A 52,947-nucleotide genomic window follows, 5' to 3' on the forward strand; every position below is an offset into this window, starting at 1 on the left:
GAGTCCGCCGACGACTCCCGCCGCGACGATCGGCAGCGACCCGCCGGCCTGGAGCGCGATCAGTCCGCCGGAGGCCGCCACGAGCCCCACGAAGCCGAGCTTGAGCCGTCGGCTGGCGAGGTCGCGCTCGGCGTCGGACATACTGGGGCCGACCATCTCAGATCGCCTCCACGGGCCGTTCGAGGGTCGCCGTCGGCGCCATCACTGGAACCCGCGGCCGACGCCGTCCTCCTCCACGAGGTCGTCGAGGTCCTTCGAGAGCAGTTCCTCGGCGTCTTCGAACTCCTCTTGCAGTCGGTCGAGGCGGTCCGGTCGCCCGTCGAACTCGTAGTCCATCGGGCCGAACGCCGGGCTGTCGAGCGCGTCCATCACGTCCTCGAAGAAGTCCTCGGGGCCGGTCGGCGCCTCGGCGTGGACCTTCACGGTCTCCTCGAGGCGCTTTGCCATCGTCTCGGCGTGGTCTTCGTCCTCGGGCGGCGACTGGACGGCGAACCGCCCCGCCTCGTCGCGGTCCTGGGTGGGAAGCAGGGGTTCGAGGTCCTCGTCGATCCGCCGGGCGACGCGTCCGCCGACGCCGCGGAGCTCGGTCGGGTTCTTCGTGTACGTCTTCAGCGCGTACACGCCGGCGTCGGGGTGCCCGAGGTAGAGGTCCTCGCCGAGGCCGCCGCGGCGGTCGCCGGCGACCGCCCGCCAGCCGTCGGGGTCGACGTCGGCGTCGGTCACGTCCGCGAGGATGTCCTGCCAGTCTCTGACGCGCATACTGTGTCTTCGGCCCCCCGCAGAAAGAGTATGACGATTACGGCTGGTGCGGTCGGTGTCGGGGGCCAATTCGCGACAGTTTATTGCCCAAAGCGACGGAACGTACCAGCGATGGCGTCTACCAGCCACGACCCGAGCGAGGAACTGGCCACCGCGATCGGCCGGTACGTCCTGGGAGATCTCTCACTCGGACGGGCGGCCGAGGAAGCGGGGCTCTCTCGCTGGGAGTTCGAGGAGGTGCTCCGTGACGCCGGCTTCGCCGCGCTGTACGGTCCTCGAACGGAAGAGCAGTTACAGGCCGAACTCGACGCCGCGCACGATCTCGGAGAGTAGATGGGAGATCGGTATCCGCTGCCCGTCTTTCTCGATGCGACCGTCGTCAGCAACTTTGCGAGCACGGACGCGATCGGTTTCCTCGTCGCGGTGCTCGGTTCGCCGCTCGTCGTACCGGCAGTCCGCGAGGAGATCGAGCGCGGTCAGAACCTCGGCCACGAGTATCTCGCGTCTGCTGTCGAGGCGTTCGACGACGAGGGAATCGGAGTCGCGGACCCACCGGACGGATCCGTCGAAAGAGGCCTACGAAACCGACTCGACGCCGGAGAGGCAGAAACCTTGCGTGCCGCGGCCGAGCGCGGCGGGACAATCGCGACAGACGATCTCGCTGCTCGCCGCCTGGCCGGGGAGCTTTCGATTCCGGTAGTCGGGTCGATCGGTCTCCTCGTCGTCGGCGTCGAGCGGGGTGAGATCACTCGGGAGACGGCGGACGCCTGGCTCGAAACGTGGCGCGAGGAACGGGGATACTACGCGCCGGTAGAACGCATCGGCGACGTCCTCGACGGCGACGGATAGTACGCGGTTCTCCTGCCGCCTCGCGATCTCACGAATCGACGCGCGCGAGCCACCGCGCCGGCGTGTCGAGTTCCTCGTCGGTCGGCAGATTCTCGGGGCGGTCCCAGACGGCCGCGGCGGCCGCGACACCCCGCCGGTCGGCGACGGTCTCGAAGAAAGACGCCCCGCGCTCGTACTGCCGGCGCTTCAGGCCGAGGCCGAGCAGGCGTCGCATCAGGCGCGTGAGCGGACTGCCGCCGCGCCGTCGGGCGTCCAGCTTCGCCCGGAGGTCGGCGTACTCCGCGTCGAAGGCGCGGTCCATCAACAGCTCGGCGTAGCCCTCGACGGCGGTCATCGCGACGTCCAGGTCGTGGAACGCCTCCCGGTCGAAGCCGCCGCTCGCGAGGGTCTCCAGGCCGTCTTCCAGCCGCGATTCGAGGTGTTCGGAGAGCCACGGCGCGGCGCCGAACTCCGCGGCGTGGGTGACCTCGTGGAAGGCGATCCACCGGCGGAACCGCGGGTAGTCGACGTCGAGATCCGCCGCGGCGGCGACGATGTTGGGGTGGACGAAGTAGAGGCCGTGGGCCTCGTCGTCGCCCTCCGCGAGCAGGAGCGGGTCGTACTGGCCGAGGACGTGCGAGCCGAGAAACGAGAGGACGAGCGCCATCGACCCGGTGTTTACCACCCGGGTCGCGTTCGGGAAGGCGACGCTCACTTCCGTCTCGATCGGCCGCATCACCCGGCGGAAGGTCGCGACGTTGGCATCGATCCAGTGGTGGCGGTTCTGGACCTCGATCGTCTCCGGGACGTCGAAGTCGAGACCGCCGACCGAGCGGAGTCGCTCGCGGGCGTCGCGGACGTCCGCGGCGTAGCCCTCCCGCTCCGCGTCGGAGAGATCGAGCCCGCCGGGGTCGGTCGCGCCCTTCGCGGCCGTCCCGACGGCGTCCCAGTCGATCCGGCCGCTGCCGTCGCCGTCGCCCGCGTTCGCGACCGCCCGCACGCTCCGAAAGAGATCCATACCGACTCGAAGGGTCGGGCGCGCAAAACCCTTGTTCCGGTCGCCGAGCGCATTCGTAATCATCTTCTAGTATGTATTTAATACCGAGTGTCGCGTGTCGGTCCTATGGCACGAACGTTCCGTGCGGCGGCGACGGTGACGGTGGAACGGGACATCGAGGACGTCTTCGCCTACCTCGCGGCGGTCACGACGATGGACGACTGGGTGAAGGGAGTCTCGGAGACCCGACACACGGGCGGGACGCCGGGCGAAGTCGGGGCGACCTACGCGTACCGGTACCGGTCGGCCGGGACGACCCGATCGATGGAGATGACAGTCGAAGCGGTCGAGCGGCCCACCAGGCTCGTGATCGGCGTCCCCGACGGCTCGCTGGCGTTCACGAGCGAGATCACGCTCGAGGCGGTCGACGGGGGCACTCGCGTCACCAACGCCATCGACGCGACGGTCACGGGCCGCGGGCTCGCGCTGCTTACCGCCGTCGCGCCGCCGCTGGTCCGCTGGCTCGCGACGCGCGAGATGACGGGCGAACTCGAACAGCTGAAGTCGAACCTGGAGGACGAGGAGATCGCCGTCGCCGACGACCGCCGGCGGCGGGAGTCGACGGCCGCGGCCTGATAGTGATTACTCTCACTTGTTGCCGCCGAACGCCACCCTCGGTGACAGCGTTCGGCGGGAAGAGACGAGAGTAATCACGATGAGTATTCAAACGGCGCAGTTGTTCGGTCCCAGTTCCAGTTCCTCGCCCTCGTCGGGCTCCAGCTCGAAGACGCCGCGGTTGGCGTCGATGATCGTCCGGTAGTTCGCCGGTTGGTCGCTCCCAGCGTCGGCGACCCGCTCGACGAACGCCTCGCGGTCGAGCGAGAACAGCTCCAGGTCCGCGCGGAGATCTCCGAGCCGGCCGGCGACGACGTCGCCCGGACGTCCGACGGCGAACGTCCCGTCGGCACCGACCGAGACGTGGCCGGGGAGCACCACCACGTCGTCGGCGAGGTCGCCGTAGCGCTCGTGAATCGTCTCGTAGAGCATCTCCGCGCCGGTCTCGGCGCCCTCCTCGCCGAACTCCAGTTCGGTCCGACCGACCGACTCGACGAAGAGCGTATCCCCCGAGAGGAGGTACTCGCCGTCGACGAGGAGGCTCACGTGCTCGGTCGTGTGGCCGGGCGCCGCGCGGACCGCGACGTCGACGCTTCCGACCGAGAGCGTCTCGCCGTCGGAGATCGGATGGAAGTCGTACTTCAGATCGCGGGCGGTCGCGTCGGCGCTCAGGTAGTACGGGACCGAGAGCCGCTCGGCCAGGTCGCGGCCGCCCGAGAGGTGGTCCGCGTGGACGTGGGTGTCGAGGACGCCCGTAACCACGAGGCCGGCGTCGGCCGCGACGAGTTCGTGCTCGTGGTGCTGGCGCGTTGGGTCGACGACGAGCGCCTCCCGGGCCGCGGCGTCGCCGACGACGTAGCCAAGACAGCCCTTCGCCCGGCGCTGGATCTGCGCGAGGAACAGGTCCCCGTCGGTCTCAACCTCGACGACGTCGTAGAGCTTGCTCCAGTCCACCATTCCGCCCTTGACGACGCTGACGTTCTCGTAGCCCCGCCTCGACAGCTCGAAGCCGAAGGCGGTCGACGCGAGGCCCCGGGCGCAGACGACCGCCACCGGCTGGCCGTCGACGACGGCCGCGACGTCGTCCCAGGTGAAGCCCGCGCCGAGGCCGTCAACGGGATGGTACGGGACGTTCACCGCGCCGGAGACGTGCCACGCCTCGAAGCTGTCGGGCGGCCGCGTGTCGACGACGGTGAGGGGCTCGTCGGCGTCGATCGCCCTCGCGAGGTCGTCGACGGTGCGCTGAGCGAGGAGGTCCGGCATACCAACCGATAGGCGCCGGCGGCGAATAAAGCTCGTTGCCGTGGCCGCGTGGCGACTCCGCCGGCGAGTCGTCGCTCGGAGAGCGTCGAGCCGCGCGAGTCACTCCGCGTCGAGCCGGTTCTCCAGACGCCTGATGCGGATCGCGAGCGCGAGGACCGCGCCGAGGATCGTCAGCCCGACGGCCGCGGCCGCGGCGAAGTCGTGGGCGGGAACGTTGTGATTGCCCGCGTTGACGAGCCGCGGCCCGAAGTAGGTGTGGTGGTAGTCGCCCACGATGGGGACGAAGTAGTCCACCAGGTCGTTGAAACTGAACCAGAGTGTGGCGACGCTGACCGCCGGGACCGTGAACTCGGCGTACCGGTAGACCACGAGCGCTTGGATCCCCATCCCGAAGTGGCTGACGAGCAGGAACCAGTGGTACGGGTCGCCGGTGGTGAGCACGTCGTTGATCGCGAGCTGGACGAACACCACCCAGAAGCCGTACTTCAGGTTCCCGAGGAACGCCAGCGCGTGGATCCAGTCGCGGTTCCGCCCGACCTTCCACGAGACGAGGCTCGCGGCCATACACAGCGTCGCCAGCGGGCTGTCGGCCACGGCGGGCCAGATCACGAGCCGGCTGTTCATCAGCTGGAAGCGGTAGTGCCAGAATCCGAAGACGGCCCCGGCGAGATTGACGGCGACGATCACCCAGACGAGCCGGAGCGCCAGCTCTTCGAGCCGCTCGGGCAGCGGCGCCAGGTACGCCGGGAGGTCGTGGGCAGCCGATCGTGAAGTCATCGTGTGTCGCGGAGGCTCGCCCGCCACTACTGAGTCGGTCCGGTAAAGTGCGTCGACACCGTCGCGGATTGCATTGTCCGTCCCGGAAGTCTGTCCCGACGGCCGCACGGCTCCGGATGCGGTCCTCTGTGGTTCCAGCGCGACGGGTCCGAAGCGTCGAAGCGCCGGATCGACTGACGCGAGTACGCGAGTGAAAGCAGCGAAATCCGGTTAGATCTCGTCCTCGAAGTCTTCGAGGGCGTAGACCGTGTCGCTACCGCGGCGGTCGAGCGTCTCGTTGGCGAGCAGCCAGTAGACGACCGACAGCGCGCGTCGACCCTTGTTGTTCGTGGGAACGACGAGGTCGACGTTGCTCGTCTGGTTGTTGGAGTCGCACATCGCGATGACCGGGATGCCGACCGTGATGGCCTCCTTGACCGCCTGCGCGTCGCCGATCGGGTCGGTGACGACGACCACGTCGGGCTCGATGTAGCCGTCGTAGTCGGGGTTGGTGAGGGTGCCCGGGATGAAGCGGCCGGTGCGGGCGCGCGCGCCGACCGCGTCGGCGAACTTCGTCGCCGGGAAGCGGCCGTACTGGCGCGAGCTCGTGACCAGGATCTGCTCGGGGTCGTAGTTCGCGAGGAAGTCCGCGGCCGTCCGGATCCGCGAGTCGGTCTGGCTGACGTCCAGCACGTACAGCCCGTCGTCGCGGACGCGGTGGATGAACCGCTCCATGTCCTCGGTCTTCTGCTGGGTCCCGATGTGGACCCCCGCCGAGAGGTAGTCCTCGACGGGGATGAGGAGGTCCGCCTCCTCGTCGGGCATCACGTCCTCGTCGAACGTGGGCTCTGTCTCTGCCTCGTCCGCCTCGTCGGCGGCCGCGCTCTCGTCGGCGTCGGCCTCCGCGTCGGCGGTCTCGGCGACCGGTTCGGTCGGCTCGGCGTCGGCCTCGGTCGTCTCGACGTCCGCGTCGGCCGCGTCGGCCTCGGGCTCGTCGACGACTTCGACCGCGTCGTTGTCGTTGTCTGTCATACTGCGTCGTCCGCGATGCGGATGAGTTCGTTGAGTTTGGCGGTTCGCTCGCCGCCCACCGTGCCGGTCTTGATGAAGCCGGCGTCGGTGGCGACGGCGAGGTGTGCGATCGTGGTGTCTTCGGTCTCGCCCGACCGGTGGGAGACGACCGTCTCGTAGCCGTTCTCGCGCGCCAGTTCGATCGCGTCGAAGGCGTCCGAGAGCGTCCCGATCTGGTTGGGCTTGATGAGGATCGAGTTGGCCGCGCCGGCGTCGATGCCGTCCCGCAGACGGCCGACGTTCGTCACGAAGAGGTCGTCGCCGCAGATCAGCGTCCGGTCGCCGACCCTGTCGGTCAGCTCGGCGAAGCCCTCGTAGTCGTCCTCGTCGAGGGGGTCCTCGACGTAGACGAGGTCGTACTCCGCGACCATCTCGGCGACGTAGTCGACCTGTTCGGCGGTCGACTTCACCTCGTCGCCGTAGACGTAGCCGCCCGCGTCCTCGTCGTAGAGCTCGGCGGCGGCCATATCCAGACCGAAGCGGATCTCGAAGCCGAGTTCCGACTCCGTGTCGGAGACGGCCTCGTCGACGACCTCGAAGGCCTCGGCGTCGGAGATCGGCGGCGCCCACGCGCCCTCGTCGCCCTTCGCGGCGGGGACACCCCGCTCGTCGAGGAGCTCGGAGATCCGCGCGTGGACGGCGGCGTTCGCGAACACCGCTTCGGAGACGCTCGGCGCGCCGACCGGCGCGGCGAGGAACTCCTGAATGTGGGTCGCCTCCTTGGCGTGCTCGCCGCCGCCGACGACGTTGCCGAGCGGCGTCGGGAATGACTCGCCGCGGAAGGTCCCGCCGAGGTGTTGGTACAGCGGCGCGCCGAGGACGTCGGCGCCGGCCTTCGCGGCAGCCATCGAGATGGCGACCGCGCTGTTGGCGCCGATCCCCGAGAAGTCGTCGGTGCCGTCTGCGGCGTGCAGTGCGGCGTCGACTTCCCGCTGATTGCCGGCGTGGGCGTCGCCGACCAGCCGGGGGATGGCGTGTTCGCGCGCTGCGGCGATGGCCTTCGCCGGATCGAGTTCGATGGCCTCGTACTCGCCGGTGGAGGCCCCGCTGGGGGCGGCGGCGCGGCCGAAGCCGCCGGACTCGGTCAGGACGTCGGCCTCGACGGTGGGGTTGCCCCGGGAGTCGAGGACGCGACGGAGCGCGACGTTCGCGATCAGCGTCATCTCACTCGCCCTCCCGGTTCACCGTGAAGGGGAGGACGCCGGCGTCGTACTCCTCGGCGGCGACCAGGATCGGTTCGGACTGGTCGGTGTCGACGAGCACGGGCGCCCCGTAGGACACCTGCAGGGCTCGCGCGCCGAGGATGCGGGCTTTCTCGTATCGGTTGTACTGGGTGCGTCCGCTCATCTTACTGGTAGGGGGCGACGACGTCGACGAGGTCCTTGTGCGAGACCATCATCCGCCGGCAGCAGTGGCGGTCGATCCCGAGATCGTCGAGCACCTCGGCCGGGTCTTCGTCTCCCTCGCGGGCGCGTTCCTTGAACTCGTCCCAGTGTTCGCCGATGACGTTACCGCACGTGAAACACCGGACGGGTATCATCATAGGTAGATCACCTCAGCGGTAGGACTTCTGGTAGCGCGCTCGGGCGCCCGGTCCGCCCCACTTCTTGGGCTCGGACTGGCGCACGTCGTTGACGAGCAGCGAGCGGTCGAAGTCCATATACGCGTCGCGGAGTTCGGCGTCGTTGAGATGCTGCACCAGCCCGCGGGCGATCGCCGTCCGCGCGGCGTCGGCCTGTCCGGCGAAGCCGCCGCCGGAGACGCTGACGTCGATGTCGACCTGCGAGCGGAGGTCCTCGCCGGCGATGCGGAACGGCTCCAGCATCTTCAGGCGGGCCATCTCCGGCTCGACCAGTTCGACCGGCTGGGAATCGATGCGGACGCGGCCCTCGCCGTCGCGCACGGTGGCGCGGGCGATGGCCGTCTTCTTCTTACCGGATGTGTTCGTTACCATGTGACTTTCGCCCCCAGGTTCTCGGAGATCTCTCCGAGCGAGAGGAACTTGATGTTCGAGAGTCGATCGAGCGTGGTGCCCTCGATGGCGTCGCCGTCCTCGTCGAACGGATTGCCGACGTAGACGCGGACGTTCGAGAGCGCCTCGCGGCCGCGGTCCTTGTCCGTCGGGAGCATCCCGCGGACCGAGCGCTTGAACATCCCGTCCGGGCGCGTCGGGTAGTGCGGCCCCCGGTCGGAGCCGACGTTCGCGCGCTTGCGGTAGGTGGACATCACGTCCTCCTCGGAGCCGGTGATCACGGCGTCCTCGGCGTTGACGATCGCGACCGTCTCGCCGTCGAGGGCGCGCTGGGCGACCTCGCTGGCGACGCGGCCGACGATGCAGTTCCGCGCGTCGACGACGACGTCTGCGTCGAACTCTGCGAGGCTCATCGAATCACCCGGACGTTGCTTCCTTCGGGGTTCTCCTCGATGGCGCGTTCGAGCGCCACCGTGTCCCCGACCTGTTCGATCTTCTTTCGCGCGGACGACGAGAAGTCGACCGCGGCGACTGTGACATTCTTCTGCAGCGCCCCGCTCCCCAGCACCTTGCCGGGGACGACGACGGTCTCGTCCTCGCGCGCGTACCGCTCGATGCGCCCGAGGTTGACCTCCGCGTGGGTGCGCCGTGGCTTCTCCAGGCGGTCTGCGACGTCCTGCCAGACATTGGCGCCGGACTCGCGGGAGACCGCCTTCAGCTCGGCGATGAGACTGTTGAGTCTCGGATTCGTCTTACTCATTGTCTACCTCCTGTGAAAAGATGGAGTGCGCCGCTCGACGGGTGCGTCGAGTCGAAAAGTGCAGGGAGCAGGATTTGAACCGCCGGGAGACGCACCGCGCCTCCCGAGGTTCAAATCTCCGTGCTGCACGCACAGCTCTCCCGTTCGGTCGAGCTGAGAAGTGCAGGGAGCAGGATTTGAACCTGCGGACCCCTATGGGACAGCGCCCTGAACGCTGCGCCGTTGGCCAGACTTGGCTATCCCTGCTCGCACTCCGATGTACTGCGTGTCCCTTCAAACCCCTTTCGGTCTGGCGACGCTCGTCGCCGACGGGCTCGGCGACCGTTGCCGTCGCTTGCGGCGCGGCGGGCGTGCGTCGGGTGGTGGGTGAAGGGACAGACATCGTGCTGTTAAATCGCGACTTTCTCTTCGAGCTCGGCCGCGCGGTCGCCGATCGACTCGGCGGCGCGCAGGACCAGTTCCTCGACGTCGAACGAGCCGTCGGTCTCCACGTGGAAGACGAAGGCCTCGGGGACGTCCGTGACCTCGACCTCCTTCCCCGGATACCGGTTCGTGAGGTCGTTGTCGAAGGCGTCGGTGGGAACGAGGTCGCCGTCGGTGGCGCCCTCGTCGGCCGCGTGTTCTGCGGCCCCTTCCTCGATGACGCCCCGGAGGATCTGCGGCTCCTGGGACTCGAACTCGCCGGCATCGCCGACGACCTCCACGCGCTGGAGGTGTCGGTAGCCGACGGAGACGCCGCCCTGGTGTTTGGCGTGCTCCTTGCCGGTGTCGAGCACCGCGTCGGCTTCGAGTTCGAGCCGCTGATTCTCCTTCAGCTCGACGATCGGGACGTTCTCGTCGGCGGGCTGGACGAGGCTGTCCGCGGACTGGAGGTCCCCGGAGTACGCCGTCGCCGGCCCCTCGACGTCGAGCGAGAGGGTGACGACGTCACCCTCCTCGAAGTCGTCGATCGGCGTCGTCAGCGGCACGAGCCCCAGTCGGAGGCCGATCATCTCGTCAAACATCACAGAGGAGTTCTCGACGAACCGGACGGTGTCGATACTAAACGTGGGCACGTCGGCGATCATCGCCCGGCGAATGCCGTTGGCGACCGCCGGCGACGCGCCGCGCACCAGGAAGCGAGCCTCCCGGTCGCCGCGTTCGATGAACTCGACCTCGAAATCCTTCGTCATCTGTTATAGTCGGCTGTTTTTGGGCGCGCGGGTCCCGTCGTGCGGGATCGGCGTGACGTCCTCGATGCGACCGATCTCCAGGCCGGCGCGAGCCAGCGCGCGGATCGTCGCCTGGGCGCCGGGCCCGGGGCTCTTGTTGCCGTTGCCGCCGGGGCCGCGGACGCGGACGTGCAGGCCCTCGATGCCCGCCGCCTTGATCTCCTCTGCGACGGACTCGGCCATCTGCATCGCCGCGTACGGCGACGCCTCGTCGCGATTCTGCTTCACCACGGCGCCGCCCGAGGACTTCACGATCGTCTCGGCGCCGGTCAGGTCCGTCACCGTGATGAGCGTGTTGTTGAACGACGCGTGGACGTGGGCGATTCCCCACTTGTCTCTCTCGGTCTCTGATTCGCTCATAAGTTACTCCTGTCCCTCCGCGCGTTCGGGGTGCAGTTCGTCCGCGAGCGGACTCGTCTCATCGAAGTCGATCGCGCCCTCCTCTGCGACCTCGACGGTCTTCGAGGGGCGGGTGACGCGGGCGCCGTCGACGACGACGTGCCCGTGGACGATGAACTGTCGCGCCTGCTCGGGCGTGCTCGCGAGGCCCTGGCGGTACACGACGGTCTGGAGCCGACGTTCGAGGATGTCGGTGACGTCGAGTCCCAGGACGCGGCTGATGTCGTCCTCCGCGGAGAGGATACCGTAGCGGCGGAGCCGGTCGAGGAACTCCGCGCCGGCCGCCTCGGCGGCCTCCAGGTCGCCCTGGGCCTCGCCGATGAGGCGCCGCGCCTCGCGTCGGTAGTTCCGGAGCTCGGACTGCGCGCGCCAGAGCTCCTCTTTGTTCTTCAGGCCGTAGCGTCCGAGCAGGTCGCCCTCCTGGGCGATGCGCTCGCCCTGGAACGGGTGGTTCGGGGTCTCGTAACGCTTGGTGTTGTTTCCGGTTGCCATCGGTTACTCCTCGTCGCCGCCCTCTGCGGCGGCTTCCTCTTCGGCCTCTTCTCTGATCTCCTCGACGTTGACGCCGATCGTCCCCTCGGTACGCCCGGTGGACTTCGTGCGCTGGCCGCGGACCTTCTGTCCGCGCTTGTGTCGGACGCCCTTGTAGGAGTCGATCATCTTCATCCGGTTGATGTCGTGACGGCGCTTCTCTTCGAGGTCCGAGCCGGTGACGTGGGTGGTCTCGCCGGTGAAGAAGTCGCTTCGCCGGTTGGCCATCCACTCGGGGACGTAGTCGTCGATGTTCTCGACGACGTCGACGACGCTGTCGATGTCGTCCTCGTCGAGCAGACCGAACGTCGCGTGTCGGTCCACGTCCGCGGCCTCGGCAACGATGCGCGCCGTGCGCTTGCCGATACCTTTCATGTCGGTGAGACTCCGCTCTACCGTCTTCGTCCCGTCCAGATCGGTCTGGCCGATCCTGACGAAGTATCGGAGGTCTTCGTCCTCCTCGGGAGCGTCGTCCTGTGGTTCTTCTGCACTCATATCTTGCTGGATGTCCGGTGAGCGTTGCGGCGGGGATTCGAACCCCGGAGGCTTGACGCCACAGAGTTAGCAACCCTGCGCCTTGGGCCAGGCTTGGCTACCGCAACACACTCGGTCTGGTACTGTCGCCCTCTCGGACTCGGGAGCCGATCCCCCTACAGCGTATCGCAGTCGGAACAAGTCGGGGTCGCTACTTAAACATCACGATAGGGTGGTCGGGTGCGAGCGGTCCGCATACGGCCACCAGCCGGCGGCTCCGCGTCGAATCCCGTCACGCTATGACGTGCCGGGTGTGCGCCCGCGCGGACACCGCGCGGTCGATATATAGGTGTGGGCGTCCTATGCACGACCGTGACGACCGCCACCCGTACCGACGCGACGCCGGACCGTCCCGTCGCCCTCGACAGCGAGGCCGACCTCGACGAACTGCTCGCCGCCCACGACCGCGTGCTCGTGGACTTCTACACCCAGGGGTGTACGCTGTGTGCGAGCATCGAGCCCGTCGTCGGCAACGTCGCCCGCGCGCACGACGACCTCGCGGTGGCGACGATCAATCCGCGCGACGACCCGCCGCTGATCGAGCGCTTCCGGATCACGAGCGCTCCGACGCTCGTGCTCTTCGAAGACGGCGAGGAGGTCGGCCGGCTCGCCGACGGCTTCCAGGGCGGCGACGCGATCGACGCGTTCCTCGACGACCCCCAGTAGCTCAGTCCGTCCCGGCGGGCGGGAGGCGCCGCTCGCGCACGTCCTCGACGACGGTCAGAAAGTTCTCGAAGACCCCCTTCGCGACCTCGGTCTCGGCGTGTCGCTCCGGCGTCGCCGCCGCCAGCACGGCGTCGACCGCCTCGCTCGGGACGCCCTCCTCGCGCTTTCGCTCCGTGACGGCCCGGACCGTCTCCAGGTCGTACTCGGGGTGGAACTGCACGCCGAACGTCGGCCCCAGCGAGAACGCCTGGCACGCGCGGTCGTTGCCGGCGAGCGCGACCGCCCCCGGCGGGAGCTCGAACACCTCGTCGGAGTGGGTCTCGAAGGCGACGAACTCGCCCGGCATACCGGCGAACAGCGGCGAGTCGTCGTAGCACTCGATCCGCTCGTATCCGAGTTCGTAGGCGCCCATCGCGGCGACCCGCCCGCCGAGCGCGGACGCGAGGAACTGGTGGCCCCAGCAGACCCCGAGCATCGGCACGCCGAGTTCGTGGAGGTCCGCGACCAGCTCTTCGAGGGTGCTCATCCACGGCTCGTCGTCGTAGACCGACGTCTGCGAGCCCGAGACGACGACGCCGTCGTGCGGCCACGAGCCGTCGGCGCCGGGCCACTCGGGGAAGTCGCGCTCGCTCACCTTGTACGTCGTGACGTGGGCGTCGAGTTCGCGTCGGAAGTTGCGCTCGGCGGGCGTCTCGCCCACCGAAGCGTCGAACAGGGCGATGTCGGGTGCGCTCATACGCTCCGCTACGACGCGCGTCCGGTTTAATATTGTGTAGAATAGTCATATAGTCGCACAACCGAATCGGAGCGAGGATATGAGCGGAAGCGGGGTCGAGAATGGGGGCGAAAGCGAGAGCGAGGCCGAGAACGGACGTAAAAGACTCAGAGAACGAGAATATCGGGCGGAGGCGCGTCGCGTCAGTGGGTGACCGCGGCGTCGATGTAGTCGTCGTTGACGACCCACTCGCCGTCCTCTCTGACCATATACTCGCCGTAGTACGGCACGCGGTTTGCGACGGTCTCGCGGAAGGTCTCCCGGATCTCGTCTCTGCTCATCTCGCCCATCGAGCGCAGGTCGTCGTTGCGGTTGAGACAGCCCTTGAGGTAGCCCTCGTGGGTGACGCGGACCCGGTGGCAGTTCGCACAGAAGTGCGGGTTCTCGACGGGGTCGACGATCTCGACCATCCCGCCCTCGCCGTCGCCGTCCTCGCCGACGTAGTACCGCCGGCGGTTGTGCATCTCCCGAGTCTCGACGCGGTCGGCCTTCTCTTCGAGCCAGTCGTGGACCCGCTGGATGTCGATGTTCCACTCGGGGTGGCCCGTCAGCTCCGGCATATACTCGATGAGCTGGAGCTGGAGGCCGTCGTTCTCGGCGACGTGGTCGACCATCCCCTCGACGTATCCCGCAGTGTGCTCGAACACGACCATATTCAGTTTCACGGGGTCGAGCCCGGCATCGAGGGCGGCCTCGACGCCCTCGATCACCTTCTCGTAGGCGCCGGACTTGGTGATCTCCGCGAACGCCTCGGGGTCGATCGCGTCCTGGGAGACGTTGACGCGTTCGAGGCCGGCGTCCCGGAGGGCCTCGGCGCGGCCGGGGAGGAACGAGCCGTTCGTCGTCATCGAGACCTCCATCGAGTCGGGCGTGCGCCGGATGATCTCTTCGAGGTCGCCGCGGAGCATCGGCTCGCCCCCGGTGAACTTCACCTTCTCGACGCCGAACTCCGAGACGACCTCGAGGAAGCGCACCACCTCGTCGGCGGTCATCTCGTCGTCCTGCGGGTCCATCGGGCCGCGAGTGTCGCCGAGCCCCTCGTTGTGACAGTAGACGCAGTCGAAGTTGCATCGATCCGTCAGGGAGACGCGAACGCCCGACACCTCGCGCCCGAAGTCGTCTTCGAGCATCGTCGGACACTTCGTGGGGACGCTCATAAATTCGCCGTCGTCCGCGGGGTGTGCGTAACGTGTTGTGGTTACATATTCCCCGTCCGTAGCCGTTCGAGCCGACGTCCGACGGACACAACGCTTATCGGCCGCTCCGCCCGACGACGGGGTATGAACGTCGATGCCGTCCGGGACCGACTCGCCTCGGTCTCGGATCCCGACCTCGGCGACGATATCGTTTCACTCGGCCTCGTGAACGCCGTCGACGTCGACGACGACGCCGGCGTCGTGCGGATCTCGCTGGCGCTCGGCGCCCCGTACTCGCCGACGGAGACGCAGATCGCCCGCGACGTCCGCGAGGCGCTCTCGGACACCGACTACGAGGTCGACCTCTCTGCGAGCATCGCCTCGGACGTCGCGGCCGACGAGGACGTCCTCCCCGGCGTGGAGAACATCATCGCCGTCGCCTCGGGGAAGGGCGGCGTCGGCAAGTCCACGGTCGCGGTGAACCTCGCGGCCGGGCTCTCGAAGCTCGGCGCGGACGTCGGGCTGTTCGACGCCGACGTCTACGGCCCGAACGTCCCGCGGATGGTCGCCGCCGACGAGGCGCCCCGCGCGACCGGCGACGACACCATCGTCCCCCCGGAGCGCTACGGGATGAAACTGATGTCGATGGCCTTCCTCGTCGGCGACGACGACCCGGTGATCTGGCGCGGCCCGATGGTCCACCAGCTCCTCACCCAGCTCGTCGAGGACGTCCAGTGGGGCGAGCTCGACTACCTCGTCTTGGACCTCCCGCCGGGCACCGGCGACACGCAGCTGACCGTCCTCCAGACCCTCCCCCTGACGGGTGCCGTGATCGTCACGACGCCCCAGGACGTCGCCGTCGACGACGCCCGCAAGGGCCTGGAGATGTTCGGCAAGCACGACACCAACGTCCTCGGGATCGTCGAGAACATGTCGACGTTCCGGTGTCCCGACTGCGGGTCGACCCACGACATCTTCGGGACGGGCGGCGGCGAGGCCTTCGCCGCGGAGCACGAACTGCCGTTCCTGGGCGCGCTCCCGCTGGACCCCGCGGTCCGCACCGGCGGCGACGGCGGCGAGCCGGTCGTCCTGGAGGACGGCGAGACCGCCGACGCGTTCCGGGTGATGACCGAGAACGTGGCCGATATGACCGGCGTGGTGCGGCGGCGCGAGGCGTCCCGGCGGAGTCGCTGACGGTCCGCTACGGCGGCCGCGACGGCGACCGCGGATGCGACGGTTTTTGCCCGCCGAACCGGTACGGGAAGTGTGGACGCCGAACAGGACTCCCTCGCGAACCCGTTCAGCATGGACGCCGACTGCCGGAACTGTGACGGCCTCTGTGAGGCCCGGTCGAACGTCGTCCACGGCTACGGCGACGTCGGCGCGGAGTTCCTCTTCGTGGCCGAGCGCCCCCACGCCGGCGCGGACCGGACCGGCGTCCCCTTCACGGGCGATGCGGCCGGTCGGCGCCTCCAGTCGATCCTCGGCGAACTCGGGTTCGCGCGCTCCGAACCCGAAAGCGAGGAGCCGGACCTCCAGAACGTCTTTCTCACGTATCTCACGCGCTGTCGCCACCCCGAGCGCGCGCCGACCGACGAGGAAGTCCGCACCTGCGAGCCCTACCTCAACGCCGAGGTGCGGATGATCAACCCCGAGATCATCGTCCCGATCGGCCAGCGCGTCCTCGACGCGCTCGCGACGGACTACACGACGAACCGCCCCGGCGATATCGACGTCAGAGAGGCGCACGCGACGACGATCCGCGGCCGGGGCTTCGAGCTGGTGCCGATGGTCGACCTAGAGTCCCAGACCGACGCCCAGACCGAGGCGTTCGTCGAGCACCTGCTGGAGAACGTCTTCGCTCGCGACTACCGGCAGACGAAGGGGCGTCGCGGCCGATAGCACGTCGGGGAGCGGCGCCGACCGCGGAGCGTCGGGTTCAAGACCGCCGGCGGCCGAGACGCGGGTATGACCGTCGTCGCCGTCCTGGCCGACCCGCCGCGACCCGGACTCGCACTGCCGCGGCTCGCGGAGACGAGCCCGCTCTCGGAATCCGAGACCGCCGCGCTCGCCGAAGCGATGCTCAAGGACACGCTCCAGGCCGTCGAGCGCTCCGGGGGCGACCTGCTCGTGAACTACCGACCTGACGACCTGCTTCCCGAGTCCCACGTCGACCCCGAGGGGCCGGCCGAGGCGGCGGTCCGCGCCGTCGCCGAGGACGCGCTCGACGACCCCGAAGAGGCGCGTTTCGAGGTACAAGTCGGCTCGTCGCTGTCGGCGCGCGCCGGCAACACGCTCACCCACCTCCTCCGGGAGGAGGGGGTCCAGTCGGCGGCGGTCGTCCGCGGCGATGCCCCGTTCCTGCTCCGCTCGACGATCGACTCGGCGGCGATGAAGCTTCGCTCCAACGCGGTCGTGCTCGGGCCGTCGACCGACGGGCGCGTGTACTTCGCGGGCTTCCGCGAGCCGATCGACTTCGAGGGGGCCTTCGCGGCGCCCGAGGCCGAGACGCTCGTCGACCGCGCGAACGACGCCGACCGCGACGTCGGCTTCATCGAGATGCAGCCGACCGTCAGGACCGGTGCCGACCTCGCGACGGTCGTTCCGATAATCCGCTCGCGCTGGCAGGCCGAACGGGTCGTCCCCGCCCACACCGCGGAGTTCGTCGTCGAGAAAGGACTGGCCGCGGTCGAAGGCGACGGCGGCGACCTGGAACTCATCCGGGAGTGACCGCGTAGTCGTCCGTGACCGACAACTCTTAGACGCGCCGTCGGAAAGGGTCGACTGCGGTGGGATGGCAGAGCGGACTATTGCGCCTGCCTTGAGAGCAGGTGGCCGTCAGGCCTCCTGGGTTCAAATCCCAGTCCCACCGCATATTGCGCGAGCGACAGCGAGCGCTATTGCTGATACGAGTGGGATTTGAATCAGGGAGCGCACCATCCACGTCGCCGACGATGGATGCGTAACGGCTTTGACGTGGCCTCCCAACACGCGGGTATGGACTGGCCACACGACCCCGACGGCGAGGAGGGCTCCGAGGGACGGCGCAAGTACGGCCACGCCGTGATCGCGAAGAAGGTCGACGAGGAATCGGACTTCCCGCTCGACCGCGACGAGTTCGTCGAGGAGTACGGCGACGACCCGGTCCGACTGGACTACGACCGCGTCGTCTCGCTGCGGGAGATCTTCGAGGGCGTCGAACAGTCCGAGTTCGAGGACTTCGTCGACTTCCACAAGGCGGTGGGAAGGGCGATGCGCGAGAACGGCTACTGGTTCTACGAGGGCGCGGATCAGTTCGTCGACGGCGAGGCGTAAGGCGAAAGAAGCGACCCCTAATTTTCGGTTCGGATCGGATCGGTTTTCGGCTACCGGCGACCGAAGAGCCGCTGCCAGAGCGACCGCTTGCGCTTGCGCTCGGCCAGAAGGACGGAGCACTCGACGTCGTCGAGGACGTCGAGGACGAGCGTCCCCCGCACGATCCGCGACAGGAGCCCGCGTTCGGTCGCGCCGACGACGAGCATCGTCGCGTCGGCGGCGTGGCGCTCGATCGCGGCCTCGACGTCGCCGGTCTCGACGATGAGTTCGGCGTCGCCGAGGCCGTTGTCCTCGGCCCACTCCTCGAGGAAGGCCCGCCCCTCGCGTTCGTCGTCCGCGACGTGAAGGAGCGACACCGCGGCGTCGTACTCGGCCCCGAGCGCGTCGGCGATCCGCGCGGACAGCTCCGAGTCGGGGCCGCCGGCGGTGGGCAACAGGATCCGCGAGGGGTCGAACCCGCGGTCTTTCATCACGAGGAAGTCACACGGCAGCGACGACGCGAGCTCGTCGATCGCGCCTTCGGCGCGACCCGGGGCGCCGTGGGAGCCCGGCCCCCAGCCCATCACCGTCAGGTCGGCGTCGTAGGTCTTCGCCGCGTCGAAGACGCCCTGGAAGCTCTGGTGAGAGAGGACCGTGTGGGTCTCGACCGGGACCTCGAACTCCTCGGCGTCCTCGCGAGCCTGTTCGAGGAGGTCGTGGGACTCGGAGAGGTCCATCTCCTCGCGGGCGAACTCCAGGGCCGTCTGGTCGGGCACCTGCTCGATGTGGACGGCCACGAGCGTGCCGTCGCGCTGCTTGGCGACCGCGCTGGCGAGCGCGATGAGGTCCGTCTCGTGGGCGGGGTTCGCGAGCGGCACCAGCACGCGGTAGTCGCCGCCGTCGGGCTGAACCGACGACGCGGCCGAGACCGCGGCGTCGGGCATCTCGTCGGAGCGGCGCAGGATGTACTGTCCGAGGATGCCCTGTTTGGTCGCCCGCGAGCGGGCGTAGGCGAGGTACCAGATCACCGCCGCGGCCGTGACGCCGAACGAGAGCAGCCGCGCGTTGGGCTCGACGTACGCCAGCAGGGCGAAGGAGAGCACGGTCCCGATGATCGGGAGCAGCGGGAACAGCGGCACCGTGAACTCCGGCTGGTACTCCTCGGGGTTCACATAGCGCATCGTGATGAGCGCGATGTTCAGCAGGCCGTAGATGATGAGGTGGAGCCCCGAGGCCGCACCCGAGAGCAGGCCGATGTCGCCGAGCAGGATGAACACGAGGATGAGCCCGCCGGTGATGCCGATCGAGCGGTACGGCGTCCCGAAGCGGGGGTGGATCTCGTTCAGCGCGGGCGTGACGATCCGGTCGCGACCCATCGCGAAGTTGATGCGCGAGGAGGCGAGGATCGACGCGTTCGCGCTGGAGGCGGTCGCGAGCAGGCCGCCGAACAGGAGCGCACCGGCCATCACCGTGCCCTGCACTCGCCGGCCGACCTCGACGACCGCGATCGGTTGGGTCTCGCCCGGCGCGACGTTCGTGACGAGATCCGCGATGAACCCCTGGGGGACGGCTGCGCTCATCACGAGGAGCACCAGCGCGTAGATCGCCGTCACGAGGACGACGCTGCCGATGACCGCCCGCGGGAGGTTCTTGCCGGGGTCCTGGATCTCCTCGGCGACGCTCGTGATCTGGACGAAACCCAGGTAGGAGACGAAGATGAACCCGGTCGTCCCGAGCGTCTCCCCCACCGTGCTGGGGTCCGGGAGGTTCGCCAGGTCTGCCTGGAGCGTCCCGAGCAGCGTGAACACGGCGAGGATGACGACGAGCAGGATGACGATCGCGTTCTGGAGGCGGCCGGTCTCCTTCGCGCCGACGTAGTTGACGAACACGAAGAACGCGCCGCCGACGACGGCCGCGAGCGTCACCGCGTCGAGGCCGACGGGACCGATCCCGATCTGGCCGCTGACGCCGAAGATCCGGGAGATGTAGCGGCCGAAGCCGACCATATAGAACGCGCTGGCGAACGCCAGCCCGAGCCAGTTAGCCCAGCCCGCGACCGAGCCCAAGAGCGGCCCGAGCGCGTGGTTGACGTAGTAGTACGCCCCGCCGGATCGGGGCATCGCCGTGCCGAGTTCGCTGGCCGACAGCGCCGTGAACATCGCGATGACGCCGCCGAGCACGAACGCGACCGCGGCGAAGGAGCCGGCCCGGAGGACCGCGTCTCCGGGGAGGACGAAGATGCCCGCGCCGATCATCGTCCCGACGCCGATGGTGAGCGCGGCGAGCGGGCCGAGGTCCTTCGCGAGCTCTTCCTCCTGGCCGCTCACGCGCCGTCACCTCCGGGCGGGTCGCCGTTCCCGTCGGGCGACTCGTCCGTCGGTTCGTCGGGAGAGTCGGCCTCCGATTCGGAAGCCGATTCCGGCTCCGATTCCGATTCCGCCTCCGCCTCGGGGAACACGACCACGGGGACGTCACTCTCGGTGGTGAGCGCCTCGCGGACGTCGCCGCTGAAGAGGTCCCACCACGACCGGCCGCCGCGGGGCGAGAACACGATCGCGGTCGCGTCGATCTCGTGTGCGGCCGCGACGATCGCCTCGGCGACGTCGGTGCCGTAGCGCAGTTCGGTCTCGACCGCGACGTCGGCCGCGTCGGCCGCCTCGCGCGCGAGATCGAAGATCTCCTCGGCGGCCTCCTCGCGGGCTTCGAGCGGCGCCTTGTCCGGCGCGCCGCCGGCCTTCTCGATCACGTGGAGGACTGTCGCCCGGCCGCCGGCCGCCCGCACGTACGGGAGGGTCGAAGCGAGCGTTCGGTCGGCGTCGTCCTCGTTGGCGACGGGAAACAGCGGGCGGGCGAACAGGGGGTCGACCTCACTCATTCGCGTGCGGTGTCGGAGGTCGGTTTCGCGAGGACTGACCGCGGCGACGACGTCCGTCGACGGTCCGTGGCGCGTGTGCGGTTCGTCGATCGGGACGCGCGACCGACAGAGACGCTGTCGGTCCGGTGTTCACTCATACACGTCGCATACGGACGCATCCCGTATAGGGGTTCCCACTGCGAACGACGGCGTGCGACCCTCTCCCGGGGTTCAGATCGCCGTCACCCACGCCCGGTAGTCGTCGTCACGACCGTAGACCTCCAGGAACACGCGGTCGGCGAACGTCGCCAAGCGGTTGGCGTCGGAGCGGGCCGTGATCCGGACGTTCGTCCCCTCGGCCTCCTCGGGCGACTCCAGCTGGTCGATCCGAAAGGCGGGGAAGTCGTCGACGAGGTCGTTCAGGGCCGCCAGTTCCTCGTCGTCGACGTCGAGGTTGAAGGTGCTCTCGGCGAACTGGACCCACGGCGCGGGCGAGTCCTCGCCGTCGATTTCGGGGTCGTGGTCGGCCTCCAGCGTCAGGAACGCGCTCGCCCGCGTCCGGTGGGCGGCGATGGCGTCGGCGAACAGTTTCCTCCGCTCGCGGGGGTCGTCGGCGTCGAAGCGACTCATAGGCGAGCACACGCGTCCGGCCCCCAAATCGGCACCGACTGGGACGCGACGGGAGCGTCCGTGCGGCGTGGTATGACGGCGCATACGCTCGGACGCGTTTCTTCAACGTTATACGGGCGGGTCCAATCTTGGCAGGTATGGGTAAGCACATCCTGCTTCTGGGCCCGCCGGGGGCCGGCAAGGGCACGCAGTCGAAGCGCCTCGCCGAGGAGTTCGACCTCGAACACGTGACGACCGGCGACGCGCTCCGGTCCAACAAGGGGATGGACATCAGCGACATGGACACCGAGTACGACACGCCGGGCGAGTATATGGACGCCGGCGAACTCGTCCCCGACGAGGTCGTCAACGCCATCGTCGAGGAGGCGCTCACGAGCGCCGACGGCTACGTCCTCGACGGCTACCCGCGGAACCTCGAACAGGCGGAGTTCCTCACCGACATCACGGACTTAGACGCCGTGATCTACCTCTCGGTCGACGACGAGGAGCTCGTCGACCGCCTGACCGGCCGCCGGGTCTGTCCGGACTGCGGCGCGAGCTACCACGTCGAGTTCGCTCCGCCCGAAGAGGAGGGCGTCTGCGACGAGTGCGGCGCCGACCTCGAACAGCGCGACGACGACACCGAAGAGACCGTCCGCGAGCGCCTCCGCGTCTACGAGGAGAACACCGCGCCGGTCGTCGAGCACTACCGCGAGGAGGGCGTCCTCGTCGAGGTCGACGGCGAGGGCTCGCCGGACGAGGTCTTCGAGACGCTCGTCGACGTCGTCGACGCGTAATCTCCCGTCGAAGGCCGAGGACCGAGGACCGTTCTCGAAGCGTCGCGCCGCGAGCGGCGCGCCCCGGCGCGCGCAGAGTAAAAGGTTCATAACCGATGGGGCGGTACGCGTAGGTAGATGCCACGAATCGAATCGAAGGTCCGCACGCTCGTCTCCGACGACGACGAGATGCGTGCGGCCGTCGAGACGGTCTTAGAGCGGGCCGACGACGGCGAGGTCAAATGGCTCGACGTGAAGGGCGACATCTCCTCGGGCCAGTGGGGCCGCCTCATCGAGAAGGGAGTCCTCGTCGAGGGCGAGGAGGGGTTCGAGCTGGCCGACGCCGACGCGACGCGAGAGGGCCTCGAACCCGCCTCCGCCTCGGCGTCGGCGACCTCGTCCGGGAGCAGTAGCGACGACGACTCGTCGTGGTCGACCTACGACAAGGGCGCGGCGGTCGTCACGCTCGGGCTCTTCGTCGGCTACTCCTGGAAGCCGCTCCGGGACGTCATCGGCACCGTGATGGACGTCCCGCTGAGCCCGCTCCAGGAGTTCCTGCCGTTCTACGCCGTCGTGATGGTGCTCGCGCTCGCGACCGGCCTGTACTCGACGCTGTTGCAGGCGAACCTGATGGATATGGACAAGATGTCCGAGTACCAAGAGCGGATGCAGGAGATCCAAGAGCGCCGGAAAGAGGCGAAGGAGGCCGGCGACGACGAGGCGCTTGACGCCATCCAGGAAGAGCAGATGGACGCGATGGGCGACCAGCTCGGGATGTTCAAAGAGCAGTTCCGGCCGATGGTGTGGATTATGTTCCTCACCATCCCGGTGTTCCTGTGGATGTACTGGACCATCGGCGTCGGCGGCAACGCCACCGCTCACCACGACTTAGAGCCGCTCGTGCTCCCGCTGCGCGGGCAGGTCGCCTGGACCGAGTCCGTCATCGGGCCGATCCAGGCGTGGATCGTCTGGTACTTCCTCTGCTCGATGGGCTTCACCCAGATCATCCGCAAGAGCCTCAACATCGACATCTCGCCGACGAGCGCCTGAGACGACCGAAGCGGCCGGTCCCTCCCGCCAGTCGGGCGCAAAGACAACCTCTTTTACGCGCCTTCTCCCAGCATAGGTATGTTGCTGACCGTCTCCGGCCCTCCGGGCGCCGGCAAAAGCACGACCGTCACGGCGCTCGCGGAGGCCTTCGATCTGGAGCACGTGAGCGGCGGCGACATCTTCCGCGAGCTCGCCGCCGAGCGCGGGATGACCGCCGTCGAGTTCAATCAGCTCGCAGAGGACGACGACCAGATCGACCGCGACCTCGACCGCCGCCTCCGGACGATCGCCCTCGAACGCGACGACGTCCTGCTCGAATCGCGCCTCGCGGGGTGGCTCGCAGGCGACGCCGCCGACCTCCGCCTGTGGCTCGACGCCCCGATCGAGGTCCGCGCCGCGCGGATCGCCGAGCGCGAGGGCAAATCCGCCGAGCAGGCGCTCGAAGAGACTCGCACCCGCGAGGAGAGCGAGGCCCTCCGCTACCGGGAGTACTACGGCATCGACATCTCGGACCTCTCGATCTACGACATCGCGCTGAACACCGCCCGCTGGAGCCAGGAGGACGTCCCGGAGATCCTGACGACGGCGGTCGCGGCGTACGACCACGGCGACGACGAGGGGAAGTACGCCGTCGAGGGCGTCAGCTACGACTTCTGAGCGGAACCGAATGACAGACCAATGACTGAACTTCGCGCGCCTCCGGCGGACCGCACCGTCGAGGAACTGCTGTCGTTCGGCGTCGTGAACCTCGACAAGCCCGCCGGCCCGTCGGCCCACCAGGTGTCGGCGTGGGCGCGGGACGCCGCCGGCGTCGACCGCGCCGCCCACGCCGGGACGCTCGACCCGAAGGTGACCGGCTGTCTGCCGATCCTCCTGGGCGATGCGACCCGCCTCGCGCCGGTGTTCCTGGAGGGCGCGAAGGAGTACGTCGCCGTCCTGGAACTCCACGGACCCGCGCCCGGCGACCTGGAGGCCGTCGCCGCGGAGTTCGAAGGCGAGATCTACCAGAAGCCGCCGCGCAAGAGCGCCGTCGCGCGCCGCCTCCGGACGCGAGAGATCTACGACCTCGACGTCCTGGAGGTCGAAGAGCGGCAGGCGCTCCTCCGGATCCGCTGTGAGAGCGGTACCTACATCCGGAAGCTCTGCCACGACCTGGGCCTCGCGGCGGGGACCGGCGCGCATATGGGCGACCTCAGGCGGACCGCGACCGACCCGTTCGACGACCGGGACCTCGTCTCGACCGCCGATCTGACCGACGCGCTCGCGTTCGCCGAGGAGGGCGACGAAGAGCCACTCAGAGCCGCCGTCGCGCCCGCGGAGCGGGCGCTGTCGCACCTCCCGCGGCTGACCGTCGCCGTCTCGGCGGCCGAACAGATCGCGGAGGGCGCACCGGTGTACGCGCCCGGCGTCGTCGACGCCGACTCGGATCTCGACGCGGTGGCGCAAAGCGACGAGGCGCCCCTCGTGGCCTGCTTCACCCCCGACGACGCCGCGGTTTGTCTGGGGCGGCTCGTCGGCGACCCGGACGCCGAGCGCGGCGAGGTCGTCGCGCTCGAACGCGTCCTGGTGTGATAGTGATTACTCTCGTCTCTTCCCGCCGAACGCCGTCACCGGTGACGGCGTTCGGCGGTAAACAGTGAGAGTAATCACTATGAGTCTCGGAACCGGGCGCTCGACCGTGCGACCGACTGACGGCCGCGCGGTGAAACGAAGGACTTAACGGTACCAGCGGCATCCCATCGAATGCACTCTGGGACCGTGGGGTAGTGGTATCCTCTGCCGATGGGGTCGGTAGGACCTGAGTTCGACTCTCAGCGGTCCCATAACAAATTCTACGGTGGCTATCGGAGAGCGGCGCGTATCTCCGACACCAGTTGAGATGAGTGGCCTGACCCCCGGGTTCGCGAGGTCGTCTGATACGTATTACCGGGTGATCGCGTTCGGGGAGGTAACACTCACTGACGGCGTCGAGGAGCGGATCCGCGGCGAACAAGAGCTTGCGTCGCTGTACGACAGTTCGGCCGAGAGCTGATTGGCAGCCAGTTCACGGCACAGCGTCACATAGGACGACAGCGCGACGATACGAGAACTCTGGAGTTCCTATCCATCACGCCGAATCCGCCGCGAACGTCGGGAGCAGCGACGACTGCGAAGGCAGAACCAATCGAACGATCGCGCCCTGCGGATCGTTGTCTGCGAATTCGACGCTTCCACCGGACATCTGCACCGTCCAATAGATGATCCACAGGCCCAGCCCCTCGGTGTGAGCAAGTGGGGTCTCCGCCGGCAGTTCGATCGGCTTCCAGTCATCCTCCGAGATCCCCACTCCGGTGTCCGCTATCTCGACGACCACGCTGTCGTCGGCCGCTTCGTATAGCGTGACCGTCACCGCGACCCCGGCGGAGTTGTGTTCGATGGCGTTCAGTACCGCCTCTTCGATCGCGAGCGAGAGCTTCGGATGCGCTCGGACGCAGCACGTCTCGGGGAGGTCCGTCGTGAGCGTTACCTCCGGGTAGTCCGCTCGAATGTGTGTGATCTGGGCGCGGACGACCTCCGTGAGGTCGAACTCGCGTAGCGTCTTCGTCTCCCAGATCGAAACGATCTGTCGGGTCCGGTCGGTCGTCTCAAGAAGCTCGTGGAGGTGGCGGCGAATGATACGCGTTCGCTCCGGTAGTTCCTCGACGTCATCGGCGGCCTCGACGATCTCGAGATACCCGAGTGCGATAGAGAGTTCGTTTCGGATGTTGTGCCGGAGCACGCGTTGATTGATTCTGAGCAGTTTGGAGAGCTCCCGTTCCTTGATGAGGCGTTCGGTGCTCTCGACGTAATACACACTGCTCCGCGTGCCGACGACCGCCCCGAGAGCGCCAGCAAACGAAACGAGGAACGAGAACTCGCGGGGAGGGCCTCTGATGGCCCAAATGGTCCAGACAGCGACGGCGAGGATCATAAACGCGACAGTCACACCGACGGTCAAGAACAGGGCTCGCCACCGGCCGCCCTGAGAGATGTCTCGGTCGGGGAGCGTGTAGGCCGTTGAAATCACGAAGAGCGAGAGGCTCCAGATGATGAACGATTCGAGGACGGTCTCGAGCCCCTGGCCCTCGAAGAGCGCATGTTGGGTGCCCAAAAGAAAACAGAGGGATCCCAGGGTGTAGAACCCATAGCGTGGCGATATGTCGAGCGACATAGAAAGGTACGGAACAATAGGCATAGAGACGCGCATAAAGTCATCGGCCAACGCGCCGGCAACTGCCTCATCGTGGCGTGAAGTGCGGAATCTTCGATGGGCACAGGGACGCCTTTCGATCACTCCAGAGCCAGTCCGACCACGACGAATACGATTCCCGTCAGAGCGACCGCCGTCGCGTAGACGACCATCCGAAGTCGCTGTGTGGTTTCGGCGCCCGCGGGGTCATACCGCCACTCGCGTACGGGCACCCACGAGCGGGCTCGCCCAAGCGGGTCGCCGAGTAGATAGCCGGCGAACGCGAGGAGGAAGACCCCGAGCCCGAGCGCGGTGAGGTTCATATCCGCGGGTATCGTTCGATTTTAAAAGTGCCTTGTGGGTGGGCCCGCTCGTGGAGGCGTTTGTTTCCGTCGCCGGCGGCGAGTGACTCGCGTAGACCAACGTGGCTAGAATTATCATCGATCGCCGGCTACGAAATACCGTGTCCGCCCTCCAGCGACGGTTCGCGATATCGGGTCCGTGGAAGCGCCCTCTCGCTATCAGCACCGCCGTCACCGTTCTCTACGCGAGTTGCGTGTTCGGGTATAGTCTCCTGCCCGGCTCGAACGTCTCAATCTCGGGGACGCTATGGGGCGCACTTGCGTTGTCTACGGCCCTTGGATTGGTGACGATAGGGGTTCCCGTCTTTCTCTGGCTTCGGTACGAGATTCGCAGTCCGGGGGTGCTGTTGGCGGCCATCCTCACGTTCTGGCACGTCCTGGTATACGTTCCACCGATCGGAAGCGGACAGGGCGATTCGCCCGGGTTCCTCTTCGTGTTCGTCTGGGCACCGATGTATCTCGGCGCCTACGTCCTGCTGGCCGTGGTAGAGTACTGGCTCCGGAATCACGACCTCCCCGTTTCCGTTCCGAGTTCGTAGTTAGACCGGACCATCCCCGGACCGAACGGTGAGCGCCTTCTGCGGACTGTTCAGTGGGGATCCACGAGCAGGTGTACCCGATCGATCAGCACGGATGAATACCGCCAAACTGCATTCGACGGATAAGCAGTCGGAAAACCGACGGAATACGGAGGATAAATTCACTACGGACACAGTTTCCAACTGCTGAGAATCGGATGTCCGTTTTTCCGCCCGTTCGTCGAATCACCAACGATGGCCTCCCACCAGCGGACATACTCGGAGATGCATATCGCATCTTCGATCGACGAGTTCATCGGCGAGACGCCGCTGCTCCGTCTGGACGCCTTCGCGGACAACCTCCTCGGAAAGGTCGAGGCGCAGAACCCGTATTCGGTCAAGGACCGCATCGCCCGCGAGATCATCGATGCGGCCGAGGCCGACGGGGCTCTCGAACCGGGCGGCACGGTCGTCGAGTCCACGAGCGGGAACACCGGTATCGGCTTGGCGGCCGTCTGCGCCGCCCGGAACTACGACTGCGTGCTCACGATGCCGTCCTCGATGTCCGAGGAGCGACGGGCGATACTCAGTGCTCTCGGGGCGGATCTGGAGCTCACCCCCGCAGAGGACGGGATGGGCGGCGCCAACGAGCGTGCCTCGGAGATCGCCGCTGAAGACGAGAACGCGGTCCTCGCGCGTCAGTTCGAAAACGAGGCGAATCCCGCCGCACACCGCCGAACGACGGGGCCGGAGCTGTGGCGCGCGACGAACGGCGAGATCGACGCGGTCGTCGCGGGTGTCGGGACGGGGGGCACGATCACCGGCGTCGCCGAGTACATCAAAGAAGAACGGGGGAAGCCGACGCTCACCGCCGTCGCGATAGAGCCCGCCGAGTCGCCGACGATCTCGGAGCGGTGCTCGGACGGTCACGACATCCAGGGAATCGGTCCGGGGTTTCTCCCGGAGGTGCTCCGGACCGAACTGATCGACGAAGTGCGGGGGGTCGACGCGTCCGACGCAAAGACGGCGGCTCGAAAATTGGGACGCACCGAGGGCTTGCTGGTCGGGATCTCGTCGGGAGCGGCGCTCGCCGCCGCGGCCGAGTACGCGACCGAGCATCCGGACGAACTGGTCGGCGTCGTGTTGCCGGACCCGGGCGAACGGTATCTTTCGACGGACCTGTACGAAACGGGCTGACGGGCTAGCTCTCTCAGGTGGCGGTCGCAGGTGCGCAACCGCAGTCTCTTCGGGTGCCGATTCGTCGAACGGCCGTCGTGGTCTCCACTCTTCGATCGCTCGATGCAGATCGCACCGTGGACTTCCCAGTCGGTGAAGCCGTCTAGTCGATAGTCCGTGTCGGCTCCGCCGCTGAGCGCGCGAAGCCCAAGAGATATTACCAAGTAATATAACCTAGTGATCAATGGCGCGAACCCAGCTTCAGCGTGCCCGCGACGGCGAAGTGACCGCGGCGATGGAACGGGTGGCCGAGCGGGAGAACCGCGACCCCGAGTTCGTCCGGCAGCAGGTCGCCGATGGACAGGCGGTGATCCCCACGAACCACGCCCACGACGCGCTCGATCCGATGATCATCGGGCGGGAGTTCGCCACGAAAGTCAACGCCAACATCGGCAACAGCGAAGAGACGAGCGACCTGCAGGGAGAACTGGAGAAGCTCCACGCCGCCGTCCACTACGGCGCGGACACCGTGATGGACCTCTCGACGGGGGCGAACCTCGACGAGATCCGCGAGGCCAACGTCGAACACTCGCCGGTGCCCGTCGGAACAGTCCCCATCTACGAGGCGATCAAACACGTCGACGAGCCCGCCGACCTCACCCGCGACCTGCTACTCGACGTCATCGAAAAGCAGGCTGAACAGGGAGTCGACTATATGACGATCCACGCCGGCGTGTTGCTGGAACACCTGCCGCTGACCGACGGCCGGAAGACGGGTATCGTCTCCCGTGGCGGGTCGATCCTGGCCCGGTGGATCGAGGAGAACGGGAGACAGAATCCTCTCTACACCGGGTTCGAGGAGATCTGCGAGATATTCGCCGAACACGACGTCACGTTCTCGCTCGGGGACGGTCTCCGCCCGGGCAGTCTGGCCGACGCGGGCGACGAGGCGCAGTTCGCCGAACTCGACACCCTGGGCGAACTCACCCGGACTGCCCGGGACCACGGCGTGCAGGTGATGGTCGAGGGACCGGGCCACGTCCCGATGGATCGGGTGGCGGACAACGTCGAGCGCCAACAGGAGGTCTGTGACGGGGCCCCGTTCTACGTGCTCGGACCGCTCGTCACCGACGTCGCGCCGGGCTACGACCACATCACGAGCGCCATCGGCGCGGCCGAAGCGGGCCGTGCCGGCGCCGCGATGCTCTGTTATGTCACGCCGAAGGAGCACCTGGGTCTCCCCGACCGGGAGGACGTGCGCGACGGACTGGCGGCCTACCGGATCGCCGCCCACGCGGCCGACGTCGCGACCGGCCTGCCGGGCGCCCGCGACTGGGACGACGCGCTCTCGGAAGCCCGCTACGCGTTCGACTGGCGCCGGCAGTTCGACCTCGCGCTGGATCCACAGCGGGCCCAGGAGTACCACGACCAGACCCTCCCGGGCGACAACTACAAGCAGGCGCGGTTCTGCTCGATGTGCGGCGTGGAGTTCTGCTCGATGCGGATCGACCAGGACGCCCGCGATGCCGACGGCGAGATGTCGGCGCTCGACGACGAGACCGACCTCGACGACTCCCCCGCCGCCGAGGCGAATCTCCCGCCGGTCGGCACCCACGACACCAGCGGCGTCCCCGAGGAGATCGAGATCAACGGCGTCACGTTCACGCCGGATCAGGGCCACGCCGACGACTGAAGTCTCGGTCAAGCATCAGCGTCCGTGCCTCTGAGCGACGGGCTCGAATGCTGGACTCGACGCAATCGGTGGTGCATCGGTGGTGCGACAGACGCCCGCACGGTCGGCGCCAGAAGGGCTGTGGGCCCTCCACGAAGCTTATGAGCGGGTGTCGATCACTCGGAATATGGTCCGGTTCGGAGCCCTCCTCCTGGGCGTCGTCCTGACGTTCTTCGGATTTGGCGCCGCCTGGAACGCCCGCGAAGTCGCCCGGAAGGACGAACAGTACGACGCGATCGGAAGCCGACGCGGGTGGCTCGACGCGGAGCCGGCGGGATGGAAGGTGTCGGTCGTGCGGCTGTCGTGGGGGATCGTGGGAATCATCGGCCTCGCGCTCGTCGGCGCGGGGCTGTTGTTGTAATCGTTCGTCGGCGCATGCACCCCGCGCTGGCGTTGCCGCTGGAATCTCGAACCGACGAGAAATATCGACACCGATCAGAAAATGTCCGCTCGGATGTGGATACAGCGCCGACCCGGCCGATCAGAACTGGCCGGCGTCGGCGTCCCGGGAAGAGCCCCCGTCGGTCGCCGCCGGGCTGTGTCCCGTGCTGCTCGCGTCGACGCCGGGATTGGCCTGATCGCCCGCGTTCCCGCTCCCGCTCCCGGCGACACCGATGTCGAAGGTCGCGAGGTGGGCCTCCAGGTCGGACGCCTGCTCGGCGAGGACATCGGCGCTCGACGTCACTTCGGTGAGCGAGGCGGCCTGCTCTTCGGCCGCCGCGGAGACGTTCTCGGTCTCGGCGTCGACCTCTTGGCTGTCGTCGACGACCTCGTCGATCATCGCCACGACCTCTTGGGCGGAGGCCGCCTGTTCGTCTGTGGCGCGGCTGACCTCCTGGATGCTGTCGTTGATCGATTCGACGTACCCGGTGATGGCTTCGAGCGCGTCGACGCTCTCTTCGATCGTGTCCGCGCCGTCTGTCACCTCCGAGCGCATCTCCTGGATCTCCTCGACGGTGCCGGTGGTCGACTGCTCGACCGCCCCGATCCGCTCTTCGATCTTCCGGGTGGCCTCGCCGACCTCCATCGCGAGGTCCTTGATCTCGTCGGCGACGACCGCGAAGCCCTCGCCCGCCTCGCCGGCGCGGGCGGCCTCGATCGAGGCGTTCAGCGCCAGCAGATTGGTCTGTTCGGCGATGTCGTCGATGAGGTCGACGATCTCGCCGATCTCGGCCATCTGCGATTCGAGCGACTCGATCTCCTCGACGGTCCGCTCGCTCTTCGCTTCGATCTCTTCTAGGGCCTCGATCGCCTCTCCGGCGTTCTCCCGCCCGTCGTCGCCGCGATCGGCGGCTTCCTCCGCCGTCGACGCGACCTCGTCGGCCGAGGAGGCGACCTCCTCGACGGTGGCCGAGAGGTCGTTCATCTCGTCGGAGACGGTCTCCAGGCTCTCGGTCTGTCGGGTGCTGGTCGAGGCGATGCCCTGGACGGACTCGCTGACCTGCTGGCTCGCCGACTCCACCTCGCGGGCGCTGTTTGCGACCGTCTCCGTCTCGCTGGCGACCGCGCCGGAGAACTCCCGGATGTCCACCATCGTCGCCTGCAGATCACTCATCATCGAATTGAACGACTCCGCGATCTCCACCATCGCGTCGCTCCGGCTCTCGGGGTCCATCCGCCGGGTCAGGTCGCCGTCGGCCGCCGCGTCCATCGTGGCGCTGAAGGCCGCCGCTTTCGAGACGAGAGCGTCGTTCAGCTCTTCGGCATCGTCTTTCGCTTCCTGGGCCCGCCGTCGCTCCTGTTCGACGCTCTCCCGTTCGGCCTTCAGTTCGACGACCGACGAAAGCGACCCGGTCGAGGTGATGGCGAAGACGCCGATGGTGATCGACAGGAGGATCAGGCTCAGCAGGTCCCAGAAGGACCCGCTGATGCCGAGCCACTCCAGCGCGACCACGCCGGTCCACATCGCTCCGAGGAGGCTCCCGAACGCCACGTTCGACCAGAAGCCGGCCTCCAAGTCGAAGTCGTGATAATTGCGCACCGAAAGAACCGCCGCGGCCCCGAACCCCGCGACCGCCAGCAGGTCCAAGACCGCGGTGAAGGAAACCATCGGTCAGCCCTCCACGGCGTCCGAGCCGCCGAGCGTCTCCGATCCCCCGAGGCCCGCCTCTTCGGCCGCCGAGAGCCGCTCCCGGCGATCGTAGGCCGCGTAGGCGAACGCCACGCCCGATCCGAGGAGCCCGAACGCGTGTTCGACGAAGTTGAACACGTCCCCCAGAACGAGCGCCTCGACGTTGGTCGCGACAGCACCGACGACCAGGCAACAGTACCCGAGTGTGAACCACTTCGCCTCGTCTGTGTACCTGAGTATCACCGGAACTAATCCGACGATAGCGACCGTCAAAAGCACCAATTCCCCCGGTTCGAGCGCGCCAAGCGACACCATACGCGCCAGTTGCCAAACCGTCGCATAAACGTTCCGCGCCAAAACTCACGTTTGATAATTATTATATACTGGATGTTGTCAACCGATAAATATTTCTTGGTCGAGGACCCGATCCGATGCCTTTCGATCGGGGGAACGCCGTCCGAAACGCGGGGGTGCCGTCAGTCGAAGCCGCTGACGAGCGTCACGAGCCACTGGGCCGGGTCGTCGCGGCGGCGGACCTCGACGCGCTCGACCCACTTGACCCACTGGAAGCCGCGCCGGCCGGGCGCGACGAGCCGCATCGGGCCGCCGTGGCCGTGGCTCAGCCGCTCGTCGGCGACGTGCGTGGCCAAGAGCGCGTCGCGGGCCTCCTCGACCGGGAGCGACCACCGGTAGCCGGTGACGGAGACGAAGCGGACGTACCGCGCGCTTTCGTCGACGCCCGCGGCGTCCAGCAGATCGCCGACGCGGATCCCGCGCCACCGCTGGACCGTGTACCAGCCGCTCGTGCAGTCCAGGAGGGCTTCGCGCTCGCTGAGAGCCTCGCCGTCGACGACGACCTCGTCGTACGCGAGCGACAAGGGCGTCTCGACCGCGCCGCGAACCGCCAGCGACCACTCGCCGGGGTCGATCGGGTCGGGGTCGTCGGCGACCCACGAGGTCACCGGAAACGCGCCGTTGCCGTCGCCCTGACGGGGCTGTGACCCGGTGAAGCGGCGGTCCGCGCCCGGCGTCTCCAGGACGTCGTTCGCGACTTCTTGCGCTCGGTAGACGACGCCCCCGCCGAGGAGGAGCGCCGCGTACTTCAGCGTCGTCCGCCGACGGTGGAAATCCCGACGCTGCGGGAGGCGAAAGCGCGTCGCGAGGTGGGCGGCGATGAGCGGGACGAGCACGAGGCCGAAGCCGACGTGGACGCTCAGGAGCGTCCACAGCCACAGCCGGGCGTCGAGGCCGAGGACCCACGCGATCCCCGTCGCGAGCGCGCCGACGGCCGCGACAAGCGTCGCCACCGAGAGCGCGGTCGTGGGTCGCCACCGGGAGCGGTCGGTGAGCCGGTGGCGGACCCGCGCGAGCTTGAATCCGAGGAGCGCGACGATCGTCAGCCCGACGATCCGGTGGAGCCAGAACAGCGGCCAGCCCGAGGGCGACCCCACCGTGAAGGAAAGCAGTCCCGAAGCGGCCTCGACGCCGACGAGCGCGAGGAGCGACCAGTCGACGAGCCGCGGCGGCGGCCGCACCGCGTCGGCGACGTCGCGGAGCCGGGAGGCTGGCCACATACTCCTTGCTAGGCCCGCCGCCGCAAGAAGCGTTCGGGCCGCAGACGACGGAGAGGGCATCGAGGAGGCTCCGTCGCCGCCGACGACACCGACCGGATCGCCGAGTGACCGACAGCGACAGTATAATACTCGGCCGGCATCGCCTACGGGTATGGAGCGATTCGACGTAGCAGTCGTCGGCGGCGGCCCCGCGGGCTCGTCGGCCGGCCACGCGGCCGCGTCCCGCGGCGCGTCGGCGGTCGTCCTGGAGAAAGGGGTGCCGCGGACGGACCGCCCCGATCGATTGGGACCGGACTCGACGGACGCCGCGGGCATCCTCGACTACTGGGTCGACATTATGGGGATCCACCCCGACGAGATGCCCGAGGGCGTCGTCCTCGGCACTCTCGACCGCGCGGAGTTCATCGGCCCCTCTGAGTCGCTCACGCTGCGGTCGACGGGGATCGAGTCCTCGTACGACAACTTCGGGTTCTGTATGCAGCGGGCCCGCTTCGACGACTTCCTCCGCGACCGCGCCGAAGAGGCCGGCGCCGAGTACCGCGCCGGGGTCTCGGTCCGAAGCGTCGAGACCGACCGCGACGGCGACGGTCCGCGACACCGACTCGAACTCGCGAGCGGCGACGAGCTCGGCGCGGAGTACCTGATCCTCGCGGACGGCCCCCAGCGCCAGGTGACGAACCGCGTCCTCGACGAGTACCTCCCGTTCGACGTCACGGAACGGCTCTCGACCCGCGAGACGAACCACATCGCCTACCAGGAGCACCGCCGGCTCCCCGAGGAGGTCTTCGAGGAGGTCGCGGGCGCGATCAAATTCTGGTGGGGACACATGCCCGGCCACACCGCCTATCCGTGGATCTTCCCGAACGACGACAACGTCGCCCGGATCGGGCTGACGATGCCGATCGGGATGGACATCGAGGCCGTCGAGAACCGCGGGGACTACCCGCTCCTGCGGCCCGACGACGAGCGGATCCCCCAGGGGAAGGAGTACATCCGCCGGCTGCTCGAACAGGAGTACGGCGACGAGTACGACATCGAGGACGACTTCCCGCTCGTCGAGAATCGCGGGAAGTCGAAGGGGACAGAGACCTACGCCATCTCCTCGACGCGGCCGATCGACTCTCCCACGGGCGCGGGCGTCGCCGTCGTCGGCGGCGCGATGGGCGCGACCTCGGCGTTCCACGAGGGCGGCGACCACACGGCCGTCCGCACGGGCGCGATCGCTGGCGAACTCGCCGCCGAGGGCGATCTCGCACCATACAACGCCCGCTGGAAGGACGCCATCGGCGACGAGATCCTCCGCAACGTCGCGATGGCCGACATCGTCCACGACTACGAGCCCGACGACTGGGACTGGGCGTTCGCTACGGCCCGCAAGCTCCTCGAAAACAGCGAGGGCTACGGGCTCTTCGACACGAGCAACCTCAGGGCCGGGTTCGGCGCCGCGAAGCTCGTCACGACCTACAAGCGGACGAAGTTCTCCTTCCGGAACGGGAAGTACGTCCAGATCGGCGAATCCGACTACACGGTGTAGCGGGTCGGGCCGGTGAGTCGGAACGGCCTTTGCCCTCGACCGCCTTCCCCCGAGTGCGCACCCTCAGTCCCCGCCCGAGTACTCCCGTCACGGGAGCGATGACACGGCGGCGAACCCGGGTGTGCGACACAGGGACCGTCCGCGCCCCACAGACGGACCGCCCGACACGAGGGTTTCCCGGCCGACGCGGCGTGCCGCCACGGGATGAGGCCGGTCGTTAGTGTTTCGGGCGACATACCGACCTTTCGTACTGGGCGAGTCTGCGGCTCGTTCGGTGAAAACTCGATCAAAGATGCTCCTCGTTGGTCGCCGGGGGTCGAACGCTATAGCCCACCTACAGCCAGTTCCGGCTCACGTATTCAAGTGTCACTTCGGATTGGTCGATGTACTCGGAGAGTTCGTGTACGATATCTCCTACCTCTCGGGCCGAAAGCGTCTGATCCGTCTGGAAGAGAACACCGGCGGTATCTTCGACAGTGATCTGAGTGAAGAAGTCGTCGTCCTGAGTGAGAACGAGACGGTCTGTCTCGCGTGCATACGCAGCGATCGATTCATCTTCAGCACCCAGGCCGAGTTCTGCGATATCCCCGATCCGTTCAACGCTATGTCCGAGCTTCCGCAGGTAGTTGATCGTCGCCTGCTCGACGTTTTCGTCAGCGAGGATACGATACCCCATCAGTCACGAACGTCGTCTGGATCGGTCGCCAAGTGAGCGTGTGCTTCGATCGCGGATCGTCGCCGACGTTCGATCGTCCGCATCTCTTCGGGGTGGTCGTGGTAATAGGTGAGCGCCCGATAGACATCAGCCACGTCAAGATCGTGGCGATCGGCGACCGTACGCGGATCGAGTCCCCGTTCCTCGATTTGCTCTTTGAGGAACCGAACCGTAATCCGTCGGCCCTCGAGATGCGGCTCGTCGTGGAGTTCCTGCACGATACGTTTCGTCACTTGGCTCATACTGGGCGCTACGCCGCCATCACACTTGAACGTCTGGACCGGATTTCTTCCGGAGTCACTCTCACCGGTCCTACTGATAGCACCTCACCCGATAGAGGCCCCAGAGATACCGATTCCGCCACGGATTCAAACCGACCGCGGGCTCGGATTCGCTCACCGATACTACGCGCTCTGTAACTCTACTGTGACCCGCGTGCCGTCCCACTCGCTGGTCTCGACATCGAGCTGCCCGCCGGAGCTCCGCACGATCCACTGGGTCAGCCACAGCCCGACGCCGGTGCTGTGAGTGAGGTCCGTCTCCGTCCCGTTCCGCAGGACCTCGCGTTCGTTCGTCGGCAGTCCGGGACCGTTGTCGGCGATGACCAGTCGGACGCCCGCAGAGGAGTCGTCGGGCTTTCGGGCTTCGATCCGCACCCGCGGGTCGTCGGCGTCGTTGTGTTCGACGGCGTTCTCCAGGAGGTTGTCGAGCCCGTACGGGAGGAGTTCGTGCGCGGCGACCGGAAGCGACTCGGGGACGTCGACGTCGACGCGGGCGTCGGGCCAGTCGCGTCGGAGCCGCGCGGCGTGCTCCCGCAGTTCGGGCCCGAGATCGAACGTCGCGGGGGCCGAATCGTCGGGCTCGCCGAGCCGCTCGATGTTCCGCGCCGCCTCGCTCAGATTGCTGATGTTCGCGACGCGCTCGTCGATGACCTCGAGGTGATCGGACTCGGGAATCTCCTCGGAGAGCAGATCGAGGTGGCCGCGGATGACGGTGACGTCGTGGCGGATGTTGTGCCGCAGCGCCCGGTTCAACACCGTCAGGCGCTGCTCGCGCTGTTTCCGCTCGGTGATGTCGCTGATCACGAAGGTCGCGCCGGTGAACTGCCCCTCGTGGTTGTAGAGGGGCGCGCCCCACAGGCGGACGTCGAGGAGCGAGCCGTCCTTGTGACGGTGCCGAGTCTCGACGCCGGTCAGCCGCTCGCCGTCCTCCAGCTCCGAGACCGGCGGGATCGACTCCGACGGCTCGGCCACGACGCGGGCGTACGGCTTCGATAGCACCTCGCGCTCGCTCCAGCCGAACGTCCGCTCGGCGCCGTCGTTCCACAGCTGGATGCCGCCGTCTTCGTCCAGCACGACGATGGCCACGGGCGCGACGTCGACGACGGACACGAAGCGGTTGACGAGGTACTCCACGGTCGTGGTGAGCACCGCGGCGCCCTCCCGGGGCGTCAGGTGTTCCTGGAGGATCGTCACCAGGTCGGCGGCGAGTCGATCGACCAGTTCGTCGCGGTCCGACGGCGCGTGCGACTGGTACGTCTCGACGAGCAGCCGCTGGGCCTCGTGGTGCCCCTGCGACCCGAGGATTCTGAACAGGGACCCGACGAGCTGGTCCGCGTGGCGATCCATTTTAGGCCAGCCTAAATAGTGGGGCGTCAAAGCAGTTCCGGATCCCGTCCCCGAAATGACAACTGAATTTCGGGTGCGCGCGAGACGTCGCCGCGAATCCCGAGACGGGCGGTAATAATTAACCGAAGGCGAGCGGAAGACGGTGGTATGCCAGCGAGACAGTCGAACGCAGCCGATTGGACGGAACGATGAAGGTCGCGGTGTACGGGGCCGGCGGGGTCGGCGGCTACGTCGGCGGTCGCCTCGCGCAGGCCGGTGCCGAGGTCCACCTCATCGCGCGGGGCACCCACCTCGACGCGCTCAGAGAAGCGGGGCTCCGCGTTGAGAGCGTCGAGGGCGACTTCGCGGTCGACCTCCCGGCGACCGACGATCCCGCGGAGATCGGCCCGTGCGACTACGTGCTCTTCACGGTGAAGTCCTTCGACACCGAGGCCGCGGCCCGGAATCTGGCGCCGCTCGTGGGCGAGGACACCGCCGTCGTCTCGCTCCAGAACGGCGTCGACAACGAGTCGGTCCTCGCCGACGAGGTCGGGGCCGAGCACGTGATGGGCGGCGTCGCGTACGTCTTCTCGACGATCGGCGAGCCGGGGGTGATCGAACACACGGGCGGTCCGACGAGCTTCACCATCGGCGAACTGGACGGCTCGCGGAGCGAGCGCGCCGAACGGCTGGCGAAGTGGTTCGAGCGCGCCGACGGAATGGACGTGGAACTCTCCGAATCGGTGCGGACCGAGATCTGGGAGAAGGCCGCGTTCATCTGTGCCCAGGCCGGGATGACCGCCGCTGTCCGCCTCCCGCTGGGCGAGATCCGCCGCCACGAGGAGTCCTGGTCGATGTACCGACGGCTCTTCGAGGAGGTCTGCGAAGTCGGCCGCGCGGCGGGGACGGACCTGACCGAAGAGACCGTCGAGGAGTGGATGGCGTTCGCCGAGGGGCTGGAGGGCGACGCCTACTCGTCGCTGCACTACGATCTGACCCACGGCAAACGGATGGAACTGGAGGGGCTCCACGGCGCGATCATCCGGCGGGCGCGCGAGCACGACATCGCCGTCCCGATGAACGAGGCCGTCTACGCGATCCTCACGCCGTGGGCCGCGCGGAACGCCCAGAGCGACGAGGACTGAAAGGCGTCTTTATCCGCGATCCGCTTTCGATTCGCTCGGTCTGCTCGGGAGATACTTTGGAATCCAACACGAATACGTCGAGGAAACGGCGCGTCGATCGCGTTCTCGGAACGCGTCGACGACGTGGGTGCGGACCGGCGTCTCGTACTTGATTCCGGCGTTTCTCTCGTTCGTCACTTCGGATTCTGAACTTTCGTCCGCCGATCGATTCGGAATATGAGTCGCAATCGCATTGGGAGGGGAACGTGTAGGCTAGACCGACACGATGAGACTGAAACGGTCCGAATCGTCCGTCGGAGGTGAACCGCGATGGTAGTCGAGACCGCCGTCGAGGGGCTCCGGCTCGCGGGCGAGATGGCCTGGGAGACGTGGTGGGCGCTCGTCCTGGGGTTCACCATCGCCGGCGCGGTCGAGACGTTCGTCAGCGAAGAGCGGATGTCGGCGGTCCTCGGCGGGGACGGCTGGCGCGAGCTCGGCCTCGGCACGGTCTTCGGGGCGGCCTCCTCGTCGTGTTCGTTCGGCGCGGTCGCGACGACGAAGTCGCTGTTCAAGAAGGGCGCGTCGCCGGTCGCCAGCCTCGCGGCCTTCCAGTTCGCCTCCACCAATCTCGTGATCGAACTGGGGCTCGTGATGTGGATCCTGCTCGGCTGGCAGTTCGTCCTCGCGGACTACGTCGCCGGCCTCCTCCTCATCGGCCTGCTCGCGGTGGCGTTCAAGTACGTCGTCCCCGAGTCGTGGTTCGCGGCCGCGCGCGAGCACCTCCAGTCGACCGAGGGCGTCCGCGACCCCTCCTGCGGGATGGAGGTCGACCCAACGAGCGACGACGTCCTGAGCGTCGAGACCGACGGCGGCACGGAGTACTTCTGCTCGGAGTCCTGCAAGGAGGCGTACCTCGAATCCGAGCGGCAGCGGGACGCGACCTGGCGCGACAGACTCCTCACCGGTGACGGCTGGCGCCTCGCCTCGAAGAACGCGCTGGGCGAGTGGGAGATGCTGTGGACCGACATCGTCGCGGGCTTCCTGATCGCCGGGCTCATCGGCGCGTTCGTGCCCCGGGCGTGGTGGACGACGCTGTTCGGCGTCGGCGCCGAGGGGACGTTCGCGTGGGTGCTCGCGAGCGCGGTCATCGGCGTCGCCATCGGCGTCGTGACGTTCGTCTGCTCTGTCGGGAACGTCCCCTTCGCGGTGATCCTCTGGAACAACGGCATCGCCTTCGGCGGCGTGATGTCGTTCATCTTCGCGGACCTGATCGTGCCGACGATCGACGACGCCTACCGGCGCTACTACGGCCTCCGGCTGGCGGCGGTCCTCTTCGTCAGCATCTTCGTCGCCGCCGTGATCGCCGGCGTCGCCATCCACTACCTCTGGAGCGGCATCGGGCTGGTCCCGCCGCAGGGGCAGGCCGGCGGGACCGCGCCGTCCGGATACACCATATACCTCAACGCCGCGTTCACCGTCGTCTTCCTGGCGCAGGTCTACGTGGGCTACTGGCAGACCGGAAGCGACGCCGAGAGCGAGGGCGCGCACGCCGGCTGATCGGACCGGTCACGCCGCGTCGCCGTCGACGACCGTCCCCGCCGACTCGCCAGCCAGGAAGGCCGCGAGATCGTCCGGTCCGAAGATGTGGGCCGGCGAGTCCAGTTCCAAGAGCGCCCGCACCTTCTCGGCCATCCCGCCGGTCACGTCAGTCGCGTCCGACGCGCCGAGGACGTCCTCGACCTCGGCGAACGACGAGATTCGCGGGATCACCGCGCCGGCGTCGTCGTAGACCCCCGGTACGGTCGAGCAGAGCCCGACGCGGTCGGCGTCGAGTCCGCGGGCGAGCCGCGTCACGACCTCGTCGCCGCTGATGATCGTCGCGCCCGCGCCCGCCTGCGCGACGACGTCGCCGTGGAGGACGGGAACGAAGCCCTCGCCGAGCAGCGTCGCCGTCGAGTCGAGCGGCATCGAGAGCGCAGCGTCGGCGTCGCGAGCGGCGAGAGAGAGCGGGTGGACCGGGAGCGCCGGGACGCCGGCGTCGTGGAGCCTCGCGACGACCTCGTCGTTCAGCCGGCGCATCGCGTCGTGGATGGCCCAGACGCCGGGGGCGTCGCGGCTGCCCGCCGAGAGACTGACGCCGTGTTTGTCCGCCTGGTGGTGGCCGAAGCTCCCGCCCCCGTGGACGAGGACGAGGCGGTCGAGGTCGGCCTCGGCGACCGCTTCGACCGCCGCGTCGAGTGCGTCGTCGTCGACGGTCTCGGGGGTCTCCTTGTCGGTGACGACGCTGCCGCCGAGCTTGAGGACGACCGTCATCTCAGGCGTCCCCGCGGTCGGCGGCCGCGGTGCCGTCGCCGGACGACTCGACGCGGACGCCCTCGCGATCGAGTTCGGCGCGGAAGGCGTCGCGGCACTCGGCGGTGTACCGAAGCGCGGTCCGGGTCTCGGGCGTCTCGTCGAGCGCGACGATGCACCCCCCGCCGCCGGCGCCGGTCAGTTTCGCGCCGTGGGCGCCGGCCTCGCGGGCGGCCCAGACCATGTTGTCGAGCGTGCGCGAGGAGACGCCCAGGGCCTCCAGGAGGCCGTGGTCGAAGTCCATCAGCCGGCCGAGTTCCGCCAGGAGGTCGGCTGTCGGCTCCGAGTCGGGGTCGGCGTCGTAGAGGCGTTCTTCGCCCGCGCGGACGATGTCGCCGATGCTCTCGACGGTGTCGGCTGCGAAGCCGTACTCCGCGCGGAGGTCGCGGACGCCCGCGACGAGTTCGCCCGTGTCGCCCGCGCCGCCGTCGAAGCCGACGACGAAGGGGAGGTTCGGCGTCTCGATGCGGCGGCAGTCGTCGCCCTCGACCCTGACGGCGCCGCCCATCGCCGAGCAGAAGGTGTCCGCGCGGGAGGCCTGCCCGTCCTGGACGTCGTACTCCGCGCGGTAGGCGCGGTCGGCGATCTCATCCTTGCTCAGTTCGACACCCAGCTCTCGGGTCGCGGCGTCGATGCCGGCGACGACGACCGCGGCCGACGAGCCCAGTCCGGCGCCCAGCGGGATCTCGCTCTCGACGGTAATATCGAACCCCGCGTCGGGGGCGTCGGCCGCGTCGCGGGCCTGTTCGACCGCGGCGTCGATGTAGCCCATCGCGGCGTCGACGAGTCCCTCGGGGACGTCGACGTCCGGCCGCTCGGCGGTGTCGCCGGCGTACTCGACGGTGAAGCCGTCGAGGCTCAGGTCGCGGGCCTGGACTCTGATGTGGTCGTCCGCGCGGGCGTCGACGGTGACCGTGGCCCGGCGCTCGATGGCGCAGGGGACCGCCGGCTCGCCGTAGACGACCGCGTGTTCCCCGAAGAGGTACACCTTCCCGGGGGCGCTCGAAACGGTCATACGGGAGGAATACGAGGGGCGCCGCTTAAGCCATCCGACCGCCAGCGAGGGGGTGCGCCCGTCCGGGCCGCCTCACGCGGCGCCGTCCGCGTCGTTCGCGTCGTCCCCGCTCCCGGTAGTGAAGTCCGTGAGTTTGGTGCGTTCGCCGTCTCCGCGAGAGCGGGCCGCGAGGAGTTCGATGACGAGCGCGACGAGGGCGATGAACACGACGAGCAGGAGGCGCTTCGAGACGCAGCCGCCGCGCCCCGCCCCCGAATCGTCGCTCTCGTCGTCGCTTTCGTCGCCCTCGGACGACGAGCCGAAGAGCCCGCCGATCGCGGGCGCGGTGTTCGTCGCCTCCGCGTTCGCGGAGAAAGTAAGGCCGTCGTGCAGGTGGATCTCGAAGAGGGTGAATGACGTGTCGCTCATCTCTCGTCTCGGTACGCCGACAGGAGGAATAACCGTTGTGGAGCCCGGGCCGCGGGCCGAGTGACGGGGCGGTTTCGAACCGACCAAAGGGCCGGTATCCCGTAGTTTCAGGTGAACGGGGTGCGGAGCGGAGATATGGACGAGGACAGACGCGGGTTCCTTACGGATCTACTGACCACGGCCAGCCCCTCGGGGTTCGAATCGGCTGGCCAGCGAGTGTGGCTCGACTACGTGCGGGCGTTCGCCGACGACGTCTGGACCGACGACTACGGCAACGCGGTCGCGGTCCACGAGGGCGGCGCGGACGCGTCGATCGCCTTCACCGGGCACGCCGACGAGATCGGCTACATCGTCCGGAACATCACCGACGACGGCTTCCTCCGGATCGGCTCGATCGGCGGCGCCGACCGCACGGTCTCGCAGGGCCAGCACGTCACCGTCCACGGCGACGAGTCGGTGCCGGGCGTGATCGGCCAGACCGCGATCCACCTCCGGGACCGCGAGGACGAGTCCTACGAGGACATCGCAGAGCAGTTCGTCGACGTCGGCGCCGACGACGAGGAGGAAGCCCGCGAGCTCGTCGAGATCGGCGACCCCGTCACGGTCGAGACGCGCGTCCGCGACCTCCACGGTACCAAAGTCGCCGCCCGCGGGATGGACAACCGCGTCGGGACCTGGTCCGCGGCGGAGGGGCTCCGCGCGGCCGTCGAACGCGACGTCGACGCGACGGTCTACGCCGTCAGCACCGTCCAGGAGGAGGTCGGCGTCCAGGGCGCGAAGATGGTCGGCTTCGGGCTGGAACCGGACGCGGCGATCGCGGTCGACGTGACCCACGCGACGGACAACCCCGACATCCCCGGCAAGCGCACCGGCCCCGTCGAACTCGGCGCCGGCCCGGTCGTCTCCCGCGGGAGCGCGAACCACCCCTCGATCGTCGATCTCGCACGCGAGGCCGCCGGAGACGCCGACGTCGACGTCCAACTGCAGGCGACGGGCACGCGGACCGGCACCGACGCCGACGCCTTCTACACCTCGCGGAGCGGCATTCCCTCCCTGAATCTCGGGATTCCGAACCGTTACATGCACACGCCGGTCGAGGTCATCGACACCGACGACCTCGACGCCGCCGCGGAGTTGTTGGGCGCGGTCGCCGAGCGGGCGGCCGACGCCGCGCCGTTCGGCGTCGACCTGTCGTGATCGGGCGGCCGACCGGGGCGAATGCGGCGGGGGCCGACCCGCGCTCGATCCCCGTGCCGAACCCTGACACGGCCGTTCGGCCGAAAGAAAACCGTTAAAAGTCGGCGTAGGGTGTTGTGAGATATGGCTGGAACCATCGAAGTACTCGTTCCCGGCGGGGAGGCCAACCCCGGCCCGCCGCTCGGTCCGGAACTCGGCCCCACCCCCGTGAACGTTCAGGACGTCGTCCAGCAGATCAACGACGAGACGGCGGCGTTCGACGGGATGGAAGTCCCCGTCACCGTCGAGTACGAGGACGACGGCTCCTTTACGATCTCGGTCGGCGTCCCGCCGACGGCCGAACTCGTCAAGGACGAGGCCGGCTTCGAGACGGGCTCGGGCGAGCCCCAGGAGAACTTCGTCGCCGACCTGGACGTCGAGCAAGTGAAGAAGATCGCAGAGCAGAAGTCCTCGGACCTGCTCTCCTATGACTCGTTCAACGCCGCGAAGGAGGTCGTCGGGACCTGCACCTCGCTGGGCGTGACGATCGAGGGCAACGATCCGCGCGAGTTCAAACAGCGGATGGAAGACGGCGAGTACGACGACGTCTTCGTCGACGAGTAATCCGTCCAGACGCGCAGTCGACAGCGGGCCGCGACCGCGACCGGCCGCCCTTCTCTCTGCGAGTTTCGTCCGACCCTCCACCATTGGGTCCGTCAGCCGCGTCCGAGCGCCCGCACAGCGGCGCGTCCGCGGGGTTCGGTCCGTGCAGACGATTCCCACAGATCGGGCGTTTCGAGCCCGAAATCCGGCGGTACGGGGCTTCCGCTTCGACGGACTTAAGTCCGCCATCCTCCTTCGCTCCGACGAGGCAGGCAGACGCCTGTTTCACTGACCCGTAGGAGCAATCCTGCGTACTACGGAGGTGAATAATGGCAGATACGATAGTTGACGCAGTCTCTCGCGCACTCGACGAGTCCCCCTCGCGGAACTTCCGTGAGACGGTGGACCTCGCCGTGAATCTGCGCGACCTCGACCTAAACGACCCGTCGAAACGTGTCGACGAGTCTGTCGTTCTCCCGTCCGGCACCGGACAGGAGACGCAGATCGTCGTCTTCGCGAGCGGTGAGACCGCGCTCCGAGCCGAGGACGTCGCCGACCAAGTACTGGACGGCAACGACCTCGAAGACCTCGGAGACGACACCGACGCGGCAAAAGACCTCGCGGACGAGACCGACTTCTTCGTGGCAGAAGCCGATATGATGCAAGACATCGGCCGCTACCTCGGGACGGTCCTCGGTCCGCGCGGGAAGATGCCGACGCCGCTCCAGCCGGACGACGACGTCGTCGAGACAGTGAATCGGATGAAGAACACGGTGCAACTCCGCTCCCGCGACCGCCGGACGTTCCACACCCGCGTGGGTGCCGAAGACATGGACGCCGACGACATCGCGGACAACATCGACGTCATCGTCCGTCGACTCGAAGCGAGCCTGGAGAAGGGCCCGCTCAACATCGACTCGATGTACGTGAAGACGACGATGGGCCCGTCCGTGGAGGTACCCGCATGAGCGGCAGTGCCTCCGCGCGGCGCACCGAGACGATCCCCGAGTGGAAGAAAGAGGAGGTCGCCGAACTGGTCGACTTCCTGGAGAGCTACCAGTCGGTGGGCGTCGTCGACGTCGCCGGCATCCCGAGCCGGCAGCTCCAGAGCATGCGCCGTGAACTCCACGGCAGCGCGGAACTGCGGATGAGCCGCAACACGCTCACCGTCCGCGCGCTGGAGGAGGTCGACGACGGCCTCGAAGACCTGACCGAGTACGTCTCGGGCCAGGTCGCCCTCGTCGGCACCAACGACAACCCCTTCGGGCTCTACAAGCAGCTCGAGGCCTCGAAGACCCCCGCGCCGATCAGCGCGGGCGAGGTCGCCCCCAACGACATCGTCATCCCCGAGGGTGACACGGGCGTCGATCCCGGTCCGTTCGTGGGCGAGCTCCAGCAGGTCGGAGCCGCCGCCCGGATCCAGGACGGCTCGATCCAGGTCACCGAGGACTCGAAGGTGCTCAAAGCCGGCGAGGAGGTCTCCGAGGACCTCGAAGGCGTCCTCTCCGAGCTCGGCATCGAACCCAAGGAAGTCGGGCTCGACCTCCGCGGCGTCTTCTCCGAGGGCGTCCTGTTCGAGCCGGACGAACTCGCCATCGACGTCGACGAGTACCGCGCGGACATCGAGTCCGCCGCCGCGGCCGCTCGGAACCTCGCGGTCAACGCGGAGTACCCGACGGCGCAGTCCACCCCGACCCTCCTGGCCAAGGCGGCCGGCGAGGCGAAGGCGCTCGGGCTGTTCGCCGCCATCGAGGACCCCGACGTGCTGCCTGATCTCGTCGCGAAAGCCGACGCGCAGGTCCGCACGCTCGCGGCCCAGATCGACGACGACGAGGCGCTCCCGGAGGAACTCCGGGGGGTCGAGGCGCCCGAACCGGCCGCCGACGAGTCGGCCGAGACGGGCGACGAGGAAGCAGAATCGGCAGACGAAGAAGACGAAGACGAAGAAACTGACGCCGACGACGGCGGGGCCGACGACGATGACGACGACGGTGCCGAAGGACTCGGCGCGATGTTCGGATAACACACGAGGTACACAACAATGGAATACGTTTACGCTGCGCTCATCCTGAACGAATCGGGCGAAGAGATCAACGAAGACAACGTCACCGCGGTCCTGGAGGCCGCCGGCGTCGACGTCGAGGAATCCCGCGTCAAGGCGCTCGTCGCCGCGCTGGAGGACGTCGACATCGAGGAGGCCGTCGAGACGGCCGCCGCCGCGCCCGCGCCCGCTTCGGGCGGCGCCGCCGGCGGTGCCGACGAGGCCGACGCCGACGAGGACGAGGGCGACGCCGACGAGGCCGAAGAGGAGGCCGACGAAGGCGACGCCGACGAGGAAGAGGACGAAGAGGCCAGCGGCGAGGGCCTCGGCAACCTCTTCGGCTGAAGCCGACGGACGCCGACCGTCCGATCCGGACGTCGCGCCGACTCGTCTCCCGAACCGATTTCTTTCGACGCCACCCGGCGAGCCGCGCGTCCGCGACCCGCGCGCGGTCGCGAGCCGCGTCGTCGTCGGGGCGCGCGCCGCCCGCCGAACAGCCCCGAGCCGACAGTATATATACGATCACGCCGAAACGCCGGGAGTGATCGTCGTCGCGACCGACGACTTCGAGCTGTACCACGACGTCGTCGACGAACTCCGGGACCGGGGCGTGACCTTCACCACCCAGGAGCCGGGCGAGGGGCTCCCCGACCGCACGCGGGTCGTGATCCGCGCGCCGGAGGACCGCGTGGAGACGCCCGCGGACGTCGAGACCGTGGTCGCGGACGCGGACGGCGCACGCCGCGCCGTCGAGGAGGTCGTCTCGATCCTCCGGGGCGGCGGCGGGCGGACGGTCGTCGGCGTCGACCCGGGGACGCGCCCCGGCATCGCCGTGCTCAAAGGCGACACCGTCGTCGCGGCGTTCCAGGTGCCGCTCGCGGACGCCGTCGAGACCGTCAGACGGGAGGTCGAAGACGAGCCCGATCCGGTGGTCCGGATCGGCGACGGCGCGCGGCTCCAGGGCTCGCAGTTGGTCAACGACCTCGACGATGTCGCCGTCGAGTTGGTCGACGAGACGGGGACGACGCCCTACCTCGGGACCGGCGCGCGGGGGATGGGCGACGTCCTCGCGGCGGTCAACATCGCGCGGCTCCCCGGCGAGGAGGTGAGCAGCCGCGAGATCGAGCCGACCGCGGGGGAACTCCAGCGCATCAAGAACCGCTCGCGGGAGGCATCGGCCGACGGTCGGACGATCGACGAGGGGCTCGCCCGCCGGGTCGCGGCCGGCGAACTCACCGTCAGGGAGGCGCTGGAGGCCCACCGCGAGCGGGGCGCCGGGGCCGACGAAGCGGACGAAGGCGACGAGCAGTAGCAGAGCGACGAGCGGAACTACTCGCTGCGCACCGCCGCCTCGGCCCGGCGCATCACTTCGCGGACCGGGAGCCCGGTCGCCGTGGCGACCGAAAGCGCGTCGTCGTACTCCGCGCTGTAATCGTAGGGGTCGCCGTCGGCGTCGGACGCGATCTTCACGGCGACCTCGTGGGTGTCGCCGTCGACGTCGATTTCGGCCGTCTCGAAGTCGCGACCGGCGACCCAGCGGTGGCCGGCGCCGTGCTCCCGGACGCCGAGGGTCCCCGTCTCGACCGCGAGCCGGTGGGCGACGCGCTCTGCGTCCTCGGGCCGAACGATGACCTTCACCAGGTGGCCGGGGCGGGACTTCTTCATCGTCGTCGGGAGGATCGTCACGTCGCGCGCGCCGGCGGCTTTGAGCGTCTCCTGGAGCCCGCCAAGCAGTTCGGGCGAGGCGTCGTCGAGGTTCGTCTCCAGGACGGTGATCTGGTCACGGTCGAGCCGGCGGCCGCCGTCGCCGACGAGCGCACGGAGGACGTTCGGCCGCTCGGGGAAGTCGTAGCCGCCCGCGCCGTAGCCCGACGCGTCGACGTCGAGGGTCGGGAGCGCGTCGACGCCCTCCGCGACGTGCGCGAGGATCGCCGCCCCCGTGGGGGTGAGGAGTTCGGCGTCAACCGGGCCGCCGCGGAGCGACCACGACGCGTCGGCGGCGATCTCGACGACGGCGGGGGCGGGGATCGGATACTCGCCGTGCGCCATCTCCTGGGAGCCGTCGCCGGTCGAGAGCGGCGTCGTGACCACGCGCTCGACGTCGAGGTCGTCGAGGAGGAGCGCGACGCCGACGACGTCGGCGATGGCGTCGTCGGCGCCGACCTCGTGGAAGTGGGTGTCGTCGAGGTCGGTGTCGTGGACGGCCGCCTCGGCCTCACCGAGGAGCCGGAAGATCGCCTTGGCGTCTGCTTCGACCGCGTCCGGGAGATCCATCGACTCGACGATCTCGATCACCTCAGGATAGGTACGGTGTGGGCCGTGACCCTCCGCGGGCGTTCCATTAGCGGCGTCGTGATCGTGGCCGTCCCGGTCGTGGGTGTGGTGACTGTGGTCGTGGTCACCGTGTCCGTCGTGAGCCTGCCCGTGAGTCCGCTCTCGGTCGTCGGCGAACACCACGCGGACCCGCGTCGCGGCGATGCCGTTCTCGTCGACGGTCCCGACGTCGTACCGGAGATCCAGGGCGTCTTCGACCGGCGCGAGCGCGTCGGGGTCGGCGCCGGCGTCGAGGAGGGCCGCGAGCAGCATATCGCCGCTGGCGCCCATCCGACCGTCGAAAGCGAGCGTGCGCATACCGACAAATCGCGGCGGGACGGCAAAGGTCCAGCGAGACGGGCGCGGGCCGCGTCTCTGCCGCGGTCGGTAAGGATTTGTATCCCCGAATCGAACGATGCTACAGAGTGTCACACCGGGGCAGGACCGCCCCGCGAGCGGACGCAGGGAAGGACTTAACCCCGGTCGTGACCGACTGGCGGGACGCATCCCCGCGACCCAATCATGAACGAAGTTCAACTCGAAGTGGCGAAGGCGTACCCGAACGACTCGGGGCGCGGTATCGCCCGTCTGGACCCGGACACGTTGCTGCATCTGAAGCTCTCGCCGGGAGATATCATCGAAATCGAGGGCGCCGAGACGACGGCGGCGAAGGTGTGGCGCGCGGACCGGCAGGACTGGAACACCGACACGGTCCGCATCGACGGCTTCACGCGACAGAACGCCGACGTCAGCATCGGCGAGCGGGTGACGATCCGGAAGGCCGAAGAGACCAAAGCCGAGAAGCTCGTGCTCGCGCCGCCCGAGGAGGCGAGCGTCCAGTTCGGCTCCGACGCGGCCGGGATGGTGAAACGCCAGATCCTCAAGCGGCCGGTCGTCGAGCGCGACATCGTGCCCGTGATGTCCTCGACGAACCATCCGTTTATGCGCTCGCCCGGCCAGGCGATCCCGCTCATCGCCGTCGAGACCGAGCCCGACGGCGTCTGTCTGGTGACAGAAGACACCGAGGTCGAACTCCGCGAGGAGCCCATCTCGGGCTTCGAGAAGACCGGCGGCGGGATCACCTACGAGGACATCGGCGGCCTCCAGAGCGAGATCCAGCGCGTGCGGGAGATGGTCGAGCTCCCGATGAAGCACCCGCAGATCTTCAAGAAGCTCGGGATCGAGCCGCCGCAGGGCGTGCTGCTGCACGGCCCGCCGGGGACGGGCAAGACCCTCCTGGCGAAGGCCGTCGCCAACGAGACCTCCGCGAGCTTCTTCTCCATCGCGGGCCCCGAGATCATCTCGAAGTACTACGGCGAGTCCGAACAGCAGTTGCGCGAGATCTTCGAGGACGCCACCGAGGAGTCGCCCTCTATCATCTTCATCGACGAGCTCGACTCGATCGCGCCCAAGCGCGAGGACGTCACCGGCGAGGTCGAGCGCCGCGTCGTCGCCCAGCTGCTGACGATGATGGACGGCCTCGAAACGCGGGGCCAGGTCATCGTCATCGCGGCGACGAACCGCGTCGACAGCGTCGACCCCGCGCTCCGTCGCCCCGGCCGCTTCGACCGCGAGATCGAGATCGGCGTGCCAGACGAGACCGGACGGAAGGAGATCCTCCAGATCCACACCCGCGGGATGCCGCTGTCTGACGACGTCTCCCTCGACCACCTCGCGGACGAGACCCACGGCTTCGTCGGCGCCGACATCGAGTCGCTGACGAAGGAGGCCGCGATGAAGGCCCTCCGCAGATACCTCCCCGAGATCGACCTCGACGAGGAGGACATCCCGCCGAGCCTCATTGACCGGATGATCGTCAAGCGCGAGGACTTCCAGGGCGCCCTCGCGGACGTGGAGCCGTCGGCGATGCGGGAGGTGCTCGTCGAACTGCCGAAGGTGTCCTGGGACGACGTCGGCGGGCTCGAAGATCCCAAGCAGACGGTGAAAGAGAGCGTCGAGTGGCCCCTCACCTCCGAGGACAGATTCGAGCGGATGGGGATCGATCCCCCGAAGGGCGTGCTGCTGTACGGGCCGCCGGGGACGGGCAAGACCCTGATCGCGAAGGCCGTCGCCAACGAGACGAACGCGAACTTCATCTCGGTCAGAGGCCCGCAGCTCCTCTCGAAGTGGGTCGGCGAGTCCGAAAAGGCCATCCGGCAGACGTTCCGGAAGGCCCGCCAGGTCAGCCCGACGATCATCTTCTTCGACGAGCTCGACAGCCTCGCGCCCAGCCGCGGCGGCGACACCGGCAACAACGTCTCCGAGCGGGTCGTCAATCAGCTCCTGACCGAGCTCGACGGCTTGGAGGAGAACGGCAACGTGATGGTCATCGGCGCGACCAACCGCCCGGATATGATCGACCCGGCGCTGATCCGGTCCGGGCGGTTCGACCGCCTCGTGCTGATCGGCCAGCCCGACGAGGAGGGCCGCGAGCAGATCCTCAAGATCCACACCCGCGACTCGCCGCTCGCGCCCGACGTGAGCCTGCGCGAGATCGCCGAGATCACCGACGGCTACGTCGGCTCCGACCTGGAGACGATCGGCCGCGAGGCCGCCATCGAGGCGCTCAGGGAGGACGGCGACGCCGAGGAGATCGAGATGCGGCACTTCCGCAAGGCGATGGAGTCCGTCCGGCCGACGATCACCGACGACCTGATGGAGTACTACGAGGAGATGCAAGAGCAGTTCAAGGGCGGCAGCAGCGAGCGGCTCGGCGAGCGGCGCGACGGCCGCATCGGCTTCCAGTGAGGCCGAGACCGTAGCGGTGCAGGGCGGCCGGGTCGCGGGATCTTCGTTCTTCGTTTCTCGTTTCTTATCTGACGATCGTCACCGGTACGGGCGACCGCCGCGCGACGTGTTCGGCGACGCTGCCGAGCAGGAGCCGCGAGACGCCGCGCCGGCCGTGACTGCCGACAGCGACGTGGTCTGCGTCCCGGTCGCGGGCCTGTTCGACGATCGTCGCCGCCGGGCGTCCGACCTCGGTGACGGTCTCGACGGCGGCGGCGCCGTCGGACTCGCGCTCGCCGGCCAACAGGTCCCGTCCCTCCGCGAGGATCTCCTCGGCATCGGCCTTCGCCTCCTGGTACCAGTCCTCCGAGCCGGTCGGCAGGACGCCGGCGCGGTAGCCCGCCTGTACGGGGTCGATCACGTGGAGGAGCGTCACGCGGGCGTCCGGCCACTCGTCGGCGACGAACCGGACGGCATAGAGCGCCTGGGGCGAGCCGTCGAGCGGGACGAGTACGTGCCTCGGCATACGCCCGCCTACACCGTCGACGTATAAAAAACAGCAACCGAGCGCACCGCGACCCGGAGCCGTCGGGCGACTCAGTCGCCGTGGCGCGTGAGACAGACCGGCAGGCCCTTCAGTTCGACCGGCTCGGAGTTGTCCGGCGAGTAGACGACCGCCTGGCCCTTCTCCATGTACGGCACCTTGTCCTCCAGGGCGGGCGGGATGTTCACGCTCTTTATCGCGTCCTCGTCGCCGAGGTTGAGGACGAGCCGGGTGTTGATCTGCTTGAACACCGACTCGGCGACGTCCTGGGGGTCCTGGGTGACGAGGAAGAGCCCGAGGCGCTCCTTGCGGCCCTGCTTCGCGGCCTCGGTGAACTTCGAGATGACCTTCCGCGCCTGGACCGTGTCGGCGTCGGCCAGGAAGTTGTGGGCCTCGTCCATCCCCAGGAGGAGCGGCGTCTCCTTTATCCGCGTCGAGTCGGGGGCGTTCGAGAGCTTGTCGTCGATGAGCATACTCGACACCGCGAGCACGAACAGCTCCTTCGCGCGGCTGGTCGAGAGGTGGTAGGTCGGGATCACCGTCAGCCCGCCGGGGCGGACGAGCTGGTGGTCCAGCTCCGTGATCGGCCGCGCGGACTGGTCGAAGACGCCGTTCGGCACGCCGTGGACCCGGCGCTTGACCGCGTCGAACGTCGACTCGTGGACGCGCCCCGACTCGTCGAGCTGCTCTTTGAGCGCGGGGTCGTCGAGGAACGTCTTGAACTCCGCGTACGTCCCGCCGTCGCCGTACTCACCGAAGAAGCGCGACAGCAGCTGACGGAGCGCGGCGTACTGATTCTCGTTCAAGCTGCTGCCGGCGACGAGCCAGGGCCGGTCGCGCGCCATCGAAAAGGGGATCGTGAACTCCAGTTGCTCGGCCCGGTGGTTGTCGCCGCCGTAGGGCACGCTGTCTTCCTTCGGCACCAAGGCGACCGTGTCGTCGTAGCCGCCGTGGACGATCCCCTCGCGCTCGTAGCGCCGTTTCGTCTCTGCGTCCATCTCGGGGTTGTCGTCGTGCATCTGGGCGTACTCGTCCTGCGGGTCGAACTGCACGACCGCGAGGCGGGCCGAGCGGCCGTCGTCCATCTCGTAGGTCCGCTCCTCGTCGAGGAGCTGCCGGAGGACGTTCTTCGTCGCGTGGGTCTTGCCCGACCCGGTGCCGCCGGCGACGAGGGTGTGCCGGAAGACGAGCGGGTCGCCGTCGCTGTAGTCGTCGCGGAGCCGGTAGTCGATCGTCGGCGGCTCGGCCGCGGTCCGGACCTTCTCGCCGCCGACAGAGAGGTGCCCGAGGA

At 68.3% G+C, this 52,947-nt stretch carries 61 protein-coding genes, 4 tRNA genes and 1 pseudogene (2 of these 66 running past the window's edge); 29 read left to right on the plus strand and 37 right to left on the minus strand.

Annotated features, from left to right (window positions below):
• Nucleotides 1–156, minus strand: the 5' portion of a protein-coding gene (locus OS889_RS12840; RefSeq protein ID WP_372390306.1) for a DUF8527 family protein. Its footprint begins 87 nt before the window's first position; the window shows 156 of its 243 coding nt (coding positions 1–156); its start codon is at nucleotides 154–156; the stop codon falls past the left edge of the window.
• Between the two features lie 45 nt (nucleotides 157–201).
• Entirely contained in the window at nucleotides 202–759 is a 558-nt protein-coding gene (locus OS889_RS12845; protein WP_372390309.1) for a hypothetical protein, read from the minus strand.
• 111 nt (nucleotides 760–870) lie between these two features.
• On the opposite strand from OS889_RS12845, the gene OS889_RS12850 reads away from it, so the two are divergent.
• The gene (locus OS889_RS12850; RefSeq protein WP_372390312.1) at nucleotides 871–1,092 is read left to right on the plus strand and encodes a UPF0175 family protein; all 222 of its coding nucleotides are present in this window, start codon (nucleotides 871–873) and stop codon (nucleotides 1,090–1,092) included.
• Nucleotides 1,093–1,608, plus strand: a complete 516-nt coding sequence (locus OS889_RS12855) for a PIN domain-containing protein (protein ID WP_372390314.1) — start codon at nucleotides 1,093–1,095, stop codon at nucleotides 1,606–1,608. It begins immediately after the preceding gene.
• Between the two features lie 28 nt (nucleotides 1,609–1,636).
• On the opposite strand, the gene OS889_RS12860 is transcribed toward OS889_RS12855, so the two are convergent.
• Entirely contained in the window at nucleotides 1,637–2,605 is a 969-nt protein-coding gene (locus OS889_RS12860; protein WP_372390316.1) for an Rv3626c family coenzyme F420 biosynthesis-associated protein, read from the minus strand.
• Nucleotides 2,606–2,710: 105 nt separating this feature from the next.
• Between OS889_RS12860 and OS889_RS12865 the strand changes: the two genes are divergently transcribed.
• The gene (locus OS889_RS12865) at nucleotides 2,711–3,220 is read left to right on the plus strand and encodes an SRPBCC family protein (RefSeq protein WP_372390318.1); all 510 of its coding nucleotides are present in this window, start codon (nucleotides 2,711–2,713) and stop codon (nucleotides 3,218–3,220) included.
• A gap of 87 nt (nucleotides 3,221–3,307) precedes the next feature.
• On the opposite strand, the gene OS889_RS12870 is transcribed toward OS889_RS12865, so the two are convergent.
• The 15 genes from OS889_RS12870 to OS889_RS12940 all read right to left on the minus strand — a co-directional run bounded on the left by OS889_RS12870 (nucleotide 3,308) and on the right by OS889_RS12940 (nucleotide 11,764).
• Complete coding sequence (locus OS889_RS12870; protein ID WP_372390320.1) at nucleotides 3,308–4,462, minus strand: MBL fold metallo-hydrolase; 1,155 nt, start codon at nucleotides 4,460–4,462, stop codon at nucleotides 3,308–3,310.
• A 99-nt stretch (nucleotides 4,463–4,561) separates the two neighbouring features.
• Nucleotides 4,562–5,239 (minus strand): DUF1405 domain-containing protein, encoded by a 678-nt coding sequence (locus OS889_RS12875; protein ID WP_372390322.1) that lies wholly within the window; start codon nucleotides 5,237–5,239, stop codon nucleotides 4,562–4,564.
• A gap of 210 nt (nucleotides 5,240–5,449) precedes the next feature.
• Complete coding sequence (gene rpsB, locus OS889_RS12880; RefSeq protein ID WP_372390324.1) at nucleotides 5,450–6,250, minus strand: 30S ribosomal protein S2; 801 nt, start codon at nucleotides 6,248–6,250, stop codon at nucleotides 5,450–5,452.
• Nucleotides 6,247–7,452 (minus strand): phosphopyruvate hydratase, encoded by a 1,206-nt coding sequence (gene eno, locus OS889_RS12885; protein WP_372390326.1) that lies wholly within the window; start codon nucleotides 7,450–7,452, stop codon nucleotides 6,247–6,249. Before eno ends, rpsB begins: the two co-directional genes overlap by 4 nt.
• Before the next feature lies 1 nt (nucleotide 7,453).
• The gene (locus tag OS889_RS12890; protein WP_372390328.1) at nucleotides 7,454–7,636 is read right to left on the minus strand and encodes a DNA-directed RNA polymerase subunit K; all 183 of its coding nucleotides are present in this window, start codon (nucleotides 7,634–7,636) and stop codon (nucleotides 7,454–7,456) included.
• Nucleotide 7,637: 1 nt separating this feature from the next.
• Nucleotides 7,638–7,832 carry a DNA-directed RNA polymerase subunit N gene (locus OS889_RS12895; protein WP_372390331.1) on the minus strand — a complete coding sequence of 65 codons (195 nt, stop codon included), beginning with the start codon at nucleotides 7,830–7,832 and terminating at the stop codon, nucleotides 7,638–7,640.
• A gap of 12 nt (nucleotides 7,833–7,844) precedes the next feature.
• A complete protein-coding gene (locus OS889_RS12900) occupies nucleotides 7,845–8,243 on the minus strand; it encodes a 30S ribosomal protein S9 (RefSeq protein ID WP_121569323.1) in 399 nt (132 codons plus the stop codon).
• On the minus strand, nucleotides 8,237–8,674 hold the full coding sequence (locus tag OS889_RS12905) for a 50S ribosomal protein L13 (protein WP_372390333.1): 438 nt from the start codon (nucleotides 8,672–8,674) through the stop codon (nucleotides 8,237–8,239). The genes OS889_RS12900 and OS889_RS12905 overlap by 7 nt, the downstream gene beginning before the upstream one ends.
• The gene (locus OS889_RS12910; RefSeq protein WP_372390335.1) at nucleotides 8,671–9,021 is read right to left on the minus strand and encodes a 50S ribosomal protein L18e; all 351 of its coding nucleotides are present in this window, start codon (nucleotides 9,019–9,021) and stop codon (nucleotides 8,671–8,673) included. The genes OS889_RS12905 and OS889_RS12910 overlap by 4 nt, the downstream gene beginning before the upstream one ends.
• A gap of 161 nt (nucleotides 9,022–9,182) precedes the next feature.
• A tRNA-Leu gene (locus OS889_RS12915) sits at nucleotides 9,183–9,267 on the minus strand.
• Between the two features lie 143 nt (nucleotides 9,268–9,410).
• Complete coding sequence (locus tag OS889_RS12920) at nucleotides 9,411–10,193, minus strand: DNA-directed RNA polymerase subunit D (protein WP_372390337.1); 783 nt, start codon at nucleotides 10,191–10,193, stop codon at nucleotides 9,411–9,413.
• A gap of 3 nt (nucleotides 10,194–10,196) precedes the next feature.
• Nucleotides 10,197–10,592, minus strand: coding sequence for a 30S ribosomal protein S11 (locus OS889_RS12925; protein ID WP_372390339.1), 396 nt, complete (start codon nucleotides 10,590–10,592; stop codon nucleotides 10,197–10,199).
• A gap of 3 nt (nucleotides 10,593–10,595) precedes the next feature.
• Complete coding sequence (locus OS889_RS12930; protein ID WP_372390341.1) at nucleotides 10,596–11,123, minus strand: 30S ribosomal protein S4; 528 nt, start codon at nucleotides 11,121–11,123, stop codon at nucleotides 10,596–10,598.
• A 3-nt stretch (nucleotides 11,124–11,126) separates the two neighbouring features.
• Nucleotides 11,127–11,657 carry a 30S ribosomal protein S13 gene (locus OS889_RS12935; RefSeq protein WP_372390343.1) on the minus strand — a complete coding sequence of 177 codons (531 nt, stop codon included), beginning with the start codon at nucleotides 11,655–11,657 and terminating at the stop codon, nucleotides 11,127–11,129.
• A gap of 22 nt (nucleotides 11,658–11,679) precedes the next feature.
• Nucleotides 11,680–11,764 (minus strand) — tRNA-Ser (locus OS889_RS12940).
• Nucleotides 11,765–12,008: 244 nt separating this feature from the next.
• Here OS889_RS12940 and OS889_RS12945 point away from each other — a divergent pair.
• Nucleotides 12,009–12,362, plus strand: coding sequence for a thioredoxin family protein (locus tag OS889_RS12945; protein WP_372390345.1), 354 nt, complete (start codon nucleotides 12,009–12,011; stop codon nucleotides 12,360–12,362).
• 1 nt (nucleotide 12,363) lies between these two features.
• Here the strand turns inward: OS889_RS12945 and OS889_RS12950 are convergent, their stop codons facing one another.
• Together OS889_RS12950 and moaA are read right to left on the minus strand one after the other, a co-directional pair.
• On the minus strand, nucleotides 12,364–13,098 hold the full coding sequence (locus tag OS889_RS12950) for a type 1 glutamine amidotransferase (RefSeq protein WP_372390347.1): 735 nt from the start codon (nucleotides 13,096–13,098) through the stop codon (nucleotides 12,364–12,366).
• Nucleotides 13,099–13,280: 182 nt separating this feature from the next.
• Nucleotides 13,281–14,267, minus strand: coding sequence for a GTP 3',8-cyclase MoaA (gene moaA / locus OS889_RS12955; RefSeq protein WP_372391619.1), 987 nt, complete (start codon nucleotides 14,265–14,267; stop codon nucleotides 13,281–13,283).
• 150 nt (nucleotides 14,268–14,417) lie between these two features.
• Here moaA and OS889_RS12960 point away from each other — a divergent pair, with 150 nt between their 5' ends.
• The 5 genes from OS889_RS12960 to OS889_RS12980 all read left to right on the plus strand — a co-directional run bounded on the left by OS889_RS12960 (nucleotide 14,418) and on the right by OS889_RS12980 (nucleotide 17,588).
• Nucleotides 14,418–15,467 (plus strand): Mrp/NBP35 family ATP-binding protein, encoded by a 1,050-nt coding sequence (locus OS889_RS12960; RefSeq protein WP_372390349.1) that lies wholly within the window; start codon nucleotides 14,418–14,420, stop codon nucleotides 15,465–15,467.
• Nucleotides 15,468–15,539: 72 nt separating this feature from the next.
• Nucleotides 15,540–16,175 (plus strand): uracil-DNA glycosylase, encoded by a 636-nt coding sequence (locus OS889_RS12965; protein ID WP_372390351.1) that lies wholly within the window; start codon nucleotides 15,540–15,542, stop codon nucleotides 16,173–16,175.
• Nucleotides 16,176–16,241: 66 nt separating this feature from the next.
• Nucleotides 16,242–17,003, plus strand: coding sequence for a TIGR04282 family arsenosugar biosynthesis glycosyltransferase (locus OS889_RS12970; protein ID WP_372390354.1), 762 nt, complete (start codon nucleotides 16,242–16,244; stop codon nucleotides 17,001–17,003).
• Between the two features lie 58 nt (nucleotides 17,004–17,061).
• Nucleotides 17,062–17,145 (plus strand) — tRNA-Ser (locus tag OS889_RS12975).
• A 125-nt stretch (nucleotides 17,146–17,270) separates the two neighbouring features.
• The gene (locus OS889_RS12980) at nucleotides 17,271–17,588 is read left to right on the plus strand and encodes a DUF5785 family protein (protein ID WP_372390356.1); all 318 of its coding nucleotides are present in this window, start codon (nucleotides 17,271–17,273) and stop codon (nucleotides 17,586–17,588) included.
• Nucleotides 17,589–17,638: 50 nt separating this feature from the next.
• Here the strand turns inward: OS889_RS12980 and OS889_RS12985 are convergent, their stop codons facing one another.
• From OS889_RS12985 to OS889_RS12995, 3 genes and pseudogenes are all read right to left on the minus strand, one after another.
• Nucleotides 17,639–19,894, minus strand: a complete 2,256-nt coding sequence (locus OS889_RS12985) for an amino acid permease (RefSeq protein ID WP_372390358.1) — start codon at nucleotides 19,892–19,894, stop codon at nucleotides 17,639–17,641.
• Nucleotides 19,895–20,016: 122 nt separating this feature from the next.
• Nucleotides 20,017–20,442: pseudogene (locus OS889_RS12990) on the minus strand (universal stress protein); the annotation flags it as partial.
• Between the two features lie 210 nt (nucleotides 20,443–20,652).
• A complete protein-coding gene (locus tag OS889_RS12995) occupies nucleotides 20,653–21,051 on the minus strand; it encodes a DUF7975 family protein (RefSeq protein WP_372390360.1) in 399 nt (132 codons plus the stop codon).
• A gap of 137 nt (nucleotides 21,052–21,188) precedes the next feature.
• Here OS889_RS12995 and OS889_RS13000 point away from each other — a divergent pair, with 137 nt between their 5' ends.
• The 6 genes from OS889_RS13000 to OS889_RS13025 all read left to right on the plus strand — a co-directional run bounded on the left by OS889_RS13000 (nucleotide 21,189) and on the right by OS889_RS13025 (nucleotide 24,888).
• A complete protein-coding gene (locus OS889_RS13000; RefSeq protein WP_372390362.1) occupies nucleotides 21,189–21,827 on the plus strand; it encodes an adenylate kinase in 639 nt (212 codons plus the stop codon).
• A 117-nt stretch (nucleotides 21,828–21,944) separates the two neighbouring features.
• Nucleotides 21,945–22,856, plus strand: coding sequence for a DUF106 domain-containing protein (locus OS889_RS13005; protein WP_372390365.1), 912 nt, complete (start codon nucleotides 21,945–21,947; stop codon nucleotides 22,854–22,856).
• Nucleotides 22,857–22,934: 78 nt separating this feature from the next.
• Nucleotides 22,935–23,513: a (d)CMP kinase gene (cmk, locus tag OS889_RS13010; RefSeq protein WP_372390367.1), complete on the plus strand. Its 579-nt coding sequence runs from the start codon at nucleotides 22,935–22,937 to the stop codon at nucleotides 23,511–23,513.
• A 21-nt stretch (nucleotides 23,514–23,534) separates the two neighbouring features.
• Nucleotides 23,535–24,428, plus strand: a complete 894-nt coding sequence (locus OS889_RS13015) for an RNA-guided pseudouridylation complex pseudouridine synthase subunit Cbf5 (protein ID WP_372390369.1) — start codon at nucleotides 23,535–23,537, stop codon at nucleotides 24,426–24,428.
• A 180-nt stretch (nucleotides 24,429–24,608) separates the two neighbouring features.
• Nucleotides 24,609–24,679: transfer RNA gene (locus OS889_RS13020), tRNA-Pro, on the plus strand.
• Between the two features lie 56 nt (nucleotides 24,680–24,735).
• Entirely contained in the window at nucleotides 24,736–24,888 is a 153-nt protein-coding gene (locus tag OS889_RS13025; protein ID WP_372390371.1) for a hypothetical protein, read from the plus strand.
• A gap of 75 nt (nucleotides 24,889–24,963) precedes the next feature.
• On the opposite strand, the gene OS889_RS13030 is transcribed toward OS889_RS13025, so the two are convergent.
• A complete protein-coding gene (locus OS889_RS13030) occupies nucleotides 24,964–26,082 on the minus strand; it encodes a sensor histidine kinase (protein WP_372390373.1) in 1,119 nt (372 codons plus the stop codon).
• Nucleotides 26,083–26,165: 83 nt separating this feature from the next.
• Entirely contained in the window at nucleotides 26,166–26,387 is a 222-nt protein-coding gene (locus OS889_RS13035) for a hypothetical protein (RefSeq protein ID WP_372390375.1), read from the minus strand.
• Nucleotides 26,388–26,527: 140 nt separating this feature from the next.
• On the opposite strand from OS889_RS13035, the gene OS889_RS13040 reads away from it, so the two are divergent.
• The 4 genes from OS889_RS13040 to OS889_RS13055 all read left to right on the plus strand — a co-directional run bounded on the left by OS889_RS13040 (nucleotide 26,528) and on the right by OS889_RS13055 (nucleotide 30,213).
• Nucleotides 26,528–26,965 carry a hypothetical protein gene (locus tag OS889_RS13040; protein ID WP_372390377.1) on the plus strand — a complete coding sequence of 146 codons (438 nt, stop codon included), beginning with the start codon at nucleotides 26,528–26,530 and terminating at the stop codon, nucleotides 26,963–26,965.
• Nucleotides 26,966–27,199: 234 nt separating this feature from the next.
• The gene (gene cysK / locus OS889_RS13045) at nucleotides 27,200–28,141 is read left to right on the plus strand and encodes a cysteine synthase A (RefSeq protein ID WP_372390379.1); all 942 of its coding nucleotides are present in this window, start codon (nucleotides 27,200–27,202) and stop codon (nucleotides 28,139–28,141) included.
• A gap of 223 nt (nucleotides 28,142–28,364) precedes the next feature.
• Nucleotides 28,365–29,813, plus strand: coding sequence for a phosphomethylpyrimidine synthase ThiC (gene thiC / locus OS889_RS13050; RefSeq protein ID WP_372390381.1), 1,449 nt, complete (start codon nucleotides 28,365–28,367; stop codon nucleotides 29,811–29,813).
• Between the two features lie 166 nt (nucleotides 29,814–29,979).
• Nucleotides 29,980–30,213 carry a hypothetical protein gene (locus OS889_RS13055; RefSeq protein WP_372390383.1) on the plus strand — a complete coding sequence of 78 codons (234 nt, stop codon included), beginning with the start codon at nucleotides 29,980–29,982 and terminating at the stop codon, nucleotides 30,211–30,213.
• A 120-nt stretch (nucleotides 30,214–30,333) separates the two neighbouring features.
• Here the strand turns inward: OS889_RS13055 and OS889_RS13060 are convergent, their stop codons facing one another.
• From OS889_RS13060 to OS889_RS13070, 3 genes are all read right to left on the minus strand, one after another.
• Nucleotides 30,334–31,902, minus strand: coding sequence for a methyl-accepting chemotaxis protein (locus OS889_RS13060; RefSeq protein ID WP_372390385.1), 1,569 nt, complete (start codon nucleotides 31,900–31,902; stop codon nucleotides 30,334–30,336).
• A 3-nt stretch (nucleotides 31,903–31,905) separates the two neighbouring features.
• Nucleotides 31,906–32,238 (minus strand): DUF8530 family protein, encoded by a 333-nt coding sequence (locus OS889_RS13065; protein ID WP_372390387.1) that lies wholly within the window; start codon nucleotides 32,236–32,238, stop codon nucleotides 31,906–31,908.
• 161 nt (nucleotides 32,239–32,399) lie between these two features.
• Nucleotides 32,400–33,497, minus strand: coding sequence for a molybdopterin-dependent oxidoreductase (locus OS889_RS13070; protein ID WP_372390389.1), 1,098 nt, complete (start codon nucleotides 33,495–33,497; stop codon nucleotides 32,400–32,402).
• Nucleotides 33,498–33,648: 151 nt separating this feature from the next.
• On the opposite strand from OS889_RS13070, the gene OS889_RS13075 reads away from it, so the two are divergent.
• Complete coding sequence (locus OS889_RS13075) at nucleotides 33,649–35,031, plus strand: NAD(P)/FAD-dependent oxidoreductase (protein WP_372390391.1); 1,383 nt, start codon at nucleotides 33,649–33,651, stop codon at nucleotides 35,029–35,031.
• A gap of 334 nt (nucleotides 35,032–35,365) precedes the next feature.
• Here the strand turns inward: OS889_RS13075 and OS889_RS13080 are convergent, their stop codons facing one another.
• The 3 genes from OS889_RS13080 to OS889_RS13090 form a co-directional block, all read right to left on the minus strand.
• A complete protein-coding gene (locus OS889_RS13080) occupies nucleotides 35,366–35,707 on the minus strand; it encodes a DUF5615 family PIN-like protein (protein ID WP_372390393.1) in 342 nt (113 codons plus the stop codon).
• Nucleotides 35,707–35,988: a DUF433 domain-containing protein gene (locus OS889_RS13085; protein WP_372390395.1), complete on the minus strand. Its 282-nt coding sequence runs from the start codon at nucleotides 35,986–35,988 to the stop codon at nucleotides 35,707–35,709. Before OS889_RS13085 ends, OS889_RS13080 begins: the two co-directional genes overlap by 1 nt.
• A 162-nt stretch (nucleotides 35,989–36,150) precedes the next feature.
• Entirely contained in the window at nucleotides 36,151–37,374 is a 1,224-nt protein-coding gene (locus tag OS889_RS13090) for a PAS domain S-box protein (protein WP_372390398.1), read from the minus strand.
• Nucleotides 37,375–37,562: 188 nt separating this feature from the next.
• Between OS889_RS13090 and OS889_RS13095 the strand changes: the two genes are divergently transcribed.
• On the plus strand, nucleotides 37,563–38,498 hold the full coding sequence (locus OS889_RS13095) for a 2-dehydropantoate 2-reductase (RefSeq protein ID WP_372390400.1): 936 nt from the start codon (nucleotides 37,563–37,565) through the stop codon (nucleotides 38,496–38,498).
• A gap of 309 nt (nucleotides 38,499–38,807) precedes the next feature.
• Nucleotides 38,808–40,034, plus strand: a complete 1,227-nt coding sequence (locus OS889_RS13100; RefSeq protein ID WP_372390402.1) for a permease — start codon at nucleotides 38,808–38,810, stop codon at nucleotides 40,032–40,034.
• 9 nt (nucleotides 40,035–40,043) lie between these two features.
• On the opposite strand, the gene OS889_RS13105 is transcribed toward OS889_RS13100, so the two are convergent.
• From OS889_RS13105 to OS889_RS13115, 3 genes are all read right to left on the minus strand, one after another.
• Nucleotides 40,044–40,790, minus strand: coding sequence for an isopentenyl phosphate kinase (locus OS889_RS13105; RefSeq protein WP_372390404.1), 747 nt, complete (start codon nucleotides 40,788–40,790; stop codon nucleotides 40,044–40,046).
• 1 nt (nucleotide 40,791) lies between these two features.
• Nucleotides 40,792–41,844 carry a mevalonate kinase gene (gene mvk, locus OS889_RS13110; protein ID WP_372390407.1) on the minus strand — a complete coding sequence of 351 codons (1,053 nt, stop codon included), beginning with the start codon at nucleotides 41,842–41,844 and terminating at the stop codon, nucleotides 40,792–40,794.
• A gap of 72 nt (nucleotides 41,845–41,916) precedes the next feature.
• A complete protein-coding gene (locus OS889_RS13115; protein ID WP_372390409.1) occupies nucleotides 41,917–42,252 on the minus strand; it encodes a hypothetical protein in 336 nt (111 codons plus the stop codon).
• 135 nt (nucleotides 42,253–42,387) lie between these two features.
• Here OS889_RS13115 and OS889_RS13120 point away from each other — a divergent pair, with 135 nt between their 5' ends.
• From OS889_RS13120 to OS889_RS13145, 6 genes are all read left to right on the plus strand, one after another.
• Nucleotides 42,388–43,449: a M20/M25/M40 family metallo-hydrolase gene (locus OS889_RS13120; RefSeq protein ID WP_372390411.1), complete on the plus strand. Its 1,062-nt coding sequence runs from the start codon at nucleotides 42,388–42,390 to the stop codon at nucleotides 43,447–43,449.
• A gap of 123 nt (nucleotides 43,450–43,572) precedes the next feature.
• Nucleotides 43,573–44,052 carry a 50S ribosomal protein L11 gene (locus OS889_RS13125; protein ID WP_372390413.1) on the plus strand — a complete coding sequence of 160 codons (480 nt, stop codon included), beginning with the start codon at nucleotides 43,573–43,575 and terminating at the stop codon, nucleotides 44,050–44,052.
• 308 nt (nucleotides 44,053–44,360) lie between these two features.
• Complete coding sequence (locus tag OS889_RS13130; protein ID WP_372390414.1) at nucleotides 44,361–44,999, plus strand: 50S ribosomal protein L1; 639 nt, start codon at nucleotides 44,361–44,363, stop codon at nucleotides 44,997–44,999.
• Nucleotides 44,996–46,054, plus strand: a complete 1,059-nt coding sequence (locus OS889_RS13135; RefSeq protein ID WP_372390415.1) for a 50S ribosomal protein L10 — start codon at nucleotides 44,996–44,998, stop codon at nucleotides 46,052–46,054. The genes OS889_RS13130 and OS889_RS13135 overlap by 4 nt, the downstream gene beginning before the upstream one ends.
• 18 nt (nucleotides 46,055–46,072) lie before the next feature.
• Entirely contained in the window at nucleotides 46,073–46,417 is a 345-nt protein-coding gene (rpl12p, locus tag OS889_RS13140; protein WP_372390417.1) for a 50S ribosomal protein P1, read from the plus strand.
• A 196-nt stretch (nucleotides 46,418–46,613) separates the two neighbouring features.
• The gene (locus OS889_RS13145; protein WP_372390419.1) at nucleotides 46,614–47,384 is read left to right on the plus strand and encodes a hypothetical protein; all 771 of its coding nucleotides are present in this window, start codon (nucleotides 46,614–46,616) and stop codon (nucleotides 47,382–47,384) included.
• A 17-nt stretch (nucleotides 47,385–47,401) separates the two neighbouring features.
• Here OS889_RS13145 and larC read toward each other — a convergent pair whose 3' ends face one another.
• Nucleotides 47,402–48,703 (minus strand): nickel pincer cofactor biosynthesis protein LarC, encoded by a 1,302-nt coding sequence (gene larC, locus OS889_RS13150; protein WP_372390421.1) that lies wholly within the window; start codon nucleotides 48,701–48,703, stop codon nucleotides 47,402–47,404.
• A 204-nt stretch (nucleotides 48,704–48,907) separates the two neighbouring features.
• On the opposite strand from larC, the gene OS889_RS13155 reads away from it, so the two are divergent.
• Nucleotides 48,908–51,133, plus strand: coding sequence for a CDC48 family AAA ATPase (locus tag OS889_RS13155; protein ID WP_372390423.1), 2,226 nt, complete (start codon nucleotides 48,908–48,910; stop codon nucleotides 51,131–51,133).
• Between the two features lie 64 nt (nucleotides 51,134–51,197).
• Here the strand turns inward: OS889_RS13155 and OS889_RS13160 are convergent, their stop codons facing one another.
• Together OS889_RS13160 and OS889_RS13165 are read right to left on the minus strand one after the other, a co-directional pair.
• Nucleotides 51,198–51,638, minus strand: coding sequence for a universal stress protein (locus OS889_RS13160; RefSeq protein WP_372390425.1), 441 nt, complete (start codon nucleotides 51,636–51,638; stop codon nucleotides 51,198–51,200).
• 71 nt (nucleotides 51,639–51,709) lie between these two features.
• Nucleotides 51,710–52,947 carry the 3' portion of an ATP-binding protein gene (locus tag OS889_RS13165; RefSeq protein WP_372390427.1) on the minus strand. The gene runs 664 nt beyond the window's last position, so the window shows 1,238 of its 1,902 coding nt (coding positions 665–1,902); the start codon falls outside the window, past its right edge; the stop codon is at nucleotides 51,710–51,712.

The sequence above is a fragment of the Halobellus sp. MBLA0158 genome, assembly GCF_041477585.1.
Classification (GTDB): domain Archaea; phylum Halobacteriota; class Halobacteria; order Halobacteriales; family Haloferacaceae; genus Haloquadratum; species Haloquadratum rubicundus.

Excerpts from the sequence above, each read along its gene's own strand:
- OS889_RS13035 (WP_372390375.1), bottom strand. The coding sequence starts at position 26,387 with ATGAACCTCACCGCGCTCGGGCTCGGGGTCTTCCTCCTCGCGTTCGCC.
- OS889_RS12995 (WP_372390360.1), bottom strand. The coding sequence starts at position 21,051 with ATGAGTCGCTTCGACGCCGACGACCCCCGCGAGCGGAGGAAACTGTTC.
- OS889_RS13025 (WP_372390371.1), top strand. The coding sequence starts at position 24,736 with ATGAGTGGCCTGACCCCCGGGTTCGCGAGGTCGTCTGATACGTATTAC.
- OS889_RS13135 (WP_372390415.1), top strand. The coding sequence starts at position 44,996 with ATGAGCGGCAGTGCCTCCGCGCGGCGCACCGAGACGATCCCCGAGTGG.
- OS889_RS12860 (WP_372390316.1), bottom strand. The coding sequence starts at position 2,605 with ATGGATCTCTTTCGGAGCGTGCGGGCGGTCGCGAACGCGGGCGACGGC.
- OS889_RS13075 (WP_372390391.1), top strand. The coding sequence starts at position 33,649 with ATGGAGCGATTCGACGTAGCAGTCGTCGGCGGCGGCCCCGCGGGCTCG.
- OS889_RS12845 (WP_372390309.1), bottom strand. The coding sequence starts at position 759 with ATGCGCGTCAGAGACTGGCAGGACATCCTCGCGGACGTGACCGACGCC.
- OS889_RS13105 (WP_372390404.1), bottom strand. The coding sequence starts at position 40,790 with ATGACGGTCGTCCTCAAGCTCGGCGGCAGCGTCGTCACCGACAAGGAG.
- OS889_RS12925 (WP_372390339.1), bottom strand. The coding sequence starts at position 10,592 with ATGAGCGAATCAGAGACCGAGAGAGACAAGTGGGGAATCGCCCACGTC.
- cmk (WP_372390367.1), top strand. The coding sequence starts at position 22,935 with ATGTTGCTGACCGTCTCCGGCCCTCCGGGCGCCGGCAAAAGCACGACC.
- OS889_RS12935 (WP_372390343.1), bottom strand. The coding sequence starts at position 11,657 with ATGAGTGCAGAAGAACCACAGGACGACGCTCCCGAGGAGGACGAAGAC.
- OS889_RS12970 (WP_372390354.1), top strand. The coding sequence starts at position 16,242 with ATGACCGTCGTCGCCGTCCTGGCCGACCCGCCGCGACCCGGACTCGCA.
- OS889_RS13115 (WP_372390409.1), bottom strand. The coding sequence starts at position 42,252 with ATGAGCGACACGTCATTCACCCTCTTCGAGATCCACCTGCACGACGGC.
- OS889_RS13095 (WP_372390400.1), top strand. The coding sequence starts at position 37,563 with ATGAAGGTCGCGGTGTACGGGGCCGGCGGGGTCGGCGGCTACGTCGGC.
- mvk (WP_372390407.1), bottom strand. The coding sequence starts at position 41,844 with ATGACCGTTTCGAGCGCCCCCGGGAAGGTGTACCTCTTCGGGGAACAC.
- OS889_RS13015 (WP_372390369.1), top strand. The coding sequence starts at position 23,535 with ATGACTGAACTTCGCGCGCCTCCGGCGGACCGCACCGTCGAGGAACTG.
- OS889_RS12910 (WP_372390335.1), bottom strand. The coding sequence starts at position 9,021 with ATGAGTAAGACGAATCCGAGACTCAACAGTCTCATCGCCGAGCTGAAG.
- OS889_RS13125 (WP_372390413.1), top strand. The coding sequence starts at position 43,573 with ATGGCTGGAACCATCGAAGTACTCGTTCCCGGCGGGGAGGCCAACCCC.
- OS889_RS12980 (WP_372390356.1), top strand. The coding sequence starts at position 17,271 with ATGGACTGGCCACACGACCCCGACGGCGAGGAGGGCTCCGAGGGACGG.
- OS889_RS13085 (WP_372390395.1), bottom strand. The coding sequence starts at position 35,988 with ATGAGCCAAGTGACGAAACGTATCGTGCAGGAACTCCACGACGAGCCG.
- eno (WP_372390326.1), bottom strand. The coding sequence starts at position 7,452 with ATGACGCTGATCGCGAACGTCGCGCTCCGTCGCGTCCTCGACTCCCGG.
- OS889_RS13065 (WP_372390387.1), bottom strand. The coding sequence starts at position 32,238 with ATGGTGTCGCTTGGCGCGCTCGAACCGGGGGAATTGGTGCTTTTGACG.
- OS889_RS12950 (WP_372390347.1), bottom strand. The coding sequence starts at position 13,098 with ATGAGCGCACCCGACATCGCCCTGTTCGACGCTTCGGTGGGCGAGACG.
- OS889_RS13070 (WP_372390389.1), bottom strand. The coding sequence starts at position 33,497 with ATGTGGCCAGCCTCCCGGCTCCGCGACGTCGCCGACGCGGTGCGGCCG.
- OS889_RS13130 (WP_372390414.1), top strand. The coding sequence starts at position 44,361 with ATGGCAGATACGATAGTTGACGCAGTCTCTCGCGCACTCGACGAGTCC.
- OS889_RS12855 (WP_372390314.1), top strand. The coding sequence starts at position 1,093 with ATGGGAGATCGGTATCCGCTGCCCGTCTTTCTCGATGCGACCGTCGTC.
- OS889_RS13000 (WP_372390362.1), top strand. The coding sequence starts at position 21,189 with ATGGGTAAGCACATCCTGCTTCTGGGCCCGCCGGGGGCCGGCAAGGGC.
- OS889_RS13060 (WP_372390385.1), bottom strand. The coding sequence starts at position 31,902 with ATGGTTTCCTTCACCGCGGTCTTGGACCTGCTGGCGGTCGCGGGGTTC.
- OS889_RS12850 (WP_372390312.1), top strand. The coding sequence starts at position 871 with ATGGCGTCTACCAGCCACGACCCGAGCGAGGAACTGGCCACCGCGATC.
- OS889_RS13005 (WP_372390365.1), top strand. The coding sequence starts at position 21,945 with ATGCCACGAATCGAATCGAAGGTCCGCACGCTCGTCTCCGACGACGAC.
- OS889_RS12875 (WP_372390322.1), bottom strand. The coding sequence starts at position 5,239 with ATGACTTCACGATCGGCTGCCCACGACCTCCCGGCGTACCTGGCGCCG.
- OS889_RS12920 (WP_372390337.1), bottom strand. The coding sequence starts at position 10,193 with ATGACGAAGGATTTCGAGGTCGAGTTCATCGAACGCGGCGACCGGGAG.
- OS889_RS13100 (WP_372390402.1), top strand. The coding sequence starts at position 38,808 with ATGGTAGTCGAGACCGCCGTCGAGGGGCTCCGGCTCGCGGGCGAGATG.
- OS889_RS13030 (WP_372390373.1), bottom strand. The coding sequence starts at position 26,082 with ATGCGCGTCTCTATGCCTATTGTTCCGTACCTTTCTATGTCGCTCGAC.
- OS889_RS12930 (WP_372390341.1), bottom strand. The coding sequence starts at position 11,123 with ATGGCAACCGGAAACAACACCAAGCGTTACGAGACCCCGAACCACCCG.
- OS889_RS13155 (WP_372390423.1), top strand. The coding sequence starts at position 48,908 with ATGAACGAAGTTCAACTCGAAGTGGCGAAGGCGTACCCGAACGACTCG.
- larC (WP_372390421.1), bottom strand. The coding sequence starts at position 48,703 with ATGCGCACGCTCGCTTTCGACGGTCGGATGGGCGCCAGCGGCGATATG.
- OS889_RS12865 (WP_372390318.1), top strand. The coding sequence starts at position 2,711 with ATGGCACGAACGTTCCGTGCGGCGGCGACGGTGACGGTGGAACGGGAC.
- OS889_RS13090 (WP_372390398.1), bottom strand. The coding sequence starts at position 37,374 with ATGGATCGCCACGCGGACCAGCTCGTCGGGTCCCTGTTCAGAATCCTC.
- thiC (WP_372390381.1), top strand. The coding sequence starts at position 28,365 with ATGGCGCGAACCCAGCTTCAGCGTGCCCGCGACGGCGAAGTGACCGCG.
- OS889_RS12890 (WP_372390328.1), bottom strand. The coding sequence starts at position 7,636 with ATGAGCGGACGCACCCAGTACAACCGATACGAGAAAGCCCGCATCCTC.
- OS889_RS12905 (WP_372390333.1), bottom strand. The coding sequence starts at position 8,674 with ATGAGCCTCGCAGAGTTCGACGCAGACGTCGTCGTCGACGCGCGGAAC.
- OS889_RS12960 (WP_372390349.1), top strand. The coding sequence starts at position 14,418 with ATGAACGTCGATGCCGTCCGGGACCGACTCGCCTCGGTCTCGGATCCC.
- OS889_RS12895 (WP_372390331.1), bottom strand. The coding sequence starts at position 7,832 with ATGATGATACCCGTCCGGTGTTTCACGTGCGGTAACGTCATCGGCGAA.
- OS889_RS13160 (WP_372390425.1), bottom strand. The coding sequence starts at position 51,638 with ATGCCGAGGCACGTACTCGTCCCGCTCGACGGCTCGCCCCAGGCGCTC.
- OS889_RS13120 (WP_372390411.1), top strand. The coding sequence starts at position 42,388 with ATGGACGAGGACAGACGCGGGTTCCTTACGGATCTACTGACCACGGCC.
- cysK (WP_372390379.1), top strand. The coding sequence starts at position 27,200 with ATGGCCTCCCACCAGCGGACATACTCGGAGATGCATATCGCATCTTCG.
- OS889_RS13080 (WP_372390393.1), bottom strand. The coding sequence starts at position 35,707 with ATGGGGTATCGTATCCTCGCTGACGAAAACGTCGAGCAGGCGACGATC.
- moaA (WP_372391619.1), bottom strand. The coding sequence starts at position 14,267 with ATGCTCGAAGACGACTTCGGGCGCGAGGTGTCGGGCGTTCGCGTCTCC.
- rpsB (WP_372390324.1), bottom strand. The coding sequence starts at position 6,250 with ATGACAGACAACGACAACGACGCGGTCGAAGTCGTCGACGAGCCCGAG.
- OS889_RS12870 (WP_372390320.1), bottom strand. The coding sequence starts at position 4,462 with ATGCCGGACCTCCTCGCTCAGCGCACCGTCGACGACCTCGCGAGGGCG.
- OS889_RS13055 (WP_372390383.1), top strand. The coding sequence starts at position 29,980 with ATGGTCCGGTTCGGAGCCCTCCTCCTGGGCGTCGTCCTGACGTTCTTC.
- rpl12p (WP_372390417.1), top strand. The coding sequence starts at position 46,073 with ATGGAATACGTTTACGCTGCGCTCATCCTGAACGAATCGGGCGAAGAG.
- OS889_RS12900 (WP_121569323.1), bottom strand. The coding sequence starts at position 8,243 with ATGGTAACGAACACATCCGGTAAGAAGAAGACGGCCATCGCCCGCGCC.